This is a genomic window from Clostridium phoceensis, from assembly GCF_001244495.1.
GTDB lineage: Bacteria > Bacillota > Clostridia > Oscillospirales > Oscillospiraceae > Lawsonibacter > Lawsonibacter asaccharolyticus.
The window spans coordinates 1,683,962-1,740,281 of sequence record NZ_LN866274.1 but is presented as its reverse complement, the minus strand read 5'-3'; the positions used below and the strand labels follow the sequence as shown (position 1 = coordinate 1,740,281).

At 54.2% G+C, this 56,320-nt stretch carries 63 protein-coding genes (1 of these 63 only partly in view); 45 read left to right on the top strand and 18 right to left on the bottom strand.

The window, feature by feature from the left end:
- Positions 1–320: 320 nt before the first annotated feature.
- From BN1969_RS18595 to BN1969_RS09155, 11 genes are all read right to left on the bottom strand, one after another.
- Positions 321–938 (bottom strand): tetratricopeptide repeat protein, encoded by a 618-nt coding sequence (locus BN1969_RS18595; RefSeq protein ID WP_242850396.1) that lies wholly within the window; start codon positions 936–938, stop codon positions 321–323.
- 177 nt (positions 939–1,115) lie between these two features.
- Positions 1,116–2,195 (bottom strand): MobP3 family relaxase, encoded by a 1,080-nt coding sequence (gene mobP3, locus BN1969_RS18590; protein WP_242850315.1) that lies wholly within the window; start codon positions 2,193–2,195, stop codon positions 1,116–1,118.
- The gene (locus BN1969_RS09195; protein ID WP_050624035.1) at positions 2,183–2,470 is read right to left on the bottom strand and encodes a hypothetical protein; all 288 of its coding nucleotides are present in this window, start codon (positions 2,468–2,470) and stop codon (positions 2,183–2,185) included. The genes mobP3 and BN1969_RS09195 overlap by 13 nt, the downstream gene beginning before the upstream one ends.
- Positions 2,471–2,644: 174 nt before the next feature.
- Entirely contained in the window at positions 2,645–3,190 is a 546-nt protein-coding gene (locus tag BN1969_RS09190; protein ID WP_050624034.1) for a helix-turn-helix domain-containing protein, read from the bottom strand.
- Positions 3,187–3,366, bottom strand: coding sequence for a hypothetical protein (locus tag BN1969_RS09185; RefSeq protein ID WP_050624033.1), 180 nt, complete (start codon positions 3,364–3,366; stop codon positions 3,187–3,189). Before BN1969_RS09185 ends, BN1969_RS09190 begins: the two co-directional genes overlap by 4 nt.
- A 461-nt stretch (positions 3,367–3,827) precedes the next feature.
- A complete protein-coding gene (locus tag BN1969_RS18585; RefSeq protein WP_242850314.1) occupies positions 3,828–4,013 on the bottom strand; it encodes a hypothetical protein in 186 nt (61 codons plus the stop codon).
- A 205-nt stretch (positions 4,014–4,218) separates the two neighbouring features.
- On the bottom strand, positions 4,219–7,503 hold the full coding sequence (locus tag BN1969_RS09175) for a DEAD/DEAH box helicase family protein (RefSeq protein WP_050624032.1): 3,285 nt from the start codon (positions 7,501–7,503) through the stop codon (positions 4,219–4,221).
- 20 nt (positions 7,504–7,523) lie between these two features.
- Positions 7,524–8,534: a TIR domain-containing protein gene (locus tag BN1969_RS17535; RefSeq protein WP_050624031.1), complete on the bottom strand. Its 1,011-nt coding sequence runs from the start codon at positions 8,532–8,534 to the stop codon at positions 7,524–7,526.
- 7 nt (positions 8,535–8,541) lie between these two features.
- A complete protein-coding gene (locus BN1969_RS09165; RefSeq protein WP_077138739.1) occupies positions 8,542–9,645 on the bottom strand; it encodes a restriction endonuclease subunit S in 1,104 nt (367 codons plus the stop codon).
- Positions 9,645–11,141 (bottom strand): class I SAM-dependent DNA methyltransferase, encoded by a 1,497-nt coding sequence (locus tag BN1969_RS09160; protein ID WP_050624029.1) that lies wholly within the window; start codon positions 11,139–11,141, stop codon positions 9,645–9,647. Before BN1969_RS09160 ends, BN1969_RS09165 begins: the two co-directional genes overlap by 1 nt.
- Positions 11,142–11,147: 6 nt before the next feature.
- Positions 11,148–12,206, bottom strand: a complete 1,059-nt coding sequence (locus tag BN1969_RS09155) for a Fic family protein (RefSeq protein ID WP_050624028.1) — start codon at positions 12,204–12,206, stop codon at positions 11,148–11,150.
- Positions 12,207–12,629: 423 nt separating this feature from the next.
- Here BN1969_RS09155 and BN1969_RS18580 point away from each other — a divergent pair, with 423 nt between their 5' ends.
- From BN1969_RS18580 to BN1969_RS09145, 3 genes are read left to right on the top strand one after another with little or no spacing between them, the layout of a single operon-like run.
- Positions 12,630–12,836, top strand: coding sequence for an RNA polymerase sigma factor (locus tag BN1969_RS18580; protein ID WP_242850313.1), 207 nt, complete (start codon positions 12,630–12,632; stop codon positions 12,834–12,836).
- Entirely contained in the window at positions 12,833–13,102 is a 270-nt protein-coding gene (locus BN1969_RS18575; protein WP_242850312.1) for an RNA polymerase sigma factor, read from the top strand. Before BN1969_RS18580 ends, BN1969_RS18575 begins: the two co-directional genes overlap by 4 nt.
- Positions 13,102–13,761, top strand: coding sequence for an anti-sigma factor family protein (locus tag BN1969_RS09145; RefSeq protein ID WP_242850311.1), 660 nt, complete (start codon positions 13,102–13,104; stop codon positions 13,759–13,761). Before BN1969_RS18575 ends, BN1969_RS09145 begins: the two co-directional genes overlap by 1 nt.
- 56 nt (positions 13,762–13,817) lie before the next feature.
- Here the strand turns inward: BN1969_RS09145 and BN1969_RS09140 are convergent, their stop codons facing one another.
- The 3 genes from BN1969_RS09140 to BN1969_RS09130 are packed head-to-tail and all read right to left on the bottom strand — an operon-like array spanning position 13,818 to position 15,862.
- On the bottom strand, positions 13,818–14,132 hold the full coding sequence (locus tag BN1969_RS09140; protein WP_336454705.1) for a DUF6809 family protein: 315 nt from the start codon (positions 14,130–14,132) through the stop codon (positions 13,818–13,820).
- Between the two features lie 54 nt (positions 14,133–14,186).
- Complete coding sequence (locus BN1969_RS09135) at positions 14,187–15,155, bottom strand: tyrosine-type recombinase/integrase (RefSeq protein WP_050624026.1); 969 nt, start codon at positions 15,153–15,155, stop codon at positions 14,187–14,189.
- Positions 15,152–15,862: a tyrosine-type recombinase/integrase gene (locus tag BN1969_RS09130; protein WP_050624025.1), complete on the bottom strand. Its 711-nt coding sequence runs from the start codon at positions 15,860–15,862 to the stop codon at positions 15,152–15,154. The genes BN1969_RS09135 and BN1969_RS09130 overlap by 4 nt, the downstream gene beginning before the upstream one ends.
- Before the next feature lie 660 nt (positions 15,863–16,522).
- Between BN1969_RS09130 and BN1969_RS09125 the strand changes: the two genes are divergently transcribed.
- On the top strand, positions 16,523–17,389 hold the full coding sequence (locus BN1969_RS09125; RefSeq protein ID WP_050624024.1) for a CPBP family intramembrane glutamic endopeptidase: 867 nt from the start codon (positions 16,523–16,525) through the stop codon (positions 17,387–17,389).
- Positions 17,390–17,424: 35 nt separating this feature from the next.
- Here BN1969_RS09125 and BN1969_RS09120 read toward each other — a convergent pair whose 3' ends face one another.
- The 4 genes from BN1969_RS09120 to BN1969_RS09105 are packed head-to-tail and all read right to left on the bottom strand — an operon-like array spanning position 17,425 to position 24,384.
- Positions 17,425–17,685 (bottom strand): hypothetical protein, encoded by a 261-nt coding sequence (locus tag BN1969_RS09120; protein WP_147577051.1) that lies wholly within the window; start codon positions 17,683–17,685, stop codon positions 17,425–17,427.
- Positions 17,686–17,694: 9 nt separating this feature from the next.
- Complete coding sequence (locus BN1969_RS09115; protein ID WP_050624023.1) at positions 17,695–21,579, bottom strand: GLUG motif-containing protein; 3,885 nt, start codon at positions 21,577–21,579, stop codon at positions 17,695–17,697.
- Entirely contained in the window at positions 21,560–24,067 is a 2,508-nt protein-coding gene (locus BN1969_RS09110) for an efflux RND transporter permease subunit (RefSeq protein ID WP_050624022.1), read from the bottom strand. The genes BN1969_RS09115 and BN1969_RS09110 overlap by 20 nt, the downstream gene beginning before the upstream one ends.
- Complete coding sequence (locus BN1969_RS09105; RefSeq protein WP_050624021.1) at positions 24,064–24,384, bottom strand: hypothetical protein; 321 nt, start codon at positions 24,382–24,384, stop codon at positions 24,064–24,066. Before BN1969_RS09105 ends, BN1969_RS09110 begins: the two co-directional genes overlap by 4 nt.
- 183 nt (positions 24,385–24,567) lie before the next feature.
- On the opposite strand from BN1969_RS09105, the gene BN1969_RS09100 reads away from it, so the two are divergent.
- The 41 genes from BN1969_RS09100 to BN1969_RS08890 form a co-directional block, all read left to right on the top strand.
- A complete protein-coding gene (locus tag BN1969_RS09100; protein WP_108980965.1) occupies positions 24,568–25,188 on the top strand; it encodes a TetR/AcrR family transcriptional regulator in 621 nt (206 codons plus the stop codon).
- Between the two features lies 1 nt (position 25,189).
- On the top strand, positions 25,190–25,795 hold the full coding sequence (locus tag BN1969_RS09095) for a cytidylate kinase-like family protein (protein ID WP_077138738.1): 606 nt from the start codon (positions 25,190–25,192) through the stop codon (positions 25,793–25,795).
- 702 nt (positions 25,796–26,497) lie between these two features.
- Positions 26,498–27,613: a hypothetical protein gene (locus tag BN1969_RS09090; protein ID WP_050624019.1), complete on the top strand. Its 1,116-nt coding sequence runs from the start codon at positions 26,498–26,500 to the stop codon at positions 27,611–27,613.
- Between the two features lie 14 nt (positions 27,614–27,627).
- Positions 27,628–29,097 (top strand): DUF6138 family protein, encoded by a 1,470-nt coding sequence (locus BN1969_RS09085; RefSeq protein WP_242850310.1) that lies wholly within the window; start codon positions 27,628–27,630, stop codon positions 29,095–29,097.
- The gene (locus tag BN1969_RS09080; protein WP_050624017.1) at positions 29,094–30,476 is read left to right on the top strand and encodes a DUF6138 family protein; all 1,383 of its coding nucleotides are present in this window, start codon (positions 29,094–29,096) and stop codon (positions 30,474–30,476) included. The genes BN1969_RS09085 and BN1969_RS09080 overlap by 4 nt, the downstream gene beginning before the upstream one ends.
- A gap of 10 nt (positions 30,477–30,486) precedes the next feature.
- Positions 30,487–31,329 carry a DUF2262 domain-containing protein gene (locus BN1969_RS09075; RefSeq protein WP_050624016.1) on the top strand — a complete coding sequence of 281 codons (843 nt, stop codon included), beginning with the start codon at positions 30,487–30,489 and terminating at the stop codon, positions 31,327–31,329.
- A 31-nt stretch (positions 31,330–31,360) separates the two neighbouring features.
- Complete coding sequence (locus BN1969_RS09070) at positions 31,361–31,639, top strand: hypothetical protein (RefSeq protein WP_050624015.1); 279 nt, start codon at positions 31,361–31,363, stop codon at positions 31,637–31,639.
- A gap of 21 nt (positions 31,640–31,660) precedes the next feature.
- Positions 31,661–32,170 (top strand): hypothetical protein, encoded by a 510-nt coding sequence (locus tag BN1969_RS09065; protein WP_050624014.1) that lies wholly within the window; start codon positions 31,661–31,663, stop codon positions 32,168–32,170.
- A 103-nt stretch (positions 32,171–32,273) separates the two neighbouring features.
- On the top strand, positions 32,274–32,525 hold the full coding sequence (locus tag BN1969_RS09055) for an immunity 17 family protein (protein WP_050625449.1): 252 nt from the start codon (positions 32,274–32,276) through the stop codon (positions 32,523–32,525).
- A 13-nt stretch (positions 32,526–32,538) separates the two neighbouring features.
- Positions 32,539–33,081 (top strand): hypothetical protein, encoded by a 543-nt coding sequence (locus BN1969_RS09050; RefSeq protein ID WP_050624012.1) that lies wholly within the window; start codon positions 32,539–32,541, stop codon positions 33,079–33,081.
- A gap of 41 nt (positions 33,082–33,122) precedes the next feature.
- Positions 33,123–33,332, top strand: coding sequence for a hypothetical protein (locus BN1969_RS09045; RefSeq protein ID WP_050624011.1), 210 nt, complete (start codon positions 33,123–33,125; stop codon positions 33,330–33,332).
- A complete protein-coding gene (locus BN1969_RS09040) occupies positions 33,332–33,919 on the top strand; it encodes a hypothetical protein (protein WP_050624010.1) in 588 nt (195 codons plus the stop codon). Before BN1969_RS09045 ends, BN1969_RS09040 begins: the two co-directional genes overlap by 1 nt.
- A gap of 10 nt (positions 33,920–33,929) precedes the next feature.
- The gene (locus BN1969_RS09035; RefSeq protein ID WP_050624009.1) at positions 33,930–35,072 is read left to right on the top strand and encodes a hypothetical protein; all 1,143 of its coding nucleotides are present in this window, start codon (positions 33,930–33,932) and stop codon (positions 35,070–35,072) included.
- Between the two features lie 26 nt (positions 35,073–35,098).
- Positions 35,099–36,178 carry an ankyrin repeat domain-containing protein gene (locus BN1969_RS09030; protein WP_050624008.1) on the top strand — a complete coding sequence of 360 codons (1,080 nt, stop codon included), beginning with the start codon at positions 35,099–35,101 and terminating at the stop codon, positions 36,176–36,178.
- 4 nt (positions 36,179–36,182) lie between these two features.
- Complete coding sequence (locus BN1969_RS09025; protein ID WP_050624007.1) at positions 36,183–36,791, top strand: hypothetical protein; 609 nt, start codon at positions 36,183–36,185, stop codon at positions 36,789–36,791.
- 25 nt (positions 36,792–36,816) lie between these two features.
- Complete coding sequence (locus BN1969_RS09020; protein ID WP_050624006.1) at positions 36,817–37,407, top strand: hypothetical protein; 591 nt, start codon at positions 36,817–36,819, stop codon at positions 37,405–37,407.
- Between the two features lie 13 nt (positions 37,408–37,420).
- Positions 37,421–38,260, top strand: a complete 840-nt coding sequence (locus BN1969_RS09015) for a DUF2262 domain-containing protein (RefSeq protein WP_050624005.1) — start codon at positions 37,421–37,423, stop codon at positions 38,258–38,260.
- 21 nt (positions 38,261–38,281) lie between these two features.
- Positions 38,282–38,521, top strand: coding sequence for a DUF7336 domain-containing protein (locus tag BN1969_RS09010; RefSeq protein ID WP_050624004.1), 240 nt, complete (start codon positions 38,282–38,284; stop codon positions 38,519–38,521).
- 15 nt (positions 38,522–38,536) lie between these two features.
- Positions 38,537–39,040: a DUF2004 domain-containing protein gene (locus BN1969_RS09005; RefSeq protein WP_050624003.1), complete on the top strand. Its 504-nt coding sequence runs from the start codon at positions 38,537–38,539 to the stop codon at positions 39,038–39,040.
- Positions 39,030–39,629 carry a hypothetical protein gene (locus BN1969_RS09000; RefSeq protein ID WP_050624002.1) on the top strand — a complete coding sequence of 200 codons (600 nt, stop codon included), beginning with the start codon at positions 39,030–39,032 and terminating at the stop codon, positions 39,627–39,629. Before BN1969_RS09005 ends, BN1969_RS09000 begins: the two co-directional genes overlap by 11 nt.
- Before the next feature lie 22 nt (positions 39,630–39,651).
- A complete protein-coding gene (locus BN1969_RS08995) occupies positions 39,652–40,287 on the top strand; it encodes a hypothetical protein (protein ID WP_050624001.1) in 636 nt (211 codons plus the stop codon).
- A 26-nt stretch (positions 40,288–40,313) separates the two neighbouring features.
- Positions 40,314–40,868, top strand: a complete 555-nt coding sequence (locus tag BN1969_RS08990; protein WP_050624000.1) for an SUKH-3 domain-containing protein — start codon at positions 40,314–40,316, stop codon at positions 40,866–40,868.
- 23 nt (positions 40,869–40,891) lie between these two features.
- Positions 40,892–41,740: a YwqG family protein gene (locus tag BN1969_RS08985; protein ID WP_050623999.1), complete on the top strand. Its 849-nt coding sequence runs from the start codon at positions 40,892–40,894 to the stop codon at positions 41,738–41,740.
- Positions 41,741–41,744: 4 nt separating this feature from the next.
- Entirely contained in the window at positions 41,745–42,749 is a 1,005-nt protein-coding gene (locus BN1969_RS08980; RefSeq protein WP_050623998.1) for a DKNYY domain-containing protein, read from the top strand.
- Positions 42,750–42,765: 16 nt separating this feature from the next.
- On the top strand, positions 42,766–43,311 hold the full coding sequence (locus BN1969_RS08975) for a hypothetical protein (protein WP_050623997.1): 546 nt from the start codon (positions 42,766–42,768) through the stop codon (positions 43,309–43,311).
- A gap of 16 nt (positions 43,312–43,327) precedes the next feature.
- Positions 43,328–43,654 (top strand): DUF5713 family protein, encoded by a 327-nt coding sequence (locus BN1969_RS08970; RefSeq protein WP_050623996.1) that lies wholly within the window; start codon positions 43,328–43,330, stop codon positions 43,652–43,654.
- 329 nt (positions 43,655–43,983) lie between these two features.
- Positions 43,984–47,208, top strand: a complete 3,225-nt coding sequence (locus tag BN1969_RS19185) for a DUF4241 domain-containing protein (protein WP_473206038.1) — start codon at positions 43,984–43,986, stop codon at positions 47,206–47,208.
- Between the two features lie 11 nt (positions 47,209–47,219).
- A complete protein-coding gene (locus tag BN1969_RS08950) occupies positions 47,220–48,179 on the top strand; it encodes an NTF2 fold immunity protein (protein WP_050623994.1) in 960 nt (319 codons plus the stop codon).
- Between the two features lie 33 nt (positions 48,180–48,212).
- Positions 48,213–48,668: a DUF4259 domain-containing protein gene (locus tag BN1969_RS08945; RefSeq protein WP_050623993.1), complete on the top strand. Its 456-nt coding sequence runs from the start codon at positions 48,213–48,215 to the stop codon at positions 48,666–48,668.
- 44 nt (positions 48,669–48,712) lie between these two features.
- Positions 48,713–48,949, top strand: a complete 237-nt coding sequence (locus BN1969_RS08940) for a hypothetical protein (RefSeq protein ID WP_050623992.1) — start codon at positions 48,713–48,715, stop codon at positions 48,947–48,949.
- A gap of 15 nt (positions 48,950–48,964) precedes the next feature.
- Entirely contained in the window at positions 48,965–50,446 is a 1,482-nt protein-coding gene (locus tag BN1969_RS08935; RefSeq protein ID WP_050623991.1) for a hypothetical protein, read from the top strand.
- 12 nt (positions 50,447–50,458) lie between these two features.
- Positions 50,459–51,058, top strand: coding sequence for an SIR2 family protein (locus BN1969_RS08930; protein ID WP_050623990.1), 600 nt, complete (start codon positions 50,459–50,461; stop codon positions 51,056–51,058).
- Between the two features lie 11 nt (positions 51,059–51,069).
- Positions 51,070–51,939: a riboflavin biosynthesis intermediates N-glycosidase gene (locus tag BN1969_RS08925; RefSeq protein ID WP_050623989.1), complete on the top strand. Its 870-nt coding sequence runs from the start codon at positions 51,070–51,072 to the stop codon at positions 51,937–51,939.
- Complete coding sequence (locus tag BN1969_RS08920; RefSeq protein WP_242850309.1) at positions 51,927–52,385, top strand: C-GCAxxG-C-C family protein; 459 nt, start codon at positions 51,927–51,929, stop codon at positions 52,383–52,385. The genes BN1969_RS08925 and BN1969_RS08920 overlap by 13 nt, the downstream gene beginning before the upstream one ends.
- Before the next feature lie 22 nt (positions 52,386–52,407).
- Positions 52,408–52,722 (top strand): hypothetical protein, encoded by a 315-nt coding sequence (locus BN1969_RS08915; RefSeq protein ID WP_050623987.1) that lies wholly within the window; start codon positions 52,408–52,410, stop codon positions 52,720–52,722.
- Complete coding sequence (locus BN1969_RS08910) at positions 52,719–53,159, top strand: Imm51 family immunity protein (RefSeq protein ID WP_050623986.1); 441 nt, start codon at positions 52,719–52,721, stop codon at positions 53,157–53,159. The genes BN1969_RS08915 and BN1969_RS08910 overlap by 4 nt, the downstream gene beginning before the upstream one ends.
- Positions 53,156–53,419, top strand: a complete 264-nt coding sequence (locus BN1969_RS08905; RefSeq protein WP_050623985.1) for a hypothetical protein — start codon at positions 53,156–53,158, stop codon at positions 53,417–53,419. The genes BN1969_RS08910 and BN1969_RS08905 overlap by 4 nt, the downstream gene beginning before the upstream one ends.
- A gap of 10 nt (positions 53,420–53,429) precedes the next feature.
- A complete protein-coding gene (locus tag BN1969_RS08900; RefSeq protein ID WP_050623984.1) occupies positions 53,430–53,753 on the top strand; it encodes a DUF6881 domain-containing protein in 324 nt (107 codons plus the stop codon).
- On the top strand, positions 53,750–54,079 hold the full coding sequence (locus BN1969_RS08895; RefSeq protein WP_050623983.1) for a hypothetical protein: 330 nt from the start codon (positions 53,750–53,752) through the stop codon (positions 54,077–54,079). The genes BN1969_RS08900 and BN1969_RS08895 overlap by 4 nt, the downstream gene beginning before the upstream one ends.
- 6 nt (positions 54,080–54,085) lie before the next feature.
- Entirely contained in the window at positions 54,086–54,136 is a 51-nt protein-coding gene (locus BN1969_RS19090; RefSeq protein WP_419185508.1) for a DUF6547 family protein, read from the top strand.
- Between the two features lie 15 nt (positions 54,137–54,151).
- Positions 54,152–56,320, top strand: partial view of an immunity protein Imm33 domain-containing protein gene (locus BN1969_RS08890; protein ID WP_050623982.1) — the start only. It continues 3,432 nt past the right edge of the window; 2,169 of the gene's 5,601 nt are visible here — the first part of the coding sequence; the start codon lies at positions 54,152–54,154; its stop codon lies beyond the right edge, outside the window.

The following is a 56,320-nucleotide window of genomic DNA, read 5'->3' as shown; positions in this document are numbered from 1 at the left end:
CGATCCACTCCATGAACTTATCACGGGGGAAATGATCCGGCTGCCCAGAGTAATGGTGCGGAAATCCTGCCGGTGGGCCACCTCATAGGCGTGGGCCAGCCCGATTCCCAGTACATCGGCTACATCCTGTACAGTCAGCATCAGGGGGAGTTCATTGAAAGAATTATACTTGGATCGTTTCATCGGATTCCTTTCTACCCTTCCGTCGAAAGGGATTTTATTCTTTGCTTTGCGGCTCATTTTCTGCGCCGCTTACATGGTCATTTCAGGCCACTGCTCCTCATGGTCATCCGGCTTGTGGCCCATAGCAATGCGCTTCTCTATGAGCTTCGCCGGCTCTTCCGGTCGATGTGCAGTCCAGTCCCAGACTGGGGCAGGGCATGATCTTCAAAGATTCGGCTCATGTGATAGAGCAGCTGGGTGACCGCCAGCATCACAGAGGGCTGGTGGAGATTGTTTCTCTGCTCCAGGAAAAACTGAGCATACTGATTTCCTTGGGCGGCGGAATGGTTGAACCACACCATCGCCTGTGCCTGATTCCGTGGAAGCCCCTGTCCCATTAGGTACAGCTTTCCCAGCATGTACTGAGCGTACTGGTTTCCCGCCTCCGCCGATTTGGTGAACCAATCCGCCGCTCTGGCGGTGTCCTTGTTGACAGCGTTCCCCTCCAGATACTCTTTGCCCAGACGGTAAGCAACAAAGTGGCTTCCGTTTTCCGCCGCTTGTCTCAGCCAGCGGATGCCCTCGTCCGGGTCCCGCACCTCCCAATCGTCAGAGAGGAGCAGCTTGCCAAGGGAGTACTGTGCTTCCGATAACCCCTGTTTTGCCACCTGGGTGAGCCAGTGCTTTGCCTTGCGGTTGTCCGGGATCAGCAGAGGGCCGTCCCGGTAGAGTTGTCCCATTCGGTATTGCGCATAGGCGTCGCCACACTCCGCCACCTGTTCCAACTTATCTGCCGCCCGGTCACGGTAGTCCAGAGAAATGTCCTCGTTCCGAATGATTCGCCACAGCTCCCGGCAGGCATGGGATTCATCTCGCGCCTGTTCCAGTTCATCAGTTTGAGATATGCCATCGTCCTTGAAAGAGATTTCGCCCAGCCGGATGCGCTCCGCCTCCTAGATGACAGCGTTTTTGATCTGCCGGAACTCTTTCTCCTGGGACAGCTTTTTCTGTTCTCTGGGTTTGTCGTGGTAGTAACTCTCCACCTCGCCCTGGAGCCTGCACCACCGGTCGCAGCACTCACGCACTACCGGCAGCTCCTCCAACTTGTCCACTACCTCGTCCACGGTTTTCTTCACGGACTTGGGGAGGTAGCCATAGGATTTTTTGCCCTTGACCGTTTCCAGTTGTCCGGCCAGTTGCTCCATCTTCTGCGCAATCTCAGGAGCCGTACAGATGCTTTGCACCATCTCCTGGGTGAGCTGTCGGATTGCGAGACGAGCCTCCCGCACCAGCTCGTCTCGCGACTGTGACTTCTGCTCATAGGTGTGGAGCATCTCCTGTTTGAATATCTGATTGGTGAGCGCAGATTTGATGTTGCGGATACCATCCCGCGTAAGATATGCCTCGCCTGTCACCGTCGACCACGCCATCATGTGGATATGGGGATGCTTGCCCTCATCGTGGAAGGCAGCGTACCAGCGGAAGTGATTTGGTTGGATGTTCATAGCGGCAGCGACTTCATTGCGATTTGCTCGGAGCAGGTTCCGCCACGCTTTGGCGTTGTCATAGCCAAGACGCGCAGCGTCCTCACGCTTCAGGGAGAGGATATGCGTCCACACATTCCCGTTGTACTGGTCCAGTTCCTGCATGGCCTGTTCCAAATTCACAGTCTCCTCATCACCAAAGAGCCCGTGGTCACTAAGCCGCTCCGCTCGAGGCCGGGTGGCAATGTACTTCATGTAGCCATCTGATTGCTGAACTTGAGACCAGTTCCCCTCCAGTGCTCGGGTGATAAAGACCGAGGCATTAGCCTTGGTGGGCTTGTCTTTGTAATCGGAATACTCACCCAGTTCCTTGGCCTCCGGGAAATCCTTGGTCAGTTTTGTGATAAGCTGCTCCTGTTTCCAGGTGGGCGGGCGGTCATCCGGGAGGATCTCCACCCGTTCCCGTGTGCCGATGTACCTCAGATAGCCGCTAACCTCACTGCCGCCACCGCACTTGAGATAGGGGCTTTTCACGATCAATCCTGCCACTCATCGTCCTCCCCCCAGGCTCCACGCACCCGCTGCTCCAGCGAGATGCGGCCATTGGTTTTCCGCACATTTTGAACGCTCTCCGCCCGCCGCCGGCGCAGATCCTCGCTGCCGAACTGGTATTCGTCGACGAGGATACCGGCCACCATGTCCTGCTCCACCGCCCGCTCAATGAAGGCGGTGATGCTCCGGCTCCCGTCCTCCTGATACCGGCGCTCCAGGATGGCCTTTTTCTCCGGAGAGAGGTAGAGTGGGAATTTCTCTTTTTTGCTCATATTGACTCCTTTCCGGGGGTTGACCTCTGTTTTTTCCTTGTGGCAGTAGGCTTTCGGGGATTGTGACCGCAGAGATGATATCACTGCCCGGATTTTGACCCCATTTCCAATCCCCGCAACTGCCCGCACTGCGGGCAGAGGTGCTTCTGACGGGGGCGCTTGCGACCCCGTCGTTTATCCTGCTTTTTCTTTCGTCCTTGAGATTTCCTCCGAAAGCGGGCCAACTTGGGCCTCCAACCCCGGATTGGTACTGGGACTCCCTTCCTCTCCGAAAGGCGTACACAGGGCGTTCTGGGGGCTTTCAAGGGCCAATTCTGTGAGGCGTTCCGCCACCCTTTGACGGGCGGCATCCTCCTCCAGTTGCTGGAACTGCCGCTCGTAGAATAATTCGACTGCCGCCTGGATCGGACGGATAGTGTAGATCAGGTTTCCGTTGAGGGGTCTGTCGTCTTTGCTCCGCACCATCGTCGGCTCAGTGCGGATGAGACGTTTCGCCTCCAGGCTGCGCACATACTTACTCACGGTGTTCTCACTCATACCCAGCGCCTTGCCGATGGTCTTGTCGCTGGGGTAGCACTGGTAGGTTTCTCTGTCCTCAATGCTCAGCAGATAGCAGTAGATGGAGATCTCCGGGTAACTGAGACCGATGTGAAATACTTCGTTGGGGACCTTGAAATAGTTTTTGTCGGGATCTCGTTTAGGCCACTGTTGGAACTTCATATAGCACCTCCCGTAAGCTCCTCCATCCACTGAATGCACTTTTCTTTCGGCACTACCATGCGGCTACCCACGCGCAGCACTGGGGAATCCAGTTGGTGCATCAGTTCATACCCACTGGACGGTGATGTGCCCGGCACCTTTGCCTCGTTGTGGTTTTTGCAGACAGATACTTTCATGTTGATCATCTCCTTTTCAAAACTCCCTCTACTTCTTTAGCCGCGAACATTTGCGTGTGACATAGATTTGACATAATGTTTGGATGGTGTCCGAGTTGCCTCTCTACTTGTATTGGGGAAATCACATCCTATTGACATACATTTGACAGAAAAACGGAGCGTCTGCTTTGTAGCAGGCGCTCCGTTTTAGGTTGGATTATTTACTTATGTGCTGGTTTCCGCAGTCGGCATGTACCCTCCGCCTCATCTCGTTCTTTCAGCAGACGAGCCAGGGCAAAGAAGAATTTCTTTTGCTGATAGTCCACGCTGCCACGGTTCAGTTGATGGGCTTCTGCCTACTTGCGAATGGACAGGCCATCCACGAACCGGTCCCCGGAAGCCTTCTTCCTCCAGCCGCTCTATGGCTTCCCCTGAGATCTTCATATTGAGCAATCGCTTATACTTAGCTTTCCGCTCGCCGTTCACCTCGATAAAAGCGCAGAAGGACTTTTGCTGGAGGTGTAGTACTTGGGAGCATCTGCGAAGGGATAGGTGGTCCAGATGACACTTTCCTCGCCGGTGTCGACGTCGGTGGCCAGCGAGGCCACATAGACCACCTTGCCATCGTACCGCCGGTAGTACCCGGCACGGATTTTTCTTTCTGTCATCTGGTCACCCCCTATTTGTCTTCCTGCCCTCAGTACAGCGGAGCACGGAACCGTTGTAAATGGAAGAGGCTTTTCTTTGTTTTATTCCCCCGTAGAATTTGAGGGTCACATTCTATTACGCCTGCGGTTCTAACTAAGGAACAGGTCAAGAATCTCTGAGCTAATGAAGACCGACTCTCCCTCTTTTTTATTCCTGCGGCTTAATCTATGCCGCGGCGTTGGCATTGATCCGGTCGATGACACTTTTGATCCCAGCCCACAGGGACAGATCTGTGAAAATCTCCACGATACTTCCACGATCTGTAAAGGGCGGTTCCTGAAGCACAGACAGATCCTTCATGACTCCATTATGGACAATATACTCCACAATCTGGTTGACGAAGTAGATCTGCCGGCTGTCCAGGTTGACATCGTTTAAGTATTGGGCAAAGGCCTCCTTGGCGGCGTTCATATCCATACCTACGATCTCCCGGACGAACTCCCCCAGAGGTTTCTGCCCCACCTCGGCCTCATAGTCTTGTCTGGTGCCCATCTCACTCCAGAGGATGGACTCCAACTCCTTTACATCCTCCGCCGTCAACGGCACATTGGAGCGCAGCTTGGCGATGGCGGGCTTGTCCTGATGCTGGCGCACATAGAACTCCGCCTTGGCCTTGTAGTTTTTCAGGTCGTCGTTCTCCAGCTCCGACTCCTTCCACTCCACGGAGAGGATATCGTCCGTAAAATTGGTGTTGTAAATCGCGCCGTCGTGGGGCAGATACTTCATCAGATTCCGCAGGCACTCCCGGATATGCTCAAACTCGTTGATCCCGGCGTTGTCCAGATAGTCGGTATGCAGGATCTTCTCGATGAGTTCCGATTGGGCCCGGATCTCCGGGATGTTGGCCACGCTGGCCACGCCGCTGACCTTCTTCACCAGGTCCTTTCGGGCTTTCTTATAGGTCTTGCCCACCAGATAAGCCAGCTCGATCCCGTACATCAGCGCGTCGAACCGCACGGCGCTGGCCTCGTCCATATCCGGCTGGAGCAGGGGGGCCACTTCCTCTTTCAGATGAAGCGTATCCTCATAGCTGAGGGCCTGGTAGCTCGCCGGGTCGGCGAACTTCTCCACATACCGCAGGTGCTGCCGCACGGCGAAGTTCTCCCGGTCCAGCTGCTGCACCTTGGCCAGCATCTCCTCCACCAGCTTCTCCCGGAATGGAATCAGGTCTTCAGTCTGATAGGCCAGGTCCTGGAGCTTGTAGACGATCTGGGCTTTCAGATAGAAGATGGCACTTTGCAGGGCCATCTGGTTGGCAGTGGCCTTGCCCTTGTTCATTCGGAAGAACTCAAAGTTGCCGCACAGGTCGAAGATGTAGAACTTGGTTTTGTCCTCCCCGTCTATCAACCCCGGACACAAACGGGTACCCCGGCCGATCATCTGCCAGAACTTCGCCTTGCTCATAACCTTCTTGAAGAACACCAGGTTCAGCACCTCGGGTACATCAATGCCGGTATCCAGCATGTCCACGGAGATGGCAATCTGGGGCAGCTTTTTCGGGTCAGAGAATTCGTCGATGGCGCTCTGGGCGTAGGTCATGTAGTTGTCGATGACCTTGGCATAGCCGGGCAGGTGTGGATACTCTTTGCCGAAGACCTCCAGAATTTTTTCGGCGTGGCGGTGGTTCTTGGCGAAGATGATGGTCTTGCCCAGCTTCTCCCCGTAGTCGATCTTCAGGCCATTGGTCATCAGCAGGTTCAGGGCCAGACGGATGGTGTCCTCGTTGAACAGCCACTCGTTGAGGGCGGAGGACTCAATCCGCTCGGGCAGCTCCCCGTTCTCGTCAGTAAAAGTGGCCTCATACTCCGCCTTTTCCTCCTCGGATAGGTCGGCGTAGGAAATGCCCTCCTCCAGGAATTTCAGCTTGCTCTCCACGGTGAGGAAGTCCACCAGGAAACCGTCCTTTACCGCCTGGGCCAACTCGTAGCCGTAGGTGGACACGCCGCTCTCCAGTTCAAAGACCTCATAGGTGTTCTTATCGATCTCGTCTTTAGGGGTGGCGGTGAGGCCCACCAGAGGGGCATCGAAGTAGTTAAAAATGTCCCGGTACTTGTTGTAGATGGAACGGTGGGCCTCGTCGCAGATCACCAGGTCAAAGTGGCCTACGGTAAACAGCTTGCCCTCTCCGTCCTCCACCGAGTCGATGCAGTTCATCATGGTTTGATAGGTGGAAAAGACGCAGTGGGCGGTGTAGTTGTCTTTCTCCTCGCACAGGTTGGTCACGGAGAGGTCGGGCAGCAGGTTCACAAAGCTGCGCTTGGCCTGGGTGACCAAGGAGTTGCGGTCAGCCAGGAAGAGGACATTCTTTACCCAGCCGTGCTGAAGGAGCACCTTCACCAGGGCGATGACCGTGCGGGTCTTACCGGAGCCGGTGGCCATGACCAGCAGGGCCTTCCGGCGGTTCTGGGCCAAAGCCTGACAGGTGGCTTTGATTGCCCCCTCCTGATAGTAGCGTCCCGCGATGGCGTGGTCCACCTGGATGTACTTGAGGCTTGTCCGCATGTCCCGAAGGTTGAAGAGCTTCTCCAGATCCCGCTTGGAGTAGAAGGCGGCCACCTTCCGCTCCGGGTAGGCCCCGTCGTCCAGGCGGGTGTCAAAGCCGTTGGTGAGGAAGATCACCGGGCGGCGGCCATACTTCTTTTCCAGAATTTTGGCGTACTCCTGTGCCTGCTGGCGGCCCTTGGACGGGTCCACACAGGTGCGCTTGGCCTCGATGACGGCCAGGGGGCGGTGGGCATCATCGTAGAGCACATAGTCGGCATAGCCCACCTCGCTCTTGTTGGGCATACCGGGCAGCTCCACCTCATTGAGCCAGTCCTTCCCTTCCGTCCAGCCCGCGTCGGTGAGCATGGCGTCAATGTACAACTTGCGGGTCTCGTACTCGGACAGGTCCAGGGGCTTGGGCACATAGCTCTCCCGCTGTTCCTCCCGGCGGGCGGTGAGTTCTGCTTTCAGCGCCCGGTTTTCCTCCATCAGGGCGGACAGGTCCACCTCCGGCACGGGAGCGGGAGCCGGGGTGGCGGTCTGCTGCTCCAGCAGGGCCGGGTCAAATTCTCCGGGCGTATAAGTCGTGCCGTAGCAGCAGGCGATAAAGTCCATGAAGTACCATAGATTTTCCAGGCACAGCCGGGCCTGCTCCGGGGCGATCTTCCTGCTGGTATGGGCGGCGGCGTTGCCTGTCTGGCGGATGTATTTCAGGCGCTGCCACAGGTTCCGGTCCACGATGGATCGGAAGTCCTCGGTGTCCATGAGGCTGGCCAGCCGGTCGTCGTAGGGCATGACCAACCCGCCGTCCACGGAGTACATCCATTTGACAGCAAATTCCATACACCGGCGGCAGTTCAGCACACAGGCCGCCGGGTCGATGGCATAGATTTTTTCCGCTGCGACAGCGACCTCCCCGAAAGTCGCAAGTTGAGGGTCGGAGAGGAGAAAATCAAAGTTGGTCATGGTGGCACCTCCGCATATTGCTATTGGATAATACCGACAGATTCAAGTTCCCTTTCAATTTCAATGATTTTTTCACTAACATTATTTTGAAATTGCATCCTCATTACTCCCTGCAAATCAGAAAAAATTTGGCTTTGTTCACTTGCTTGGTCGAGAATACACACTCTTGAACGACCCAAATTTGCATAGAACCATCCGAGTTCAAAAATAACATTAGGTCTGGCTTGAAAATACTGCTTGCCTCCATTTGATACTATATCATCAGGTGTAAACAGCGCAAAAGCATATGCGCATTCAGTTGCATATTTTTCGAACTTCTCAATAATTGTCAGACCTTGGTCTGGTTGCTCCAATAAGACCACAGGCTCCAGCTGAAAACGGTCTCTTAACAATGACTCAAGTTCACGCCGTTTAGCTTCACTATGTCCATGAATAATAAATACTTTCTTTGAATTTTTCACTCTTTTCTCCATCTCCGATTTCCTAATCTCGCGAGTAATTAAAATTTCATAATAGGCCAATTTTGATGTAATGAAACCCTGCAAAATTGCGTATTGTTTTTCTATAATTTGTCGATTTTGCAGAATTGATAACTTTTGCTTTGTTGCTGCTTCACTTCTAAAATATAAATCTACAGGATGCAGTTCTTTAGGAACATCTGTTGCCGATAGCATATTATCCACCCGAGCAAAAGACTCCTCCATCTCTCGCGCAGATAATGTGAAAACTTTATCACCTTCGATATATCTCATTTTCAAATATTTTTCGAATGATTCCTTAGATAATTTGTGAATGTCCTCGACGCTTACCCCAGAAGCTAATAACATCTTATTAGCTTCGTTGTACTGAGAAATATTACCATCTTTGTTTTCTGATAAAGGTTTCTCCCAACAAAAAAGTATACAAAACCCTTCATAATCCTTACATTCCAGTGCAATAGAATAAATCTGTGGTAAAAGTATTGATAATTGATTAGGAGAATCCTGCATTTGCCGATAAATATGATTAATCTTTTCAAGAGTATTGTTCATATCAACCTCACCCAAAATATTGCTGCATCAGGGACTTTTTCAGTAGTTCCAGTTTATCAAGGCTCTGCTGAATCGTCAATTTTGACTGTCCTGCTTTTGCCACAAAATCATTGAAATAAACTTGAATTTCTATTGGTGGAACCAAAGTAGGTAATCCTTTTAATTGCCGCATATTGATACTTGCGATTCCCGTTGTCTGTTTGGCACATTTCAAAAAATATTGCTTTGCTTTCTGGTGCTGTAGGAATTCAGCAAAGTAGGACGGAAGCAGGATATTTTCGTCTAATCGGACACGGAAAATATGGTTTTGATGGATACAGTTCTCCAATGGTTGCTGAATAATCGCACCCCGTCCCAGTTTATCCGGGTCGCCGCCCTCTGTCATAAGTACATCATCAGGCAATAACCGATACTGCTCTATTTCAGCCTTTGTCGCTAAAATTGTTTTTACAGTTGTCCAATCAATATAGCCGTCTTTAACATTTGATACTGCCATGTAAGGAACTTCAATTAGCTCTGTTTCCTTCGCCTTTCTGCCCTTTGTTATTCCAGAAACAATATCTGCCATGTTTTCAAGGGGCTGTTCAGGCCACTTCATTGGGTTCAAAACCGGGTCCCCAAACATCTCCACGAACCGGGCTTTGACAAGCAAATCCAGCTTGTCCATCTGCGCCCGGCGCTTGGCGATCAGGTCGCTAACTTTGTCCAGCGTAGCAGCAATGCGGAGTTGTTCCTCTAATATTGGATAATCTATAATCACCTTCCCCAGCGACTGCCGAACAATTTGAGGTTGGGCAGATCCTGTAATAGCGTCAGACAAGCCTCTTGCTAATAAATAGTAGTACAAATACTTCAAATCCACTTCTGGTGAAAGACTATCTAATGCCATAGCATTTCCATTGACATAAGAAAAAGGTTTGCAGATATTGAGTGCTCCACAAGTGGCTCCTCTGCATGTAATTAAAAGAGTTGCTTTTTCATGGTTATATTCTGAATAATACCCTATGACTCCATTTGCCCCATATACTGGATAGCCCTGAGGTTCAAGCATATCAGAAGAAATTGTCTTCCATTGTTTGGGATGACAAATTTCGCATAGCCCTTTCTTCATCACACCATCTCCTCCAGCTCCGCTAGGCCCTTGGTGATCTCCATCTCCAGCTCGTTGAGGTCGGCCAGGATCTCCTGGGTGGAGGGGTACTCCACGGGGACATACTCCACCTTCTTGTACTTGTTGATGGACAGGTCATAGCCGTTCTGTGTGATCTCCTCTTTGGTCACCAGGAAGGACTGCTCCGTGCGCTCCCGGTCCTTCTCCCCCTCCCGGTCATGGAACCGCTTGACGATGTCGGAGATGTCGCTTTCCTTGATCTCCACACGCTTGTCGTCCAGAGAGAAGCCGTCGGCCTTCATGTCGTAAAACCACACATCATCCGTGCCGCCGTGGCCCGTCTTGGTGAACACCAGCACCGCCGTGGATACTCCAGCGTAGGGCTTGAACACTCCACTGGGCATGGAAATCACCGCCTCCAGCCGGTTGCCCTCCACGATCTCCTTGCGGATATCCTTGTGGGCCTTGGAGGAGCCGAACAGCACCCCGTCGGGCACGATGACGGCGCATCGCCCGCCCACCTTGAGCATCCGCAGGAAGAGGGCCAGGAACAGAAGCTCGGTTTTCTTGGTCTTGCACACCTTCAGCAGGTCGGCGGACACGATGTCCGCGTCCAGGCTCCCCTTGAAGGGGGGATTGGCCAGGATGAGGGTATACTTCTCCCGGTCGGTGTTCTGGTCGCTGAGGCTGTCCCGGTACTCGATATAGGGGTTGTCGATGCCGTGGGTCATCATGTTCATGGCCCCGATGCGCAGCATGGTGCGGTCCATGTCGTAGCCATGGAACATGTGGTTCATGTAGTGGTCCTTCTTCACCCGGTCGTAGAAGATTTCCTCTTTACGGTTCTCTTTCAAATACTCCCCCGCCGCCACCAGGAAGCCGGAGGTTCCGCAAGCCGGGTCGCAGATCACATCGTCCGCCCGGGGGGCCATCATATCCACCATCATGCGGATGATGTGCCGGGGGGTGCGAAACTGGCCGTTGACCCCGGCGGTGGCGATCTTGGACAGGAGGTATTCGTAGATGTCGCCCCGAACGTCGGCGTCGTGGAGCTGTTCCGCCTGGGCGTAAATCTCGTCCATGGCGGTGACGATCTTATCCAGCATCAGAGGCGTGGGGATTTTAAAAATGGCGTCCCCCATGTACTTGGCGTAGGCGCTGTCCTTGTCGGCGTGGAGGTTCTTGATGAAGGGGAACACCCACTCCTGCATGACGGAATACATCTGTCCGGCGGGAAAATCGTGGAACACTGACCATTTGAGCTGATTGCCCGGAATGGTCCTCTCCCCTACCTGCACCTCATCGGCAAAGATGCTCTTGTGGGGCAGGCCCAGCATAGCGCTCTCCTTGGCCCGCTGGTTGTCGGCGGCGTCCAGGTCGTGGATGAACATGAGATAGGTCATCTGCTCCACCACATCCAGGGGGTTGGTAATGCCGCCAGTCCAGAAGGTCTCCCAGAGGCGGTCGATCTTGTTTTTCAGTTCACCAGTGATCATGTTCTCTTACTCCTTTTCCCGGTTCCAAATATAGGCGGTATAGCGCCCGCCGCTGAGTTTCAGAATTTCCCCGCTTTTCTGCAGGTCGGCCAGAGTGCGCTGTATCGTGATTTTACTAATATCGGGACACTGCTGGATGATCTCTGCCTTGGTAACCTTCCCACGGGTACCCTTGATGATCTCCCGGATACGGTCCGGCTTGCTCATGCCGCTGACGGCCAGGACCTGCACACGGGTGGAAAAGTCCCGGTAGGCCGCCGCCACTACGCCCAGGGTATAGCGCACAAAGGGGGCGTAGTCGCTGGTTCCCTCGTGCCATCCCTGGGAGCTCTGCTGGAGGGCCTCATAATAGGTTTCCTTGCTCTCCTCAATGAGTTTTTCAATACTGATATATTTGCCCACGATATAGCCTGCCCGGTAGAGCAACAGCAGGGTCAGCAGGCGGCTCATACGGCCGTTACCATCGTTAAAGGGATAAATACAGAGGAAGTCCAGAATGAGCATAGGAATCAGCAGCAGCGGATCCATGTCACCCTTCCCCACAGCCTCCTCGTAGGCCCGGCAGAGGCTGTCCACCGCCTCCGGCGTCTCCCAGGCCGGAAGGGGTTGAAAACGAATGCTTTTATTTCCCTGAGTATCCGTCTCGGCGATTACATTGTCCGCTGTTTTATAGTGCCCGCCGTAGGACGCGCCGCTGAATTTATAGAGATCGCGGTGGAGCTGCAGGATCATGGAGGCTTTGGGCGGGATATAGTCAAAGCTCTCATGGATGGTGGCCAGTACATCCCGGTAGCCAGCGATCTCCTGCTCGTTCCGGGTGCGGGGGGTAGTTTTGTCCTGCACCAGCTTCTTCAGGCGCTCGTCCGAGGTATAGATTCCCTCGATTTTATTGGATGCCTCGGTACTCTGGATCTTGGCAATCTCCACCAGTTTGGTCAGAGTATCGGCCTTGGCCTCGATAAACAGGGCCTGTTCTCCTTTGTATTCATGAATCTGAGTCAGCAGGGCCACGATATCTGGGACAAGCAGCTTTTCATAGTTTTTGGCAAAATCGTAGGTGCGCATTCTGTACCCCACTTTAGGTCAATTTTATCATTTTTCTCATAATGATATAATTAAACTATATCAAGTAATCTTGTTCGTGTCAAGGTTCAACTATATCATTTTCATGAAAATGATATAGTTGAACCTTTGAAAAGTAGTTGTTGCGGCTGTTGGGCCTGTACGGGTATCTACCGCCGCAGCCTCGAGCCCATACAGTGGCCACACAGGGCGAAGCTGGCGGCAAGTGCCGTGATTACAGGGCGGATGTTCGGCAACCGCCTGTCTGTGCTCATTGCACAGCTTGCTTGATAGCTTGCCTTTGATCGCTCACTCTTTCAAAAACGAGTGACAAAGTTGTGCTCTCCAGAAAATAAAATGATAAAACAAATTTTGTAATAACCCGCATTGATGTGCGTCATATAGGCAGAAAGCGAGGTGGTGTGGATGGATTTTGACCAGCTGTACAAGGAGCAGTTCCCTGTGGTGTACCGCTATTTGACAGGACTCTGCGGAAACCAGGCGCTGGCAGAGGAATTGACCCAGGAGACCTTCTGCCGTGCCATTGAACACAGCGTTTCCTTTCAAGGAAAATGCCGGCTGTCTGTATGGCTGTGCCAAAAATTGGAAAGAACTGTTGGCTCTCCTACTTGAGAAAGGCAAAACGGCAGGCCGGAGACGAGGCCCTGGAGCAGATGACCTCCCCTCAGAATGTAGAAGAGGATTTGCTCATCCAGGAAAATGCCCGCCAGATCCATCAGCGGCTCCATGCTCTGCCAGAGCCATACCGGGAGGTGTTTACCCTGCGGGTCTTTGCGGAACTACCTTATACACAGATCGGCGAATTGTTCGGCAAATCTGAAAACTGGGCCAGAGTGACTTATTATCGTGCGAAACAGAAAATCAAGGAGGGGTTATGATGAAATGTGATATCATCCGCGACCTGCTGCCCCTGTACTGCGACGGGCTGTGCAGCGAGGCCAGCAAGCAGGAGATCGAAGCCCATGTGGCACAATGCCAGGAATGCCGCGCCTGTTTGGCGGAAATGAAGGAGGAGGCTCCTGTCCCCTCGCTCTCTCAGGAGTCGGAAACGGAAGCCCGTGTTCTTCAGGGAGTGAAGAAGAAGTTTTCCCGTGGGCGCCGGCGGGCGGTCCTGATCGCCGTGGCGGTCATGCTGATTTTTTCCATTGTTTTGGCGGGTGCGGCCGATGTTCCGCAGCCGGTATCCTATACGGACGGTCTGGTGACGGCAGAGCTTGCGGTGGATGAGGTAATTGACCTCTACTATCACGGCGGGAGCTACGATTCTTTCCACGGCTTCAGCCGGGAGATGGACGGACGGAATACTGTTTTCCTCTATTTTGACCGTACCCTTCGCTCGGATGTGATGCCGGATCGTGAGGGACATTTGTGCATCGGCAACGGCCTGCTGACCGACTTTGAGACAGCCACCTATCAAGTAGATCGGCAGGTGGATGCGGTCTACTATTTGGTGGGAGATTATCTGAAACTCCCCGGTCTGGCGCAGGCCGAATTTGAGCAGGCCGTGGTGGATGCGGTCCTTCTGTGGGAACGCTGAACCAAGCCTACAAGCAGAATGCCTGGGCAGCTTTTTGAGGGCTGCCCAGGCTCATTTTATATTTCGTCTTCCCATACACAATGAGCGCCCGTTCTCCTGGCCCGACAGGAGAATGAGCGCTCGTTTTCTTCATTTTGCAGTTCTATTGAGAGCCTCCACGCCAGTTCAAAGCCGGCAGTAAAACTGTCGAGGGAGGTCTGTTCTATAATCAAGTTCTGGGCATCAATGATTCGTAACACCAGCTTGCGTTCCGGCTTTGCCAGCGCCTCGATCAATGCTTTGTGGCACTCCTCCACTTCGTTCTCCTGTTCATCAAGCTCCGGGCGGACATAAAAGTAATCATACAGCTCTTTGAGCAGTTTGTTTTCCATCGTCATCATCTCCTTGTGCCCCAAACATATACCACATCTTCCGCAGAATATCCATCAGAATTTCAGAAGATTATCGAGAATATTTGCTGCTTCCCTGAGATCTTCCGTGGATGCTTCATTGGGCTTGTTTTCGCCTTTGGCGGCAATATGGGCCAGATAGGGGGCATAGTTCTGCCGTGTCATTGCGGTCCTGAAGTGGCCCAGCATCTGAGAAACCTCTTTCGTATCCATTCCATTTTGCAGCGATAGGACGGCGCAGGTGTGCCGGAGATCTGCGAACCGGATATGATCCAGCCCGGCCTCTTTGATGATCTCATTATGCAGCCGGCGCACCATCTGGGGTGAGTAGGGCCTCTGGGTGGCCGGGTGCATGAACATGAGCGGACTTCCTGGGTGTTTAGCGTGTTCCAGGCGCAGGAGTTCAACCGCTTCCTGGGTCAGACTGACGATCCTGGTGCCGTCTTCATACTCCACCAGCTCCCGTCGCTCCACCGAGCGATTCTCAGTGATGGTCAGCGTCCGCTCCTTCGTGTCCAGGTCGCTCCATTTTAGGGCAATCAGTTCGCCTTGCCGAAGCCCCGCCGTCAGCGCCAGCAAGCACATGGAGAGGTGGCCCAGCCGCTCCGCCGCGTCCAGATAGTCCTCCACCTCTGTCGGTGTCAGCACATTGGCGCTGACCTTCTTGGGCTTTGGGTAGTGAAACCTACGGGCGGGGTTGTCCGCTATCAGCCCATCTCGGATCGCCTGATCCAGACATTGCTGGAGCAGGCGGTGGATGTGCCGCATGGTATGCTCCCCCAGCCCTGGGTATTCGGGGCTTTCTGGCCGGTGACCGCCAAAGCGCCGTCGCTCCTCCAGAAAATCTCCCACCTGCTCCACCGTCAATTCAGAGAGCGGGATCTCCCCCAGTTCGGGGAGAATGTGGTTCTTGAAGAGATAACCGTGGGCCGCATAGGTAGTCGGCCTGCTCTGGTTCTTGTCGCAGACCTCCTGCCAGCGGAGGATGTACTCTTTCAGCGTCATATCCCCACCTCCCTGCACTGGCGCTGCAGATTTCGGAAGGGCACCCGCGGAAGCCCCGCTTGTTTCAGAATCCGCTTGTGGAGGTAGTAGAACTCGTGGAGCTGATACGGTGCTCCGGTCTTGGGATTGAGGAACACATAGCAGCCGGTTTCCGGTATCCGTTCCAGCAGATGCTCCGCCCTGCTGTTGAGGGTCAGCAGGCGCTGTCCCTTGAGGATGTACCGGCAGTGGATATGAAAATCGGCCCACGACAAGGTGATGAGTTCACATTGCCGCAGGCCGCTGGAGAGTCCTGTGTAGATGAGAGGGAGTGCGCCAAGCTGTTCCGCCGCGTTCAGGTACCGCTGGAGCTGCCCCAGGCGCAAGGGAGTCGTTTGATACGCTTCTGCTTGTGGCTCCCGACAGAGCCGCACCGGGTTGTAGGGGATGCGCTGGTCACGGGCCGCTTCATCCACACAGCGCCGCAGGAGCAGATGAATGCACCAGACGCTTCTGGCGCTGAGTCTCTGGCTCCGCAGGCTGTCATAGAAGCTGGTGACGGTGCATTCTGACAGTTCCACCAGCGGGATACCCCCGATTCCGGGGAGAATGTGGCGGTAGATCAGGTTGCGGTATCCGCCCACGGTGCTGCCGCTCCATCTGCCCCGGTTCTCGCAGAACCAGCGGTTGCACCACCGGCCTACCGTGAAGTCCGTTTCTTTCTGCATATTGTCGCCTCCTTTCGGCAACCGAACAATACCACAGAAAGAGGGAAATAGCCACTACTTTATTGCCCCGTATATGCTTTTATTGTCTTTTGTACGGCGGCATGGTAGAATGAAATAACTTTGGGGAGACAGCCGTTGATTTGCGTGGAGACGAGCTGCGCTCAGACTGCCGGTGGGACGGGCCTTATTCTTTGTTTACGCGGCGCAGTTTCTGCGCCTCTGTTCTGAGGTGATTGGCCTGTCATCGCCCCCATTAAACCGGGCGGAACATCTTTTAATACACAGAATCCAATCCCACACAAATCCCAAAAGACGAAAGGGGTTTCTTGAAACAAGCAGGGCAAAAGAGTTCTAAAGAGGAACTGCCCAAGCAGAGGAAAGGGCCAAAGAGGGCGGTAGAGTACCGGTTGAAGGTTACGACACACATTTGGGAGCAAGATGCCGGGAGTTCGAGTCTCCCCACTCGGGCCAAACAATGATAATCTGAACTACATTGTCCAAGTGGGTAATGTGATCGGATTTATCATTTCTATCGAAATGTTATGATGAAACATACAAGGGCAGGGAGGGCCCTGTCCTTGTATGTTTTATTCCCCATGCTATAATAACATTTAACATCTCTCTACAAGACCATTTTATTGGGAGGATTGTGAAACCAGAATGAATTATAAGTTTTCAACACCAAAGACAATTTCCGTAATTATTGTATATTTTTTGCTGTTTTTGGCCGGTGATTTATTGGGAAGTCTAATTTTTGATTTCCTATTTTCTATCATAGATCTTCCAGTCCGTGAGTTGTATCCTATTATCAGAATGCCGGGCTATCTGTTACTGACACTAATCTTCTTTTGGCTCTATACAACAAAAGTTCTCCATCTAAAAATGGAAGACTTCGGGATTTCATTTTCCGTTAAATGGTGGGGAGTTAGTTTATCTGTTTTGTTACCTGCTTTTGTAGTTACTATCTTTCTAATCATTGGACGGGCACAAGTAAATGTTTTTTCCACTGGTGACATCTTCTTAATTATTATTTCATCTATTCTTATTGCTTTGAAAGCGGGGATATTGGAAGAAATACTATTCCGTGGTTTCATTATGAGACTGCTCGAAAGTAAATGGAATAAGTACATCGCTGTGCTTGTCCCATCCGTTTTGTTCAGTTTTGCACATCTCCCATCAATGGAAACTTTTACAATCGGAGGTGTCTTTCTTTTAATCATCAGCGGTACTTTGGTAGGCACTATGTTTTCGCTTGCCTCCTATGCAGGAAATTCCATTGGTAACAATATTCTTATGCATACAGTATGGAACTTTGCGATAGTAACGGACATTCTGCACATTACAACATCGGAGGGTGCTTATGGCGAACCTATTTTTCAACTCATTATACCATCAGACAACATCTTGTTAACTGGAGCAGGATTTGGTATAGAGGCATCTTTAATTGCCATCATTGGATATACTCTCGCTTGTTTAACACTGGCTTTTATTTACAGAAGAAATCACGTTGGTATTTTAGAGGGATAAAGGAGGCGGGAGTGTATAAAACACTCCCGCCTCCTTTATCCCTTAGACTTTCCCTGTTGTGCTTTCCACTCAGCAAATTCCCTTTGCCCCTCCTCGCTCTCGAAAAAGGCTTGTATCTCCGGGAACAGGACACGGGCCAGGGCAGTGAGGAACTTCCTTTGCAGGCAGTCTGCGCTGCTTCGGTTGATCTGGTAAGCCTCGGCATACTTGCTCATGGACAGTCCGCAGTCCGTTGCCCAAGCAGCTTCATAGAGTTCTTCTTTTGTAACTACTTCACCTGTGAGCTTGCCGACCATACATGGGGTTCAATGTCTCTTTTTTTGAATGTGACGCAGCACACAGAATACGACAGCCAGAAGCAACAGGCAACCTGTTCCGGCCGCGAGCCAGACAAGAAGGCTGCTGGACCGCTCTGTAATACAGAAAGTGATCTCCTCCGTCTGACTGGTGAGCAGCAGATACTGTCCGTCGATCTCAAAATCCGCTTCTGACCAGCCGCTTTCCTCCTGTACCCATAGCGCATAGTGTTTTCCAGAGTCCGGCAGGCGGTAGTGAACCGTATAGGACACCTGCTCTAAATCCGGGTCGTCCACTGTGACGGTATAGGCAGTGCCGGTGTGCGTCTTTCCCTGGCGATCACTCCAGGTCACATTCTCAATCGTGTGTGAGACTTCTGCCCGGCTGCTGAAACTACCGTCCACAAGGATCTCCGGCAGTTCCCCACCGTCCGAAAGGGCGGAGGTATAGGGAGTATATTCCGCTTCCAAGGTTTGACTGGCATTCAGATGGGTATAGTCCAGATCCGGCCAGGCGGCGGAGTACCCCTTTTTCGCCGGAATCTCCGGCAGGGATTCGATCCCTTCCCCATACTGGAAGGGGACCACGGCTACGGTGATGCCATCGGCCACGAAGGTCAGCTCCAGCTGAGAAAACAGCTCCGGCACGCCCTCTGTGCTGCACAGGGAATCGAAATCCACCGGCTCCGCCTTCCCGGCATAGCTGATACCGTCCAGAGCGCCCAGGTTCTCGCTGGTAAAGGTGTTGCCGGATACGGTGCCGTCGCTGTCCACATCTCCCGCTACCGCCCCCAGATAAGCAGAGCCCTCATCGATGGTCACCAGGGTATGACAATTTATCAGGGTAGCCCCTAATCCAGCCGCACCGCCCACATAGTCCCTGCCAGACAGGCGGCACTTGCTCCAGCTGTCCCGGACGCTGCCCCAGGAGGCGCCGGCAATACCTCCCACATAGTCGCCGTTGCTGCTGGATACAGCGCCGTAATTCTCGCAGTTTCTAACCCGTCCCAGGTCCATCAGACCGACAATACCGCCGGCGTAGTCCTGCTTTCCGGTGATTGCTCCTGTATTGATACAGGATGCGACAACTGCCTTGGTCTGATATCGGAAGTCCAGGGAGCGGTCGCCTTCCTGGATCAAATCGTCCTCCGGGTCAAAGTCGTATTCAATAGCCATAGAACCCACGATCCCGGCCACATTAACATCGCCCTCCACCGTTCCGTCATTCCTGGCGTCAGAGAGATAGCCCGTATCTGTAGTTTCAGGCGCTTCGTCCGACACATCCTCAAACCGATCCTCAAATTTCTCATCAGAACCATCCAGAATATCCCGCATCAGGTCGGTAATGACACCGAACTGCCGGTTGATGGCGTCCAGATCGTCCAGCAAAATGTCCGTATTGCTGGACATGGACTCCCGAAGAGCATCTCCGCTGTCGATCAGGTCAGTAAAAATACTGTCCAGAGCATCCCCCTGTTCCTTGATCTCGCTGCTGATGGGACGGATGGTGATGGTGGGCATCTCAGATAGTTCTTGCAGCACATGGGAAAGGTCTTCCATGATGTCTGAAGTCAGAGAAGACAGTTCCTCCATGGTATCTCCGGCATCCCTCAGTTCATCTATGGCATCCCCGGCCTTCTCCAGCAATTCCCGCAGTTTGCGGACGGCACTCCCGCCGCTGTCCACGCTGCGGGCCAATGCGCGCAGTGCGGAGGATAAACTATCCCTGGCGGCCTGTATCTCCTGTCTGGCGGCCTCCAATTCCTCGATATTGATGGAAGGCACCACCAATTTTTCCGCGGCTGCGGCGATCTCCTGTGCAGATAGCTTTGCGCGCTCCAGGCTGGTACGGATGGCCGCCAGTTCGACCTGGAGTGTCTCAACGACAGTCTGGGCAGATTCGATCCCGGCCAATGCTGCGAGGGCATCCTCCGCCTCTGCGGCGGCCAGCTCTGCGGCGGCGATGGCAGCATTCAGTTCGTCCAATTTCACCTGCAGATCCCGCTCGGCTTCAGACGCGCCTAAATCCTTCAGAATGTTTTCTACTTCCTCCTGTGTGTCTGTAAGCTGTTGGGACGCATCCTGTAATTTTTGGTAAGCGGCTGTCAAATCCGGCCCCTGTCCAGGGGCGACATTCATCAGCGCCTTGGCCAGTTCCGCACCCGCCTGCCCAAACGCCTGTCCGGCGGCCAGTAGATCCTCTGCAGCACTTTTCAACTGCGCCAATGCTTCCGGGGCAGCGGTCTCCGACCCGATCACCTGAGCAAGCGCATCGTTGACCTGGTCCAAGCAGTTTGGCAGAGCGGCACAGGCAGACTGAAACGCCCCCAGCTTTTCCAGAAGAGCTGCCCATTCTGGCCTCCCCTGAAGCACACCATCTGCACCCTGTAAAATTTCCCATATTTGTACAAAACAGCTGTCAATATCCGAGAGATCCTTGGACAGTTCAGAAACTGCCGTCTGTATTTCCGCCAGAGTTGTGTCCGTATCCGGATTCCCCAGTACATTCCGCAGGTGCGCCATAGCCGCTTTTAGGTGGTCTGCCGAGTCCCGGCCATGCCGGGCAGCGACCCTCAGATCGTCCATAACCTCCTCAAACCGGTCCGCTGCATCGGGGGCCAGATCGCCGGCCTCCTGCGCCTCGTCCATCACATCATTCATCTGACCAGCCAACTTCTCCATCAGATCCAGCGCGTCTGTGGCATCCTCCATAATGGGAGACAGTTTATCCGTGAGCCAGGAGATCCGGGCAGACATGCTGTTGACCGCATCAATGTTTTCATTGGCCCAGTCTGTGGTGAGATCTGCCAAGTCACTGATAGCCCCCTGGACCTCCCCCGCCCGGTCGGAAATAGCCTGCATCCGCTCAGAGATCTCGTTGGAAGCGCTGCGGGCATCATCATTGGTCCAGCCGATCAGGTCTCGCAGCACGTCCAGTTCATCCAACAGGTCGCCAACCTGGCTCTCAGTGTAGAGCAGACGCACCTCCGGCACCAACTGTCCGGTAATGCCGCCCACATCCTTCCGGCCCAAAATCATCCCGGAATTGGTGCAGCCGTTCAGATATCCGGACTGCTGCCCTACGATGCCGCCAATGTTATACCCCTCATGGGCATACCCCACCGCCCCGGTGTTGACGCAGCTTTGCAGGATGCCTGAGGAAAACCCGGCGATGCCGCCAATGTCAGTACACACAGGTACATTCTCCGCAGCATTGAGCTGCTCACGATTCAAAGCGTCCAGATCCAGTTCCGTGTCCACCTCTGTGGTGTTGATGCTGCCGCTGTTTTCACACTGGATAATAGAACCGTAGTTCTGTCCGGCAATGCCGCCCACATAGTGCTCCCCGGTAACAGAGCCGGAGAAAGCACAGTTGATGATCTCCCCCTGAGCTTCGTTGATGCCTGCGATCCCGCCAATACTGTCCAATCCGCTTACCGTCCCGGAAAACGAACACATCGTGATGGTCCCCTGGTTCTTCCCTGCCAGGCCGCCCAGAACGTTTTTGCGGTCAGCGGGAGAGATGCTGCCCGAGACGTGGAGATCCCGCACAGAGCCGGTGGGCTGTATGTACCGAAACAGTCCCCGCACATTGCCGCTGCCGGTGATGGACAGGCCGGAGATGGTGTGTCCCTGTCCCTCAAAGGTGCCGCCGAAGGTAGGGATGGGGGCAAAGTCCACGCCGGTCAGATCAATGTCTGCCTCCAGATAGACGGTTTTCCCCTGAGACCAGCTGTCCAGGGTGCAGTTCCGGGAGAACCCCGCCAGATCCTCTGCCGTGCGGAGATAGATGGTATCGGCGGTCCCAGCGGCCAGAGCAGCGGGAGCGATAAGGGAGAGGAGCAAGACCGCCGCCAGCAGGAGACTCAAGAATTTACTGCTTTTCCGTTTCATCTGCTTTTGGAACCTCCTTGGTCTGGTAACTTCCAGTCTCCAGCATCCCGGAGACGTCTCCGTAGATCACGCCTTGGATGTGGGCGTCCACCACACCGGACACCCGGCCCCGGACCCGGCCATTTACATAGACGGTGCCGCTGGCGCTGTGGCTGACCTCCGGAACTTTGATGTTGAAGCGGGTCTTTTCCACGATCTTGTCTCCCACGTACAGGATCTGGGGCAGGATAAACATGACTAAAAACATGGAAATCAGCGTTCCCCGGCACAGGCACTCGCCGATGCCCACAATGGCTGGCTCCGTAGTGATCTGGGAGATCAGGAACCCGGCGGCAGATAGGATGCTCCCCGAGGTCAACACCGTTGGAAAGGACAGATCCAGCGCCTGGACGATAGCCTCTGACCGCGGCATCTTCTCCTTCAGTTCGTTGTACCAGGAGGAGATCACAATGGCGTAATCGATGTTGGCCCCCATCTGGATGGAGGTCACCACCAGATAGCTCATAAAGAAGATGGGCTGCTGGGTCACGCCAGGGAAGGAGAAGCTGATCCAAATACTGCCCTGGATCACCAGGATCAGCAGGAGGGGCAGGCCCACCGACTGGAATGTGAACAGCAGGACGATAATGACAAAGGCCACCGACAGCACGCTGATCATCACATTGTCTCTGGCAAAGGACACAGACAGGTCATAGTCACTGGTGGAGTCCCCAACCAGATAGACGTTTTCGGCGTCATAGTATCTCTCCGCTTCGTCATGGATGGTCTGGAGGAAAGCAAAAGTCTCCTCCCCCTCCTCTGGCAGATCCAGACTGACCAGCATCCGGGTGTAGTCCTCTCCCAGCAGCTGCTCTCGGGCGTCAGAAAGCTGTTCATAGAGAGCATCCAGATCCGCCTGTTCCTCCTCGTCCAGATCTACATAGCCCTCCTCCACCTTGTCATAGGCAAAGAAAAACATATCCATCAGCGGAACTGTATAGTCATCCAGGCCGCCCACGATCCTTCCGTACTCTTCGCCCTCCGCTGCATAGGCGGCATAAACAAGACATACCAGCTCGTAGTCCAGATCCGTCATCTCGGCAAACTGCCGGGGCGTCAGGGCGTCCGTGAGCATGTAGCCGTCCATGACCTCCACATTGGAAAGGCCCATGGCGTAGTCCACCTGGTCATAGGTCTCCAGCCGCTCCAGCAGGGCCTTTTCACTGATATAGTCGCCCTTTGGCACGATCAGCGCCATTACGTTCTGGGTACCGAAGGTCTCGTTGACTTTCTTCTCGGCGATCTGGGTCTCATTTTGTCGGGCGGTCTGGATCTGACTGTAGCCGTAGACATAGGGGCACTGATTGGACATCAGAAAGCCCGCCACAATGGCCGCTGCGAACAAGGGCACGCCTACATAGCGCAGTTTCAGGGTAAACTTGCCCCAGCGGTCGATCTTTGGGACAAAACTGCGGTGCTGGGTTTTTGCCATGGCCTTGGAAAAAAGCATCAGCAGGCCCGGCATCAGGGTAAAGACCGAGAGCATGCTGAACAGAATGGCCTTGATGAGGATAATGCCCATGTCAAAGCCTATCCGGAACTGCATGAACATCATAGCGGCCAGACCCGAAATGGTGGTAAGGCTGCTGGCAGAGATGGAGGGAATGGCGGCGCTCACCGCTGCGATGCAGGCCTCCCGGTCCTCGGCGTACTCCCGCTCCTCCAGAAAGCGGTGGAGCATGATGATGGCATAGTCGATGGCCAGCGCCAGCTGCAAAACCACGGTCACAGAGTTGGAGACGAAGGAGATCTCCCCGAAAATAAAATTGGTGCCCAGATTCAGCAGGGCCGCTACGATAAAGGTGATGAGCAGTACCGGGATCTCCGCATAGGAGCGGGAGGTGAGCAGCAGCACCAGCACGATGATCACCGCCGCCACCGCCAGAATGGTCCCCATCTCGCTGGCCAGAGAATCCGCCTGTGAGTTGCCTACAGCACTGTCAATGTAATAGTCGTAGGGCTCCAGCAGTTCCCGGATGGCAGCCAGGGCGGCGAGGCTGATCTCGTCCTCCTCCTCGCCGTCAAAGGTCACGGAGATCAGGGCGTCAGCCCCCTTGAAATACTCCGTGATGTCCTCCGGTGTCTCCGGCTCACCGTCACTTTCTGTGTCCGCGCCGACGGTGCTGCTCCCGAAGGTGGCCGAGGTGACGCCCTCGATCTGCTCCATCTGCTCCGCCAGTTCCTCCGCGATCTCATAGGTCACATGGGAGACCATGACCCGGGCGGTGCCGAAGGTGGTAAACTCCTCCTCCATGAGGGTCAGTCCCTGGCGGGTCTCCGTGGTCTCCGGCAGATACTCTGTAATGTCGTTGCACACGCTGACCCAGTTTCGGGAAAACAGGCAGAAGATCAGGGCACAGGCATAGAGAAAAAAGATCAGGTTTCTTTTGTCGACGATGACTGTGGCCAGTTTCTCAAAAAAGGATGACTTTTCCGTTCCCTTGCTCACAGTTCCGACGCCTCCCGGGGTCCTTGATGGAGAAGTGCGCCTTCCCACCGCATCTGGGCGGATTTTGAGGTAGATGTTCCGCACAGGCTCCCTGCCTGCAGTTTTAAAACGGTCTCACAGGGAATGGTGCTCACCACCGTTTGGATGGGATGAAAGAGATGGAGCGTCCCATCCGCTGCCCGCACGCCCTGCACCTTGTTGACATAGCCCACCAGATCCAGTGATCCGGTAATGTAGCTCTCCTGATAACTGAGGGTCAGAACTCCCTCCCGCGGACCCAGTTGACCCTGTATGGTGACTTGATACTGCTCTGTCATCGCGCCGCGCTCCTTCCGGTTTGGTTTCTTTCAGCATAAAAAATCTCTTGGTGGAAAACAAGATGCAGAACAGGGGCAAATGTCAGATTTCTGACACTTGCTCCTAATCTGCATCTATGATAAGTCCTGGGATCTGTGCTAAAATAAAATCAAGAATTCGAGGAAAGGTCTGTGGTCGTTGGGATGAGACAGCGAACATACGAAGCCAGCGAGGCGGCCAAGCGTGAGATCTGCGCCGCACTGAAAACTTTGATGGCACAAAAGCCTCTGAATAAAATTACCATCGCGGAGATCATGCAGTCCTGCGGCATGGCTCGGCAGCATTTTTACTACCACTTTGAGGATATCTACGACGCAGTGCGCTGGATGTTCGACCAGGAGGCTGTGGCACTGCTGCGGGAGCATGAGGGTGTGATGCTGTGGCAGGACGGCCTGCTCCAACTCTTTCAGTATCTTCAGGAAAACCGGACGGTCTGCCTGTGCGCCCTGCACTCCTTGAGCCGGGAACATCTGAAACGCTTTTTTCAGACAGATATTCACGCTATCATACAGAGTACGATCCAGCGGATCGTCATAGCACTGAACTACCACGCATCCGATGACGAAGTTGATTTGCTGACGAAATTTTATGTGGGGGCGCTGGCAAGCATGATCGAGGAGTGGCTGCTGGGCGAGATCCAGGGAACCCCTGAAGAGCTGATCCGGTTTACCGACCAGCTTTTGAAAGATCATGTTCGCGGCGCTACCCTGCGGATGACGGAACCGCGCCCGGCCGCGGAGCAGATTTGTAAGGAGGATTCGTAACATGAAGATGCCGATCATTGCTTTGGGCCGTCAGTTCGGCAGCGGCGGCCGGGAGATTGGAAAACGGCTGGCAGAGAAACTGAACATCAGGTGCTATGACCGGGAACTGATCACTCTGGCCGCACAGAAAGCGGAACTGCGGGAGGAACTGTTTGCGGGCAGAGAGGAAAAAGCACCCAATCCCTGGCTCTTTACCGGCGTCTATGAGGGCGGACCTCAGGTGCGGAAGGGCCAGCCGGCGGAGGACATCCTGTTTGAGATGCAGAGCCAGGTGATCTTGGAACTTGCCCAGAAAGATCCCTGCATTATTGTGGGGCGGTGTGCCGATGCCATCCTCAAATCTGCCGGCATCCCGGTGATCAGCCTGTTCATCTGCGCTCCCTTCGGGGATCGTATCAGACGCCGGATGGAGATCGAGGGCCTCGGGCCAAAAGAAGCGGAGGACACCATCAGAAAAATTGATAAACAGCGAAAAAAATACTATGACACCTATACCGGCAGAAATTGGGGGGTTCCGGAGAATTATGATTTCTGCATCAACAGTTCTGTGATGGGAATTGAGGAGACGGCAGAGCATATCATCACTTGGACCAGAGGCAATTGGTGACACATTCGGTTTCATCTTTCGATTTTGTATAAGAAATTTGTCTTCCGAGCCTTTTATGGCATCCCCGGGAGTCTTCTCCCCCTGTTTATAGACCTGCAAATCCTGCGTTGCAGACAACAGGAATCATTTACACATTTTTTCTGACTGACCTACAACGCAGGAACAGCCGCATAGAGATACAAAAAACGCTCCCTGTCCGGGCCGCTGCATGACCTTCAGCCACGGGCAGGAAGCGTTTTTGACCACATTTCCAACTGAAAAACCATTCAAAAAGCGTCCCCGTTATTTCTGTGCGAATACAATATCACATTTTCACTGCTTGTACGTGGGAAAATGCAGCTTTCAAAATCCGCGATCTCGGCCTCTTTCTCATATGGAAAGGCAATGATAAGTTTTAGTTGATAATTTCCATGCAATTATGTATGATGGAAAAGAGCGATTTGACCCCATCATTTATGATAACGGCTTGCACTTTACGCATTCAATGATGCGCAATGCAGGCGGAAGTTTTTGGGAGATGCACACGAATCAGTCAAAAATAACTCTGTTTCTATATAAAAATGGATTTTATTTATGGAGAAAATCACATCTGTGGGTGGATGTGGCTTCTTCTTTGCGCCCTTTTCATGCCCTGCGTCAGCCTGTCCAAGTGACAGGGTCTCGCAGGGCGTTTTTTCTATTTTCTGAAAGGAGTCTGAGAATATGAATCTGAAATACGCCTGCCCCAGCTGTGGGACGCCCCTTGGGTATCAGGGACTATGTTGGAAATGCAAGTGCGAACAAGAGCGACAAGCTGCCCTGGCCTGGACGCTGGAACAGATTGCCGAAAAGCAGAGAAACTTGATTCAGAACATCCAGCGGCTGGCTGATATGGAGGACCCGGAATTCACCGACTTTTGGCAGTTGCTTGGCTGCCGGGACGCCATCCCCCCGGAGATCCAGCGGGCGGCGCTGGCCGCAGAGGTTTTCTGGCCTTCTGAACTTTACTATCGCGCCCCAGAGGATGTGCGGGACGGCTTGATCCATGCGCTGTTGTCCACGGAAAATTCCAGCGAAGCGTCTAACCTGATGTGCTGCCTTGCCTTCCAGGGGGATGAAAAGGCAATGGAGACATTGTTGGAGTTGGAGCGGAATCCCCGGCCCTGGCGCAAGGGCCTCTATGTGGACCCGTCCAGCTATGCGCAGATTGGCGGCTGGACCTTCGACAAGGAGGGCCAGAGAATCCAACTTAACTTTGACACCTGCTATCCCATGGTCAAGGGAACCAGCGGTGAGAAGTCTCCCGTCCGCATTGGCCGGGCACGGAAGGACACATGCCCCCACTGTGACGGACGCATAGTGGATATGCTGGTGCTGGACGGACGGGATGAGCGGCTCCGGTTCCTGGGGCTGGACGGTATCCTGACCGCCACCTGCTGCCCCAGCTGTGTGGGATTTTTGAAAGGCCCCGCCTTCAATCACTTCACTTTGGACGGCGGCGTGGAGATTTTTCCCTCCGAGCTCTTTGACGGGGCGGAGAAGATGGACTGCTATGTCCATCCGGAGGACTACAAGGCCCTTACCGAAAATCCCTTCGTGCTGGGTAAGGCGCCTGTGCCCCTGTTTTACGGCGCAGCCTGCGAGGATGTGAACACGGTGGGCGGTTTTGCCAACTGGGTGCAGGATGCGGAATATACCACCTGTCCCCACTGTGGGAAGCCCATGAAGTATCTGGCCCAGATCCAGTGGGATACAGTGTTTGACTGTGCGGAGGGCACGCTCTATGTGGAGTTCTGCCCGGACTGCCAGATCGTATCCATGCAGCACCAGCAGACCTGAGAGGAGTGCATCAAATGAATTTACCAAAACGAAATAGTGCGGACGGGCGCTGTTACTGGATGAAGCCCGAGGTACAGGAGGAACTGCAACCGCTCTTTGACCAGTGCATCCAGGATGCCATTGACGGGAGAATCACGCGGCTTGATTCTCTCTGGCCGCCGGTAGTAGTCAGCAGTCAAGGTGCGCCCTTTGAGGTGTGGCAACTGCTTAGGGCGTGGACCGAAATACAGCGGGCCGAGACCCTGGATGCGGAAAAGGCCATCGCCTTCAGCGAAAACCTGCGCCGCCAGAGCCGGTGGGGTGAAATTGACCACCATCTACTTGATATGCTCAAACGGGAGCTGCAGGAGAAGTATTTTGTTGCAACAGACAATGAAGATGATCGCTTCTGGAATCGGGAGTATTCCCTGAAACCAGGTATCCGTGCAGAGGAGGTCCCGGAGCCGCTGCTGCGTTTCGCCTGCTATGTGGCGGTGAGCTACAAGGTATATGGTATGGACTTTCAGTATCTGGACACCAATTACCTCTTTGGATTAGTGGAGAAAGCCCGTCCGGATATGGTGAAAAAGCTGAAGGAAAATGGAACCGGCAGGCTGCCGCTCAACCTGCAAAAGAGGAAAACAGAGCACTTCACTGCATCGGCCAACGATGCCTTTGCCGTGATCCGTATTACTACCAGGGACAACACAGAGGAATGCTGCCATGAAGTGCTGAACTACCTGTGTGAGCTTCTGGAACAGGAGGATTTTCCCCGCAGCTATGCGGTGGAGTTCAAAGGGCCGGAAAAGAGTTATCTTCCCATCACAGGACTGCCCAAAAAGGGAGTAAACCAGCTCTTTGCCTGTGCCGTGCAGTACCCCGGCCTCCACCCCCTGATGGAGCGGTACGCCCGGCTTGCCATGCGGCAATATGAGCAGTACACCAATCTCAGCGATGAGCAGTGCGCTCTCCCCGGAAGTTTTGCCGTGTTCGCCCTGGGAATGCTGGGGCAAGAGTGGCAGCAGCTGGTATGGGATTATCTCGATCTCTGTGATGATGAGCACTCCCACTTACAGGAAAAATTCCTCCGGGCGTATGTGAAACAGTCCGGATTTACCGCCAGTACCGTCCCCATTTTTGTCCGGGGTGTGCTGTCCATGCAGAACATGAAGTATTCCAAGGACTATGCCGCGTGGATGGCAAACGCAGAAAGCCTGGACGCTCTGCTGGAGGCAAAAATCCACCTGTCCGAGATCGTTCCAAGCGGTTTTTCCTCCGACGAGGATGACGATGATGACGAGGAACCCACCCTGGAAACAGAATCCAGCCCGGAGGAAGTGCTGCAATACGCGTGGGAAACGGTCTGCTATGTGATCTGGGGCAAAGCCAGCGCCAAGGGTGGTCAGAAAGTGGTGGAATCAGCTCCGGAGGAACTGAAGGAACTTTACCCACAGATTTTTGTTCCGATAACGGAGAACCCGGAAGAAAGAGGCAGCCTGCTATGAGTTTACCGAAACGCGACGGCGTAAATGGCCGTTATTACCTGATCCATAAACCGGATACGGACCCCGAAGTGCTGAAACACGCAGATCAGTGCATCCAGGATGTGTTGGATGGAACCGCAAAAGAAAACCATTCCGGCTCCCCGCTGGTCGTTCGGAACCAAAGCGGAACGCCCTTTCTGCCCAGCCAGCTGCTGGATCGGTATCTGTCCAAACTGCCTTTGAAGGGATTCCCCTATGAGGAAGCTGTTATTTTCTGCGATGCCCTGCGGCGGTTGGCGGGCTGGAATGAGATCCGCTATCAGTTGGAGAAGTACATAGAAAAGCAGGTGCAGGAGCGGTACTTCCTTGTGGGAGAGCGGGAAGATGGGTTTACAGTGTTTCCGCCCTGCACGGTGTGGCCGGAATTGCGAGCGGAGGATGTGGACGAAGGGCTGCTGCACTTTGCCTGCTATGTGGCGGTCTGCCATACAGTGTATGGACAGAGTTTTGAATCCCTCAAAACCGAACACATTCTTGGCCTGGTTTCCCAGCTTCGCCCGGACATGGTGAAGCAGCTGAAAACCAATGGCAGCGGCAAATTGCCAAAGGGTATCCAGCGGCGTAAGACGGAGCATTTCACCGCAACGGCCAATGATGCCTTTGCCACCATCCGCATCACCGCCAGGGACTCCACTGAGGAGTGCTATGCTGAAATCCTGGACTACCTGTGTGCAGTGTTGGAGCAGGAGGAATTCCCCCGCAGTTACTCGGTGGAGTTCCGTGGAAAGGACAAACTCTATCTGCCCATTCCCGGCCTGCCCAAGAAGGGAATCAATCAGCTCTTTGCCTGTGCTGTCCAGCACCCCAAATTACACACCGATATTGAGCGGTATGCACGGCTGGCTATGCGGGAGTATGAATGGTACCAAAACCTCGCGGATGAAGCCTGTGCGATGCCTGGCTCTTTCGCTGTGTTCGCTCTGGGGCTGGAGGGAGAACAGTGGGCGACACTGGTGGCGGAGTACCTGGATCTCTGCGACGACGAGCACTCCTCCCTGCAAGAGAAATTCCTTCATGCCTTGATCCGGAAGTTTGGTTTCCAACCATGGACGCTGGGGGTATTGGTGCGGGGCGCATTGTCTATGCAGTGGCTGGAGCCTGCCAGGGAATTCCGCAGTCTGATTGCCAATGCGGAAAGCCTGGATGCGCTGCTGGCAGTTAAGCGCCGCTTTTCTGCTTATCTCCTGCCGGAAGAAAATGAAGACCCGAAATTCCGGGCCATCGCTTGGCAGAGCCTGCTCTGGGCTATCTGGGGCCCGGTCTCTGAAAATGGCGGCAGCAAGGTCATCAAGTCGGCGCCGAAGGAACTGAAAGAGAAATACCAGCAGGTATTTGCGTAAGGAGAACGCCATGAAAAAGAGAAAAGTCAAGGACTTTATTGCCCTGTACGCCCTAGAAGACGAGGAAAAGCTGGTACTGATTCAGGACGGTATCAGCGCGGACAAGACCTTTCTGGATACCTTCTGGACAGCGCATACCCACGCCCTTGCCATGGCGGATGTAAAGACCAGACAGGTGATCTCCGTCCGCTGTTACCTGAGCTGGCCGCTGACGGACAAGGAACGGGAAGCCGGAGATTATTCCAAACGGTTTGCCAAGGGCCAGATCTACCGGATCAAAGCCCGTGGTTGGAAAGGTGATGCCCTCAACGAACCTCAGTGGTATGTCACGGAGGTACTGGAGGAAGGCGTACCCTGTCCGGCACTGGAGGAGATTTGGGCGGAATACACAAAGCCCATTCTTCTGGAGGACGAAGTGCTGGGAACCCTCACGCTGGATCGTGAGATGAGCACATTTGATGGGACCTGCAAGTGGATGGGAAAAGAAGTCCGGATCTCGTTGGATGTGGAGATCGAAAGGAAAGCGTCCTGGACCCGCGTCACCAATGTGATGAAGAAGCTGCTGGCAGAGCAGGAAGCGTGGGACAAGTCCCTACGGGCGATGGCGGCCCAAAAGCTCACCGCTCAGGCCAACGAGTGGCTGGCGGACAATGACCAGACCGACAGGGACCCGGAGAAAGACCCCATCACCAAGGATGAGTTTGCCCGGCGCATCCTGCTCACCGAGTTTACAGTATCTCCCGGCGGCCGTTTTACCGCCTGGTATGAGGACGACGATATGTTTTGGGGCCATGTGATCACTGTGGATGGAACGCTGAAAAAAGGCCCCGTTGACGCTGAGATACAGGGCTGACAACAACCGTTTACAGGAGGAGGTATCCATTATGTGCGAGCACTGCCGAACCATTCAAACATGGAGAAAATTTGATGCCCCCAAGGACTATCTGGCCTGTATTGCCTATATCCAGCAGTTGGTGGGACAAGGCCAATTTGAACTGATGGCAGAGGAATCCACCTGTTCGCTGGAGAAGGTAAAGACTGAGGATGGATGGGCAGACGAAATTATGGCTCACACGGTCCGATGCAAACACTGCGGTCAGATCTTTACCTGTGTGGTCAACACCTGGCGAGGCAGCGGACACTTCAAAAAAGGCAAAGGATGACACAGAAAAGGCGGTGAAACGATGAATCGGACAGAAGAAACAAAATTTCGGGAGCAAATTGACCAGTGGAATGATGCGGACGAGTTCTCGCGATGTATTGAGGCTATCGAAGCCATCCCGGAACAGGAGCGGGGTTATCTGCTGACCGTCAAGCTGAGTCGGGCTTACAGCAATCTGGCGGTGCTGGGGGATCACAGCGCCCACGGCAGGGATGGTGAGGTGGATGGAGAACTCCTCGGACACGCCATTGATCTGCTGGAGTCCGTTCGCCTTCAGGGAGAGAACGACCCTTACTGGAACTCCCGGATGGGCTATTCCTGCCTGATGGCATACCGCTCCGCTGCCACCGCCTATGAATACGCAAAGCGCTGGCTGTCCCTGGCCCCGGATGACCCGGATGCCCAAAAGCTGGTGAGGGACTGTGAGGAGTATCTGGAGGAGGAAAAAGCCTTGGAAATAGATTTGAAAGAACGGGAGGAATTTATTCGGCGGGAAACTCCCGATGATGAAAAGGGGGTTATCTGTAAATGAACAGCGAACAGATCACAGCATTTTTGCAAGAGCATTGGTACATTGCCTCGGTGCTCATCGGGGCCGTGATTTTAATTGGGGCAATCCGCAACTGGAACTGGCTCTGCGACCCCACTGGTACGCGGGATGCCCACCGCCACAGNCATTTTGGCAAGAGCATTGGTCCATTGCTTCGGTGCTCATCGGGGCCGTGATTTTAATTGGGGCAATCCGCAACTGGAACTGGCTCTGCGACCCCGCTGGTACGCGGGATGCCCACCGCCACAGCAGAGGATACCGGCGGGTGGTTTTCTTTCTGCTGGGTGTCCTCTTGATTGTGGTGAGCATCTGGGGATTTGTACTGAAATTGAAATAGGAGGAGAAAGACTATGATGACTGAGAAATATCCCACCTGGCTCACCGGCCATGTGAAAGAGTGGACGGAGAAGCGTCTGCCCACCGTGACACTCTGTTCCACCACCGGCAGTGAACTGCTGGAGGTCTGGTATTACGGAGATCTGCTCACGGTGAAGGGAGAGCCCCAATCCTATATTGTAGACAGCGATGAGGCCCCCGGACTGGTGGCAGCCCTCGCCCCAGAGAGCGGCGAGGAATTCGTCATCTTTGACGGTGGACGGCATGGCTACGACAATCTATTCTGCGATGAACACGATCCAGCCCAGTTGGAGCACCGTCCCCTCACGCGATACGAGATCCCAGCCTCCAAGCTGGTGCTGGAGCTGGGTTACAGCATTGACTATGAGGACGAAAAAGCAACATTTGAACCGGATGAGGCAGATACCGTGGAACTGATCAACGGTGAGCGTATGCCCTGGGAGCAGGTCAAGCGGGACGGCATTGACTATATCGCCCTTTACTATGTGAACGCGGAAGAGAAACAAGTCCAGATTTTGGACGCAGAGCTGGCATAGGTACAGCCATTCCATCCTTTGATGATTCGAGGAGGTGCCCCATGACCCAAGAAGAACAGATCCGCCTCTACCAGCTGATGGAAAAGCTCAACTGGTTTTTCCACCAGGAGATGCACTATCTGGATGGAGATATTGCGGAGCAGACCGCACAGGAATGTTACCCGGAGATTCGGGAGTTTACATATGATATTTTGTGGAATGATCTGCCCAAAGAGATGCAGGAGCAGCTCATGGACGAGGAGAAGCTGTAATGTCCATAACCGCTTATAAAATAGACGCCGTCGGCCATGACCGAACCGGCGAAGACTATGGCTATGTGAATATCATGTACCGCTATGGCAACAAGCAATCCTGCCCCCGACCGGATCAGTGCGAAAAGATGGAAGTCATGTGGGCGGATGAGAGCGTCTACGGACCTCCTGCCCCTGGCAGCAAGGTGGGCGACTTTATAAAGACATGGCTGATGGGCTCCTGGGACTGCGGGGTATTTACCCACCGGGAGATCGCCCAGCGGCTGATGGATACCTTCACCGGACTGAAATTCAAGGAACTGGCGTGGTTTGAGAACCCCAGGGAGAAAACGCTGAAAAACGGCAAGCCCCGTGCGCGCCGGGCCAAGTGGCTGCCGGACCGGGAGGTGGATCTGGTGTATCTCTACTCCGACCACTATCTTGACGCCAGAGATCCGACTCCTGCCGAAACCGACTTTTTCACCGTCACAAGGATGGACGCCTGGGGCGTGAGCACCTGGTTTATGTGTACCCCACAGGCCGCCGAAAAACTGATCGCCATGGATTATGACAATCTGGTCGTCAAGGAGACCACCATTGTGGGATAGGAGAAAAAGAATGATGACTTTGGAACAACTGCCCCCCAAGGGCGTAAAGCGAGAACAGGCCATTTTGGAGTTGGGCAAGGATGAAGCAAACGGCGAACTGCTGTTCCAGCTTGTGAATACGGAAAAGGGCAAGTGCAAAACGGCTGCTCAAAAGGCTTTGGCGCAGCTGGAGTATGCCCCTGCTGCCCCACTGTGGGCCAAGCTGGTCAAAGGTAAATGGATGGGCAGCAATATCATGTCGGATACCTGTTCCGACTGTGTATCGGAGCAGATCGCCCCAGTTATTCTGAAGACTCTCTCCCAGTTGCTGGACGAGGGGGACACAAAGCCACTGGATATAGAGCAACTGAACTTCTGTTTCCATTTGATGTTGGGGAAAGCCTCGCCTAAAATGCTGGAGGTCTACCGCTTCCTGGCGGAAAACACCCAGCGGATCGCCCAGCTGAAACGCACGCCTGTTTATTCTCGTGATGATTGTACCTCCTGGTGGATTACGGACGGGCTTCGCATTTGGGATGCCACACCCAAGGAAAAAGAGAAAATTCCCGCTGTGGTGCTGACCGCCTCCCTGATCAGTAACCCGGATGAGCGACTGCAAGCATTGGCTGATGAGCTGAATGAACGCTACGGCGGCAGCTGGCTGATGCCGGTCTTTATGAATGCGATCATCACCCAGCCCAAGGAGCAGGTGTATGAGACCTATTCGCCCCTTCTGGATACGCCGCAAAAAGGCTATTTGTTCCATGCGCTGGGAATGCTCCATTACCGCTGTTATCCGGAAGGCTGGACCTATGAACGCCTGGGCCCGGATGGAATGATTGCTCTGATTTTCTGGGGGGATTATAGCTATGGAACCTATGACACAAGGTTTATGATTGAACGCTATGTGGATCTGGATGAGCGGTGGCTCTTTGATCTGACTAAAGACCCAGAAGGACGCAAACCTACGGTGACATGGCAGACTTACAATCGGGGCGGTGTTCTGTACGGAAGCTACGACGAAATGTTCATCAGTCTGCTGCCCCGCAAGGTGGAAAACCCGGAACTGAAGCGCGTTCTGCGGGAATACTTCCGTATTCGCAGCGAAAAAGTGAAAGTGGAAGAAAGTATTACTGTTTACAAAGATGCTGCTGAGCGGTTCGGGGATGAATGAGTACAAGACGAGAAAGTAGGTGCCTTATGTACCAAATTGCATATATTGGCCGCTGGGAGACAATCCCGGAAACGGCTGCCGCCATCTGTGACCATGACACTCCCAAGCTGGAGGCGCTTCTTCAAGGCGGTCTGGATTTAGATGTTCCCATCCAGCTCAGCGAATACATCAAGCTGATGCCATTGGAAATCGCGGTTTTTCGGAACGATGTGCCTATGATCCACTTCCTGCTGGAGCATGGAGCTGATCCCGGTCTGGCAGAGGAACAGCCCCTGCTGCTCACCGCCGCCCGCTGTTGTGGGCCGGAGGTGGTGGCGCTCTTTGCTGGACAGGCCGCAAAACTCAGCTCGAAGCAGAAAGAGCGGGCCTTCCAGGAAGTGCGCTGGGGCAAGCGCCCGGAGAATATCCAGGTGCTGGAGCAGGCCGGGATCACAGTGGACAAGTTTGGCGGCGAGGCATTCCGGGCCGCTGTGTCCGAAGGCAATACCAAACTTGCCCGGCTGCTTCTGGAAAAAGGGGCGGACATCAACTACCACAAGCCGGACATGGTGTTTCCGAACGCCTCCACCGCTGTCACCGAAGCGGCTCGGCATAAGAATCTCCCCATGGTGCGCTGGCTTGTGGAACAGGGGGCCGACATCACCATTGCTGACAAATACGGCGACCGGCCTTACACCGTGGCGGTGCAGAACAAAAATCAGGAGCTGGCCGACTACTTAAAAGCCCTGGAACCGGAGGAATGGCACAACGAGCAGGAGAAGCTCCGGCAGCTCATGCCCTATAAGCTGCCCGCCAAGCTGGTGGAATACTTGAAGGCCGGGCCCCTGCGGCTGGAGTTCTCGGAGCAAAAATGGGTGAAGTGGGCGGAGCTCTACTCCTTTATGGATGTGCAGGAGATGACCTGGAAGCGGAAGAAGCTGCTATCTCTGATGGTGCAGATGGATAACTACAGCGACTATCTGCTGCTGTGGAGCCCCAGGGACAAAAAGCTGTGGTATCTGGACATCGAGCATGAGGAATTCCACCCTCTGGCCAAATGGGATGACTTCATCGCAGATCCCGGCCGGTATCTGAACGGGATGATCGAGGGTGAGTTTGAGGAGTAAAGCCATGACATCAATAGACTTTCTGAACAAGGTACATAAAAGCCTGGACTCCCAGGAATACAACCTCTCTTATTCTCCGGCCAAGTCCAAGAACTATATGCTGTACTGCAATGGTAACTTCATCGGCGGCCTGTTCGATGAGGAACTGTGCTTCGTCTATGCCGACAGTGTGAGCGAACTGCTGGGACACCCGGAACCCGTCTACCGCGGCTACTCCAGTACCGCCCAGCACAGGATGCTGGTAATCCCGGAGGAACACTGGGAGAAGGCGCTGAAACTTCTTTATGCCGAGAAATTTGATTGGAGCCGTTTGGTGTACGACATTACATACACCAGCATTGGTGCGGCTGTGGTGGAGGACTTCTACGACGAGAATGTGGTGTTTCTGCGCTTCTGTTTTGAAAAGGAGCTGTTGAAAAAGAACCCTCTGGACCGGCAGGGCCGTATTCTGCGGATGGTCTATCTCAATCAGGACCTGACAAAAGCGGGCAAATATCTATTCCCCAGACTGATGCAGAAGTTCCTTGTTTTTACAGACCGCAACGGAAAAACCAGTCTGGAGACCATGCTGAAACGGTGGTACACCCAGCTTGAAAAGGAATACCGCAGTTAGACAGCGGGATAAGGAGGAAAGCGACATGACAGAAGAAAACAGAACCTACATTACCCATCTCAAGGCCGCTGATATCCCGTGGCACCGGCTCACCACCGCCTATGGCCGGGGGACGGACTTCCCGGAGCATTTTGCGGTGCTGGAACAGATGCGTGATCTGGCGTCCGTCAAAAAGTCCCTCTACGAGCTCACCGCCAACATGGAGCACCAGAGTACCCTGTGGCACGCCACCCCCTTCGGCATGGTGTTTCTGAGCCGGATTTTGGAGAAGGCCCTCGCAGAGAGCAAGCAAAACCCCACGGCCCATTTCCTGGCTGGGGAACTGCTGGAATTCTTCGCCTGCATCCTCCAGTGCTTCCACGATGGAGACGAGATGGAACACGCCTCTCCCCTCCCCTGCTTCTCCGATTTGCTGAAGGAAGAATACCTGTGGTCGGAGGAATACGACGAGGAAGAAGATGAGATGCGCTACGCGGAGGACGAGGTCTTTCCAGATGACCTGTTTTACAGCTTCTATTACTACTCCTGGCAGGCGGCGCTGGCCTGCCGGGATATATTGGAGCAGGCCCCGGCGGAGTTTGCCGAGCCTGCCGCCGCAGTGCTGAAACTGCTGTAAAGGAGAATGATCTATGTTTGAAGAATTCTATGAGATGTACGAGCCTGAGGAGCAGGAAGTGGTCGCTCTGATCAATCGCTGCATTGGAGGCGGATATAACTGGAAAGGAAACTTTTGGGAAATGACCGTTGTGACGCTGGGCGTGGTGTTTTGTGACACCGCCAAGGTCAGCACCAAAGAGGAGCGGCTGGAGTGGCCGGTCACCGATGAGGAGCGTAACAGCGAAAAGGGCTGGGAACGCTTTCAAAACGAGCAGATCTGCCGCCTGAAGATCCGCCGGATGAAAGAGGAATGGGCAAAAGATCTGGTGGCATGGCCCTGGTGTATCTCCCAGGTGGTCAAGGCCCATGAGGACTGCCCGGAGCTTCAGGCGGTTCTGGACGAGTACCACAAGCCGGTGGTGATCCAGGACCAGGTGCTGGGTGAGCTGAAGCTGGACAAGGACTACGGTTCCTTTGAGGGTGAGATCCAGTGGCGCGGAAAGGCTGTGCTTCTTTCCCTGGAGGTCAATGCTGAGAGCAAGCCCTCCTGGACCCGCGCCCGCAGCGCCGCCAAGAAGCTGCTGGCCGACTGTGAAACCTGGGACAAGGCCATGCGGGAGCTTGCGGCCAAGAACCTGACCGGGCTGGCTAATGAATGGCTTTCACAGGATGATGAAAATGCCCGCAACCCGGAAACCGATCCCATCACAGAGGAAGAACTTGTCCGGCGGATCAGCATGACCAGCCTGTCCGTCACCTCCGGCGGCAGCTTCACCGCCTGGTTTGACTGCGATGAGATGTTCACCGACCATGCGGTGACCGTCTATGGCTCTCTGAAAAAGGGCGTCAAGGATGCCTGCATTGAGGGGTAAAACAGTAGGAGAAAAAAGAAAATGCAGAAGGTTTATGTGCTATGGCACAGCCATGAATTAAAAGATGACCTCGGTTCCCACGATGAAATAAAAATGATTGGCATATTCTCCACGGAACATCGGGCCAAAGCTGCGATTGAACAGCTAAAGGATCAGGAAGGATTCCGTGACTATCCTCTTTCCTGCTTTGAAATATGTGAACAAGGGCTGGATCGAATCGGTTGGAAAGACGGTTTTTATGTAGCCAGATGGACCGAGTGATAAGAGGATATGACTATGAAAATAAACAGTAAACGCATTGATTTTGCATATACGCCCGGCGAGGAGATCTTTGCCTTTCCCGAAGACACGGGACTGCCCTTTCTCTTCGATGTAGAGGAAGAACTGACCGGCGATCCTGCCGCCATGGATGCGGTGGGAGAAATGCTGGATGAGGCGGAGAAATTGGCGGAAAAGGCCAAATCCGCCATCAAAGCGGCGCTGGCGGACGAGGACAGCCGCTACCATAGCGTTGTGACATTTTTTATGGAGTTCCACCGGGACGATGTAGGCCCGGATATTGCGGGGGAACTTTTTCCGGGAACCGACCCGGCCAAGCTGTCCTTTGCCGAGATGGCGGACTTTTTGAAGCTCAAGCGGTTCGGCAGCCTGGTGGATAGCGAGATGAACCAGCAAGTTTTCATTCTGGACCTGTCCTTCAACCCAGAGATCACCGACGAGCTGATGGTGGTCTACTTTGATTTGAACAAGGAGATCTTCTGTATCACCCATGAGAGCTGAGGAACAAAAAAGAGAAAAATATCTGCCCACACTTCTGGTTCAGCAGATCCGCCTGCAATGGTATAAAGACTGCCGGGGTGGAAACGCCGCCGCACAACGGAACCAGTATCCCAGAGCGATGCGGCTGCCTAAAGACTTCTTCTCTTATTATTCCTTTGGCCTACCTACACACTTTGTATCGATTTTACAGAGGACTGATGGATTTCAGATCGATAGGGACTGCTGCAGGCTGATGGAATGGAAGCCGAATGGCACAATGCGACTTCGCCCTTTTGAACTGATTCAGCAGGAGTCCGGAATCCAGGTGCGTTACCGCTATGATTGGCACATCGGGGCGATGCCGGAGCGATATACCTACGATAAGACCGGACAAAAACTCCCCCTCAATGAGCTGGCACTGGGTTTGATTCCTGGTGATTATGGTCGGGCTGTCTGCAATGGGCGGTTTCGGGACTGGGATACAGGAATCTGGTATTATGTGCTGGACATTTTGAATGTGATGCCGCTTGCAGAACCCACCGACTCATTGACCAGTTTTATGGACAGAGAACCCAGTAAGATATATACCAAGATCGACCGGCTGTGGTGACGAAAGACAGGAGGATACCCACATGATTTCCACAAAAGATTTATCTGGCCTTCCCAATGCGGAGCGCCTGAAAAACTTCTGTAAAGGGCTGGCGGCTCTGGACATCATCATGGTGGAGGAGGAATGGAGTTTCATCCGCCACTATACATACAACCCCGCATGGAGAAAAGGCAAAGAGGCATTCTTTGCCACTGATGGCAGTGACCAGAGCATGATCGTCATGTTTGCGCCGGAAGGCTGTGTAATCAACGGTGTGGATTCCGAACTCTACGACTGGGAGGAAAAACTTCCCCGTATCGAAGACCTGACAGATGGAATGCCCTCTGCTTTACAAAAGATCATGGGCAGCCGTGAAGTCAAAAAGATGAAAAGCACCTTCTGCGTCTGGACGGAAGATGGCACCACATGGCACTGCAATCCCATGGACGGCGAGGACGCATCCAAGGATCTGCTCTCCACGATTGATGGCAATCCGTTGAGCTATGTGGAGTACGGGAAGTGGTTTTATCCGGCCGATCTGCCTTTGGAAGCTGTGCGCCAGCTTGCTGACGGGGTTCCGGTGACAAAAGAACTGGTCACTGCGTTGAACCCGAAACGCAGCGAATGGGAAGAAATCAAGGCGGGCCTGGATAAGATTAGGTATCCACATGAACTTTGATTCACAGCAGACAGGAGATGAATTGAATGATCAAAGAACGCATCCCCATCTCCGGCAATCTCAAAAGCAAGGTCAGGCAGCTGATGGAGTACGCCGGATGGCAGGAAGGGCGAAAAGTGGACATCTCCATTGCGGAGAAGTATTACGCCGATCATGGTGTCCCGATGATGAAGACCACCCAGCGGTTTTACCGCAAGTATTTCGGCCTGTGCTGTGAGTGGTATCTGGAACAGAAAAAACTGAACTGGGCAGCTGACTTTCAATTCGCTTTGTTCCCTTACCTGGTCAACGGAATCAAAAACCATTTGGAGGACGCCTATTTCCGGGATATGTCCGGCTGTGAGCTGGCGGAAATTGAGCAGGCAGCTGGTCAGAAGTGCCAGCCCATCGGCCACGTCGGCTATTACTACCCGGCAGAGGTCTGGATCTCTGAGTATGGGAAACTGTATGCGAAATATGAGTATCAGGATGAGATCGAGTGCTTTCCAGATGTGTTTGCCCTGATCGAACGGGACCTGCGGCAGTGTAAATTTGATTCCGCTGCCATGAAAACGGTTGAGGCACTGGATGGAAAGCTGTAAGAACTCTTCAAGGAGGAACTGACATGAGCATCAAAGAGAAACTGGAGTCGTTGGGCAGAAACAGCATTCAGCTGAAAATTGCCAGAAAAGAAACATACAAACTGGGCGCCACCCGCTTCGGCGGGAAGCCGGATGTGCCGCCGGACTTCGTTTGGCCCACCTATGAGGGCGAGAGCTATGACCATGTGGTGAAGGATCGTCCTCTCACTTTCCTGGCTCAGTTCAACTGTGCGGAGCTGGCCCAGTTTGACAAAGAGCATCTTCTGCCCGATCACGGCCTGCTCTCCTTCTTCTATGAAACGGACACCCAGTGCTGGGGCTATGACCCCAAGGATCAGGGCTGTGCCCGCGTCTACTGGTTCGAGGACATGTCCGCGCTGTCCGCCGCTGACTTCCCGGCGGATATGGAGGAAGACTTCAAATTTCCTATGGTCAAAATCAAGATGGACTCAAAATACTCCTATCCTTCCTGGCAGGACTTCAGCGAGGTGTTCCCGGATGAGGAGGATGACGACGCTTTCGACGATGCATGGGAGGAACTGACCGGCGAGGACTCAGAGGACCCGGATGACCGTTCCCAGCTGCTGGGCTGGCCCGATGTGATCCAGAACAGCATGTTTGACGAGTGCGACCTGGTATCCCAGGGCTACTATCTGGGCGACGGCTGGCTCAATATCCCCAAGGAGGTTCGTCAGCGGGCGGAAGAAACGGCCCGTGACCGCTGGATGCTGCTGTTCCAGCTGGATACCGTGGAGCAGGGTGACTTCGAGTTGATGTTCGGAGACTGCGGGCATATCTATTTCTACATCACCAAAGAGGATCTGGCAGCCCGCCGCTTTGACCGGATCTGGCTGATCCTCCAGTGCTGTTAAAAATATGAAACAGGATTTTACTATTTGGCGCAATCAAATATTGCAGAATTCCCAGAACATTTCACCGCTGAAATTTGGTATGTCACAGGATGAGGTGATAGAAATTTTCGGGAATCCCGATGCCGTTTCCACGATGAGAAGCGACGGGAAGCCTTTAATCCTCAAATATTGTGACATTGAACTGCATTTCGATGGAAAAGCCCATCATGGGCTCCATTTGATCTATAGCGACGATGAGATCGAGTTGAGCATCACAGCCGAGCACGGAGAAATGCTCCAACCGATCACCAACACAGAGCCGGTGGAGAACGAGTTTTTCCTCAAGGATGGAGCGGTTTACTTCTCCGGCCTATATGAAAACGGCTTGTTGAAGGGTGTTGCGCCCAAAGACTTCTGCTGCTGGCATTACTGGGGCAAATCCTCTACGGCCTGCTTTCTCGGCGGGATTCGCCTGCGTGGAGCAGACCCGGCATCGTTTCGGGTGTTAAACTATGCCTACGCGATGGACAAAACAGCCGTCTACACCACCAGCGGGAGAATCTCGGATGCAGAGCTGGCAGCCTTCCAGGTGTTGGACAATGGCCAGAACGATTCGGGCGCGCCACAGGGATATGCAAAGGACAGCCGGCAGGTCTACTTCCACAACGGAGACGGCAAGGTGAAGATCATCAAAGGCGCGGAAGTTTCCTCTTTCCTCTCGTTGGGCGACACCTATTTTGCCAGGGATGAGAAACGGATCTATGCCTACGGCAAACAGCTTTCCAAAGCAGAGCTGACTTCCTGGGAACTACTTGGGCACTGGTATTCCCGCGATGCCAAGCGGGTGTACTACCTCAACCGGGAGATCAAAGGGGCGGATCGGGACAGTTTTACGGTATGCACCCCGCTGGATGCACCTCCGCTCGCTGACCATTTGGCCCGCGATAAAGACCACTTTTACCAGAACGATGAGATAATGGAAGAAACACAGTGGCTGGAACAGCTGCGCAAAATGGCCCAAGAACCGTAAACGGAGGAAAACGACAATGGACTATTTGAAGATATTGCGTGAAACCCCTGATTTGGCAGAGGAATTTGATTCGCTGTTTGACTTCTTCCTGCTGGATGAGTTATCCCCGCGGGATGACGCGGAAGGCCGATGCACCTTTTCCCTGCCCGGTATGGCCTTTGCCAGGGATGGCTCCGGCGGAGAATACCACCTGTTGGAAGATGGCTCCATTGGATATTACAGCAGCGAAGGTGAGGCAGGCCGTCTGGCCGAGAACATGGATGACCTCTTTTCCCTGATCGTGAGCTGTATCTGCTGGCACGACTGCTGTGACGCAAAGCACTATGTAGATTCCAAAACACTGGAGGAATACGGGCAGAGACAGCGCAACTGTAACTTGGAAGATATGGATATGGACAGCTGGCGGCGGGTGTCTGATGCTCTCGGCATCCCTGCCGATGAGCCGCTGGCTCCGGTTCTGGAGCGGTTCCGCAAAGCAACACAGCGTCAGCCTCTGTATCAGTGTATTTTCCATGAGGATGATGGCAGCCTCACCGAATCATACGGTTTGATGTTTGAATGAGAAAGGAGCAATTCCTATGAAATCATTTGACCCCAATTACAAACTGCTGGACGAGATGTATCAGGACGATTACTATCCTGCTTTTCTGGTGGACAAGGTAAAGGACGAGCTTCAGAAGGTCATCGATCTGCTGGAGAGCGGCGAAACCGCCACCGGAGTGGTGCAGGAGACACTGGACGAGGCGGTCTGCGGCATCAATGATCTCCAGGAGGAGTTTGACGAGAACGACAGCGAGATCGAAACGGTGGCACGGGAATGCATTGCGGCAGCCGTGGCCTATATTCTGGAGTGGTTCAATATCCCCATTGACACTGAGGAGGCCATCCGGGAAAGGGACTGGTGATACCCATGGCAGAAAAAGAACTGGTCATTTGCGATGAGTGCGGCAGCCTGTTTTTCAAAGGCTCCTCACAGATGATGGGGCTGTGTCCGGAATGTGCCCATATTCTCTATGGCTACCCGAATTGTCCCCATCATTTTCAGAATGGCCGGTGCGTGAACTGCTACTGGGACGGCTCAGAAAGTGAGTACATTAAACACCTAAAAAAAGATTGAAAGAGGAAACTATCTGCGAAAGGAGCTGGTGACGACCATGGCGTGGGGAGAATGTCCGCGATTTGACCATATGGCTGTCACTGTACCCAGCAGACCAGAAAAAGAGGAGACTTGCTTATGGCTGACTTCAAGCAACAGATCGACGATGCGCTGGACATTCTGAAATTTGACGGAGCTGTGCAGGACACTCTGGCCGAACTTCGAGAAAAATGGAGCGCACAGGTCCCGGTGCTGCTGGAGGAACGCTTTGATTCCGTCGGCGTCCAGTATATGAAACTGCCCCACGAAAAGGGTGTGGACGCTCTGGGTCAGGAGCTGTCCGCCTTCGGCTGGGCACTATATAACCTGGATGCAGAGGACGAGTATCTGTTTATCCTGATCCCAGAGGAAGAACGCAGCGAACTGGAACACTTTTGTAAAAAGCATGGGCAATACTGCCGCCTGATGAAACAGCCCGGACGAAAATGGGGCGCCCATGCCAAAGAGCAGGACCCCGGGGCTCTGATGCCCTGCGAGGAATACATCCTTGAGACCGAGCACGACTATTTCTTCAATTCTCTGGCAGGGGACTTTGCGGCCGGGGAATGGAAAAGCATCCATTCCGAGGAATGGAAATATGGTTGTGTGGCAGATCTGCGCTGCCGTCCGCCGAAAGTGACCCGCTCCATGAGTCTATGCCATTTCGGGTGCATTTCCTATTCGAATCAAACCGGGCTGTATGCCGCTTCAAGGGCCTCCGCAAGTGGAGTGATTGGAAAGGCATTGCTATGCAAAAACCCCAATACTCTAAACTTTTTTGAGCCTTCCCCCATCGGATATGAGGGCGCACCGAAATCTTTTTTCTGGGCCGACTATTCCCTCTGGGTGGGCGATCCCACCAACGCTACACGGATTGAACTGACCGGCCGGGGCACCTGCCAGGATGTAAAAAACTGGCCGCTGCCCAAGGATGGCTGGAGCGGCACCTATCACTGCGGCATCACTGCGGACGGGCTTGGCCGGGTCTATTTTTCCAACGAGTGGTACAAGGGGCACATTTACCGCTGGGAAAATGGCAAGGTCACGGAGCACCCCTTCCCTTTGTACGGATACGACCACCTCTCCGAAGCAGTCCCCGTTCCCGGCACAGGCCGCATCTACATGATCCACGCCGTCAGCGGCAAGTGGCGGGTGAAGGAATGCCTACTGGAGCTGGACATGGACACCGGACGGTGCCGAATCGCCGACCTGCCCGGAATGGGTGAGGGGCTGAAACTTCGCTGGTTTACCGAAGACTGGCTGCTGGTGCAGGGAAATGGAGAGATCCTCTCTGATGACTTTGCCCAGCTTATCAACATGAGCACAAGGGAGGTGCTGCGCATCCGTCCGGGGATGTTCGGAGGCGAAAAGATGCAGCACATTGGAGTGCTCACCGATGGAACGGTGGTCATCGTCACCCGACGGAATGGCGTGGGGCCGGTGTTCCGTTACCCCACCGACTTCTGGGGTTTCCTGCGGACGGCGAACAAGCCCCGAAGGCTGGAGCCCTGGCGGGAGTATCCAGAAACTTATCCGAATCTGCCCTTCTTCCTCCCAGGGAAGGAATCCAAATTGCCGCAGAAGTGTGCAGACAACCGGCTGGACATGGGAAAAATGCTGCTTCGTCCCCAGTTTGACCAGCTCTCCCCTGAGAAAAAACAAGCTCTCATGGAGCAGCTTTCAGAGCAGTACCACCTGGATTTTGTGCGGATAGAGCACTTTGACCGCTGGGGCCAGAGCTGCACCACTGGAATCTTCAGGAAAGATGGCCGGGAGTTTGTCTTTGTTCCCGGTGATACCGTTACCCTTGGCTGGGACAGGTTTGCCGTGGGACTGAATCAGGAGAGCCGGGCGGAATTAGAGTACCTGTTTCAAGAATGGGAACTGGAGCAGGACCCGGCAGAATTCATTGGAGAAAGCATGGCTCCCGTCCGGCAGGCGGCCATCGGCCCCATGCTGGTGGGCCGGGAGTTGGAGGAACTTTGCTGGGAGCCGGTTCAGATGGAAAATCCCAGATTGACTGCCCACCCTGACTGGCTGAGGCAGTTCCGTGATTTTGCCTGGAGCGGCCTTGACAGCCTTACCTTACATCAATCAGCCCGTATAGATCGAACAGAAACGGGCTTTCAGCTCTGGATCTATAACCGCACAGACTACCATGCGCTTCTTGAACAGTTGGAAAAGCAAGGTCTTTCACTGCCTACGGCGGATGAGTGGGCCTACCTGTGCGGCGGCGGGTGCCGCACCCTGTTCCCCTGGGGGGATGGGCTGGACTACTCCATGCGCCTGCGCTGGTTTGAGGACATGGATGAGGAGCAGGACAGACCCTATGACATGGAGCAGCCCAACTTCTTCGGTCTGTCCATCGCCTACGACCCCTACATGCGGGAAGTGGTGCAGGCTGACAAACTCACCACCTGCGGCGGAGACGGCGGGCGCAGTATCTGCGGCGGACTGGGGCCGTTCCTGGGGTTTCTGCCCTGTTCTCCTCATTGCAAGCCGGAAGTGCAGGAGGACAATGACCTGAACGGCGACTATGACTTTTACCGGCCCATCATCCGGGTGGACCCGGGAGCGAAAGGAGATACCGATATGCCTACCACAGAATGGCTGAACAAATACGAATCTATCAAGGACAAGCTGGCCTGCAAAACGGACCTGGAAGCCCATTTTACAGAAAAAGTGATTGGGAGCATGGGGGTGGATGTGCTGGACATCGGCGCCGTCCATTTCCCCACAGGGCAGATATTCGCCTGCGATCCGCTGGTGGAGCTGGAGGATACACCGCCCTTTATACAGACCATTCCTGCCGGGACTTATCCCGTGAAGATCTGCGTGGTGCCCAGTGAGAAATACGGCGACCGCTACGCCTGCGTCAAGGTGGAGGTCAGCCAGGAAAAGCCTGTCCGCTATGAGCTGGGTATGACAGGCAGCGAGGAGCTGGACGCGGCGATTGGAGATGATGACTACTTCGGCTTTGGCGTAGACGCCGGGATGGGCTGTGTGGCGGACATCCAGACCCAGGCGGCCTTTAAGGCATACTGGACCAAGCGGCTGGAGGAAGCCCCGGACATCGACCCCTACAACGACCTGTTCTGTGACTTGCTGGAGGAAAACGCCAAAGCCCACCCCAAATATCAGGGAGACTGCGGCGACTGGCTCAACTGGACAGTGCCGGACACCGACTGCAACCTGCCCATCTTCGCCTCTGGCTGGGGCGACGGTTACTATCCCGTCTACTTCGGCTACGACACCAAGGGCGAAGTCTGCGCCGTGTATGTGCGGTTCATCGATATTGAAGCCAGCTACAAAGAGCAGGAATAAGGAGGTAAGCAATGGAATTACCAAAACGGGCCAGAACAGCAGACTGGGAAAACGGTATCCTGACCTTAGACGGAGAGAAGCAGTTTGAAGTCCCGGAGCTGACCCCGGAGATCATGGAGCGGCTGGCTGGTTACACCCTGGTGGGCTTCCATGTGAAAGACTATCCAGTGACGGATGAACTGCTTGTGCCCTTTGCCGGACATAAAAATATGGTCAATATCGGTGTGGAGAAGGGCGCGCTCACAGACGACTGTTTTCCGGTCTTTGCCGCCATGCCCAAGCTGCGCTATCTGCTTCTGGACGGCAACGCCGGAATCAACGGCAGCGGCCTGGCCGCCCTGCAAGGCGGCAAGCTGGACCTTCTGACCCTCAACCGCACCGGACTGGACGATGCTGGGCTGCTTCAGGCGGCCTCCATCCCCAAGCTCTCCCACATCCAGATGGACCATACCGCAATTACCTACGAGGGCCTGCTGGCCATCGCAGGCAACAATTACATCAAGCCGGTGGCCCATGTGCAGTTCACCCAGGAGCAGATGGAACACTTCTCCCAGCTCCAGCGGGAAAAGGCCAAAAAGCCCGTCCAGCTGGATGAGCAGGCGGCGGCGGAATGCCGCAGGGTGCTGTCCGCTTTCTTTGCCGAGATGACAGAATGGGAGCAGTACATGGAGCAGGCCGGGTTTGAAGACGCTGAGGCTGTGCCCCGCCTGCTGGCGATCTGGGAGAAGTATGTGAGTGAAAAGCCCCGTCCGGGCTACCGGCCCCTGGGCCTCTCGTACAGCGCTCAGGGCACTTACAAGGGGGAGCAGTTCCTGGACGCGGAGCAGATCACCCGGCACAAGCTTTACATCTACACCAGGGAGGAAAATATAGGCTTTGACCGCCGCTTTCTCATGAAGCGTGTGGGCGAGGGCTGGAGGATCGACGGACTGCAGGAGCGGCTGAACGGCTGGCAGCGAACAGGATTGTGAAGTTCATGAGAATCAGATTGGAGGTACAGGAAGATGGGTTCATGGGGTGTAAAAGCATTGGAAAGTGATAATGGCTTAGACCTAATTTTCCTTTTGAAATCAGATTATTTACCCAAACATAAGAAACTGACTTTAGGTGGATTGATAGGCTTTCTGAAAGAGGAAGGTTTTCTTGGAGAAACAGTGAACGAAATTGACTTTCTCTATGATAATACCGCCATCGCGCTCGCAGAACTTTATTCAGAATGGCAGGAAACAGGAAAGCTAAACTACGATGATGAGGATTCTAATGTTTGGTCAGCAATAACGAATTTCTCAGCTTCAGCTACTGCTCGAAAAGACCTTCTTAGGCGATTGAGGAGTATTAAAAATCAAGTTCCTGATGAAGATGGCGAAAGAGAAATCGTAGAACTTTGGAAAGAAAGTAATCACTGGGAATCGTGGGATAAGCATTTGGATTCTTTGATAGAACTCTTACAGCAGGAATAAAATTGTTGCTTTGTAGGTAAGTGCGTTGAATTGTGAGGCATCACATGGCATGGGAATATGAAACCTTTGGCCCAGACGGTCAATGCAAATTGTTCGGTGTGAACATCTTTGACTACGACTGGCAAACCACCGGCAAGCGAGTAAAAGTCAAAGACCCGATCTATCACCAAGACCATACCTTCGAGGTCTGGCAGGTGGAGATTGACGGGCAGATCCACCGCTTCGCCGCTGGAGAGTTCTCCAATGGCGTATGGGGATTCTATCTGGAAAAGAACGGATGAGAGGAGCGTGGCGCCATGAAAGCCAGCACCGGAGAGGTCTATACGGTCTACAACCAATATCTGAAACGCTACACCGCCTGCCAGGTGGCCTATATTGCGCCGCCGGACACGGTGAGTGAGCAGCCCTGGGCGGTGGTCCTCTCTCTGGACTGGGTGGGCGACGCCCCTCTGACGGCGGAGGAACTTCCTCATCTCCGCCCGCTCTACAAGGACTTTATGTACTGGTCCCGTGACCTTCATTTGCTGCGGGTGCCGCTGGAGGTCCCGCCCCAGTACGCGCTGGTGGGTACACTTCCGCCCTTCACCGACCAGCCCTGCCGCTCCTACGGCGGCTGGAATGACGGCTATGATGTGTACCTCCAGGTCCGGTGGCAGGCCATCCCGGAAAAGCGGCGGCGGGCCTTCAAGGAGGCCATGGAGAGCGACGAGCAAACGGAGATCGGCGGCATCCCGCTGAAAGTCAGCAGCCATCGGGTGATGGATCAGTACGCACCATTCGATTCGGCGCTGGAACTAAAGGCACTGCCCTGCCTCTCCGACCTTATCTGTGAGCGGTGGCACCCGGATCTGCTGGAGTTTTTGCGGGGAAATCCCTTCCTTGATGAACTGACTTTGCTGAACCACGGTCAGAGGACACTTGATCTGCGGGGCACCAGCATCAGAAAGCTGATGCTGGACATGACCGGGCTGGAGGAGCTGTGGCTGGGTGAGGAAACGGAGCAGCTCCTGTTCCAGAACAAGGGGCCGGACGCCTGTACCATCCATGCCCCCGAAGATGGCAGCGGTTTGACCCTCCAATTTATCGGGGAATACCGCCCGCACACGGAACTGCCGAACCTACGGGGGCTGCATGGCATCGAGCTGAAGGACTTTGATCTGACCGGACTGGCTGCTGTTCATCCCCACCTGAAGGAACTGAGGCTCTGGGGTGCGCCGGGAAACCTGGGGAACTTCTCCGCTGTGCGAGGGTTCCGGGAACTGACGAACCTCTCCACCTTCGACCTGTTCGGTTTCGGGGCGGACGACATCCCCACCCCGGAACAGATGCCGGAACTTCGCTGGTTCTGGATGACCAGCCTGCCGGAGACGGCGGCAAAAGCGGCAAAGCGGCTCTGGAAGGACAAGCCGGGAGTGGACCTGCGGATCACCAAGCCCCGGAAACCGGAGTGGCTGGCGCAAAACCTGGATAATCCATTCCGAGGCTGGGACGGTGCGGAGCATATCCCCGCCTCCGCTGCGAAAAAGGTAGCCAGCCAATACCGCAAGACCCGTTCCCAGCTGATGAAATTGGACGCTGAGCCGGGTGAGGACGCCCAGGCCCAGGCGCTGGATGCGGTGGCAGCCTATACCCAGACCTTCAACAAGATGGGCTTTATCGAAACCGAGGAGCGGGATGAGATCTACATGGCCCTGCGGGGTATCCTGGATGCCCTGCCGGGTGATACGCTCCAGAAAGATGCCCTGATTGAGAAGTTCGATGAGCTTCGTGATTTTTGAGGATGTGAGTTTATGATCCGAATCATCGATGAACCCTATTTCACCCACAGTGCCTACAGCGCCTTCACCACCGGTATCCAGGTAAAATGCCCCAAGTGCCATGGCGCGGGTGTGGTGACAGCGGATGAGGATGACGCCTATTTCCGCTGCTTGAGCTGCGGCCACCGGATGACGCAGGATCGGACGGTCTACCGCTATGATGTCCATAACCAATGCAGGAACTGCGGCAGGTACTATCGGGTGGATATTGAAGATGAGGCAAAGCAGCGCTTTCCCGTCCTCCATGTGGCCTGTCCTTACTGTGGGACAACCATGCCGGGTGAGGTACACAAGACGGTAGAGGCTTTCTCCTATGGTGCGGAGATTCAGGGCGGCAAGGACCCCTGGTTCGGCCTGGAACTTTGGTTTTTGACCTTCTTCCAGGGCAAGCTGGTCTGGGCCCTCAACCGGGAGCATCTGGCCTATCTGATCGACTATCTCAGCGCCGATCTGCGGGAAAAGCCGATGGGAAGAGCGAAAAAGACTCAGTCCGACCATCTCCCCACCTTTATGAAAACCGCAAAGAACCGGGAGCGAATCGTGAAACTGCTGAAGAAATTACAAGAGAAATGAGGACAAACCTTATGGCACTACAAGATAAGAAAATCATGCCTCCCCCCTGGCTGGCCCACCGGGAGATCGAGCGATACTCCATTGGCTGGCGCATGGGCTATGGGGAGGACTACATAGACCGGTTCGGCCATTGGCTGGATACCCTTTCACCAGAGGAGCAGACGGAATACCGCACCCTCTTTCCCGAGCCGGTGACCTGGAAGGGCTGGTGGGATGACGAGGACACGGGTGAGGTGCTGGCGCACGGCGACTTCCTGGTGGATGCGTGGCAGCCGGAGGGCCAGCCAAAGTACACCCGCCAGTGGCTCCAGCAGGAGTTTACTGCGGGGAAACCACGAGAGCTGTGCCTGTTCTGGGGCCATCAGCCTGCCGAGGACGGCCAGCTGACAAAAAGCTGCCTCAGCCAGTGGTGGATGGAGGACTTCTATACGACGGCTGACTCCTACCTCTGCATGGAGCAGTATATGATGGCTGCCAAGGCCGAGCTGTTCGGCGACAAAGAGATCCGGGACCAGATTTTGAAATGCAGCGACCAAAAGCAGATCAAGGCCCTGGGCCGCAAGGTGCGGGGCTTTGACCAGAAGGTATGGGACAAGTTCAAGTACGCCATTGTGCTGGGCGGCAACTGGCACAAATTCAGCCAGAACCGCGATCTGCGGGAGTTTCTTCTCTCCACCGGGGACAGCGTGCTGGTGGAGGCCAGCCCCTACGATGCCATCTGGGGCATCCGCCTCGCGGCCAGCTCCCCGGAGGCCCAGGACCCCATGAAGTGGCGGGGACAAAACCTGTTGGGCTTTGCGCTGATGGAGGTACGGGACGAGCTGCGCCGGGTGACAGAGAACGAAATGCTTTGCGATTGGAGTACAGTATGGCAGAAATGAAACTTTATGAACTGGTCAACCACTACCACATCGGCACGGACCTGACCTGCGCCGAGGCGATGTTCATGGCCTGCAATGAATATTACCATCTGAATTTGTCTGAGGAGACCCGGAAAATGTTCTCCGTCATGGGCCTTGGGATGCAGACCGAGCAGTCCTGCTGCGGCGCTTTCACTGTGGCGGTGGGGATCATCGGTCTGATGACCGCCAAAGAGGGCCAGACCGATGCGGACAACATGGAAGGCTACCAGATGATTGCTGAATTGACGGATTTCATGCTGGGCTTCTATGGAACGCTCCACTGTGTCGAGCTGCAAAAGCTGGAGATCGTGGGGTATGAAAACCCATGCCACGCCATTGTGGAGGCGCTGGCCAAAAAGCTGGAGGAGCTGCTGGCGGGCCGCAGGATCTTCCGCCCGGCAAATATGGAACAAATCGGTTCATGATATGCCGGAAAGAGGTAAGTCCATGTCTAAACTATCACAGGAAGAAGTACAATCACTTCGCAGCAGGATCTGCCACGGAGAGCAGGGACTGATTTCCACTCTGACACCGGAGCAATTCCTTGCCCTGCTGTCTTACGACTATGATACCGGCTTCGCGGCCGGCAAAGCCTCCGCGCAGAAGGAGATTCTCTGTATGCTGGCGGCGGACGGGATGCCCCCGGAGAAAATTGCCCTACTGCTGCGGATGGAGGCGGAGACGGTACGGGAGATCATGGCCGCCAAGCAGGCCCACATTGAGAAATGCAGAAAGAGACTGGAACAGGGGGCGAAGCCATGAAAGACCTCTCCCAATACGGAAACCGGCGGGAGGACGAATGGGAGATCCTTCCATGGATACCCGATCCGCGCCCGCCATTCAAAATCTGGGTGGAGCCGGAGCAGATCGCGCCATTTTTTCTCATTCCCCACCACCCCTATGCGATCTCCCTTCTGCTGAAGATCAGCGACGGATTCCGGACAGAGGAATTCCGACGGCTGGGACTGACCGGCAGCAGCGGAGACTGGGAACGGCTGGTCCAGGGCGTGATCCGAGAGTTTGAGGAAAACAACAGCGGTGAGGATCTGTTTCACTTTGACTCCGACGAAGATGTGTTCTGCGTGTACTCCCAATATATCGATGATTTGATGCTGCTATCCAAGATGATCCGGGCGGCCTGTGACAATGAAAAAACGATGGGGATGTATCTGAACATGAGTGAGGCTGCGAAAGCATGAAAGAGTTGACCACTCATAAAGGGATAACAGTAAAATGCAGTAAAACGGCCATTGAATTTTTCCAAAATGCTCAATCAGTGGATTTCTTTTCTGTGTTGGAGATTCCAGAGGAATTCCAAGGTATAGCGGTTGAGTTTTATGATTTGATTCTGGAAAACGATCATCCCACAGCTTTGCTGGGCTGTCAGGGCGATTATGACATTGCGGTACAGATGAATGAGTTGACCGGCACTATGTCGGGGTGGCATTGGTTCAAATGAGGGAAATGGAATGATCGAGTACATCAAACTCTTTTGGGAGGACGCACCGGAGGGAGAACCGCCGGTCATCTTCTATGAAGTGGATACCGAAAATGAGCGGCTGGCCCATCGCTCCATTGACATCTTTGCAGACGGCCACACCCGCAACATCCCCGACCTTTACGCCGGTGCTATCGAGATCACGCCGATCCCCACCGTAGATGAACTGAACGCCCATGTCTGGGGCGAGGAATTCCACGCCTGCACCATAGAGAAAGCGGAATTTGAGGCCATTTGGGACAGCCACACCTATAATGGAGAAATAAAAGGCCCGTGTCGCAGAGGCGGAATATGAGAAATAAGGAACATGAGCTCGCATGGCAAAAAGTAATAGAAGCCTGCATGGAGGATGTGAAACACCACTTTTCTGACATCCAGCAGGCCATTGAGTTTGGCTGGTACATCCAGCCGGACAACTACTTTGTGTCCTACATCTTTGCTACCGACGCGCAATTAGAGGCGGCGCGGCGGAGCTGCCTGACGGAAACCATCAATTCCTATCACAGAGAGCAGCTGACAAAGCGCCATTACCCCATTGAGGGAATCAAGGACTGTACCTTTGCCTCCCAGGAGGAATGTGACCGGGAATTTGGCGGGAATTGGTACTACTACTACAAATAATGGAGTTTGCATTATGACTTCATCGGCCGTTGTGACGGAGATGAGTGGCCGGAATAAAAGGAGGCGTGACAGATGTATATCAAAAAATACTGGGGCAACTTTATTGGAGGCTCGGATGACAGTCTGAACCTTGTGGCATTTTTGGAAGACCAGAAGAAAGAGGAAATCACGCTCAGTGAGATTTTTGCCAAGATCGGTCTGGACAAGCAGAACTGGGACTTCCGCCAGACCGTGGAGTATCTGGAGTTCACCCACTCAGGTGGCGTGGAGATGGACTTCCACTTCGCCATTGATGTGGTCACCGACCTGGCCGCCATCCTTTTAGAGTGCAGCGTCAGCGGCAGTGTGAACCTTCAGGATCTGGACGAGTACAACACCCCCGTCCGCCGCATCCGCATCACCGCCACGCCAGAGGAACACGAGGCCATGAATAAGGTCCTGGCGGACTTTGTCCAAGATCCCCTGTCCTATGACATCAGTGATATGATGGGCGAGGATGAGATCACGGATATGGCTTATCAGGTGGAGATGCTGCGGAAGGAGTTGTACGAAGCCTCTGGCCGCAACCGGAACTACCATGTAAAGGCGGAAGATGTAAAAGATCTGCTCCCCGACTGGGAGGGTGCCGATGGCTGTATCGCCACCAACCGTATCACGGTGGAGGGCTGCAAGGTAGGCTACTGCTACCGGGAGAAACCGGACGGCGGCTGGGACAGCGGCTGGCGCTTCACCGCTGGTGACGAGAGCGAGGCGTACATGGACGACCCCAACAATGCCGGGATTTACAAGCTGAACACAATCTGCAACGACGATCCCGACATCATTCCGCTGCTGCGCACACCCGCTCCCTGCGCCTTTGAGCGGGATGAGAACGGCGTGTTTCAGCAGATCAAAGACTGGAAACCGGATGAGGATGAGGAGGACACAGATATGGATATTTTGAATCAGTGCCAGAAGTGGCATGAAAAGGGGCAATACCAGAAGATCATTGACGCGCTGGAGGCTATCCCTGCCGAGGAGCATACCCCTGAGATGGACAGTGAACTGGCCCGCGCCTACAACAACCTGGCTGTTCCAGAGGATCGGGAACTGTATCAGAAGGCGCTTTCCTTGCTGAAACCCCATGCAGACTACTTTGCAGAAGACTACCGTTGGAACTTCCGTATGGGATATTCCTATTACTATCTGGATCAGGAGGGCCGGGCATTGCCCTATTTTCGCAAGGCGTTGGAGAAACTTCCTGGTGATGAAGATACCCAAAAGCTCATTGATGCCTGTAAGAGTCTTATTACCTTGCCGCAGTTCTCGGCGTGCTTCCGGGAACGGACAGAGGACTGGTGGGAAACCTTTGCCGAGATGGAAGCAGAATTGCGCCAGATGATGGACGAGGACAAAGACCACACCCGCGGCGCAGAACTCGTGGCCCAAATGCAGGAAACCCTGAATCTGGTTTTTGATGAAATCTCTTTCGAGATGGGCTTCAATGGCAAAAAGCATGATTTGATTCTCACTCCGGAGGGCGACAAGGTCAAGCTATTTGAGCTGGTCTACTTCCAGAAGCACGCCCCCAAGGAGGTTCTGGAGCACTGGAAAATCCTGGTGGGCCGTCAGCCCCTCCAGAACATCGGTCTGCGTACCGAGGATGGCTGGGAGATTTCCGGGGAGGATGTGCAGATCTGGCTGGAGGAGCAGGGTGAAAACAGCTTCGCCATCTCTGCCTACTGTGAAAAGCTGCTGCCTATGCTTCGGGAGGCGGAAGGCCGGGCCTGGTGGATGCTCACCACCCTCACCGACCAAGTGCTGGGTGAGATCCCCCACATGAGATACATAGACAGCTTTGATGTGCTGGAGGAGCCCAAGGCGGAGCCGTCCTTCCTCCTGTCCCAGCTGCCCGATATGCTGAAAGAAAAGGGAGCGACCCTCTCCACTGATCCAAATGCCTATCTGGAGAGCTATCTTGGCTACGAAATGAAAGCCAATGAAGACCCGGAAGCCGACTGGCGGCTGGATGTGATGGCCGGTTCCACCAACTGTGTGCCGCTCATCAACGGCTATTTGAATGTCGACAATGATTTTATGGACAATCTCCACGCTGACGGCGCGGTGGCAGGCTTCTTCTGCTATCCCCTGGATACCCTGCGGGAGGAGGAAGGAACGGAGAAGATCTTCGACTTCCGGGACAAACTGGAGGAAGTGTTCACCACCGGGGACGGCCCGGAAGTGCTCACCCTCACCGGCGGA

Coding starts and splice junctions, on each gene's coding strand:
- BN1969_RS09195 (WP_050624035.1), bottom strand. CDS start 2,470: ATGAGCAAAAAAGAGAAATTCCCACTCTACCTCTCTCCGGAGAAAAAG.
- BN1969_RS09190 (WP_050624034.1), bottom strand. CDS start 3,190: ATGAAGTTCCAACAGTGGCCTAAACGAGATCCCGACAAAAACTATTTC.
- BN1969_RS09185 (WP_050624033.1), bottom strand. CDS start 3,366: ATGAAAGTATCTGTCTGCAAAAACCACAACGAGGCAAAGGTGCCGGGC.
- BN1969_RS18585 (WP_242850314.1), bottom strand. CDS start 4,013: ATGACAGAAAGAAAAATCCGTGCCGGGTACTACCGGCGGTACGATGGC.
- BN1969_RS09175 (WP_050624032.1), bottom strand. CDS start 7,503: ATGACCAACTTTGATTTTCTCCTCTCCGACCCTCAACTTGCGACTTTC.
- BN1969_RS17535 (WP_050624031.1), bottom strand. CDS start 8,534: ATGAACAATACTCTTGAAAAGATTAATCATATTTATCGGCAAATGCAG.
- BN1969_RS09165 (WP_077138739.1), bottom strand. CDS start 9,645: ATGAAGAAAGGGCTATGCGAAATTTGTCATCCCAAACAATGGAAGACA.
- BN1969_RS09160 (WP_050624029.1), bottom strand. CDS start 11,141: ATGATCACTGGTGAACTGAAAAACAAGATCGACCGCCTCTGGGAGACC.
- BN1969_RS09155 (WP_050624028.1), bottom strand. CDS start 12,206: ATGCGCACCTACGATTTTGCCAAAAACTATGAAAAGCTGCTTGTCCCA.
- BN1969_RS18580 (WP_242850313.1), top strand. CDS start 12,630: ATGGATTTTGACCAGCTGTACAAGGAGCAGTTCCCTGTGGTGTACCGC.
- BN1969_RS09145 (WP_242850311.1), top strand. CDS start 13,102: ATGAAATGTGATATCATCCGCGACCTGCTGCCCCTGTACTGCGACGGG.
- BN1969_RS09140 (WP_336454705.1), bottom strand. CDS start 14,132: ATGGAAAACAAACTGCTCAAAGAGCTGTATGATTACTTTTATGTCCGC.
- BN1969_RS09135 (WP_050624026.1), bottom strand. CDS start 15,155: ATGACGCTGAAAGAGTACATCCTCCGCTGGCAGGAGGTCTGCGACAAG.
- BN1969_RS09130 (WP_050624025.1), bottom strand. CDS start 15,862: ATGCAGAAAGAAACGGACTTCACGGTAGGCCGGTGGTGCAACCGCTGG.
- BN1969_RS09125 (WP_050624024.1), top strand. CDS start 16,523: ATGAATTATAAGTTTTCAACACCAAAGACAATTTCCGTAATTATTGTA.
- BN1969_RS09120 (WP_147577051.1), bottom strand. CDS start 17,685: ATGGTCGGCAAGCTCACAGGTGAAGTAGTTACAAAAGAAGAACTCTAT.
- BN1969_RS09115 (WP_050624023.1), bottom strand. CDS start 21,579: ATGAAACGGAAAAGCAGTAAATTCTTGAGTCTCCTGCTGGCGGCGGTC.
- BN1969_RS09105 (WP_050624021.1), bottom strand. CDS start 24,384: ATGACAGAGCAGTATCAAGTCACCATACAGGGTCAACTGGGTCCGCGG.
- BN1969_RS09100 (WP_108980965.1), top strand. CDS start 24,568: ATGAGACAGCGAACATACGAAGCCAGCGAGGCGGCCAAGCGTGAGATC.
- BN1969_RS09095 (WP_077138738.1), top strand. CDS start 25,190: ATGAAGATGCCGATCATTGCTTTGGGCCGTCAGTTCGGCAGCGGCGGC.
- BN1969_RS09090 (WP_050624019.1), top strand. CDS start 26,498: ATGAATCTGAAATACGCCTGCCCCAGCTGTGGGACGCCCCTTGGGTAT.
- BN1969_RS09085 (WP_242850310.1), top strand. CDS start 27,628: ATGAATTTACCAAAACGAAATAGTGCGGACGGGCGCTGTTACTGGATG.
- BN1969_RS09080 (WP_050624017.1), top strand. CDS start 29,094: ATGAGTTTACCGAAACGCGACGGCGTAAATGGCCGTTATTACCTGATC.
- BN1969_RS09075 (WP_050624016.1), top strand. CDS start 30,487: ATGAAAAAGAGAAAAGTCAAGGACTTTATTGCCCTGTACGCCCTAGAA.
- BN1969_RS09070 (WP_050624015.1), top strand. CDS start 31,361: ATGTGCGAGCACTGCCGAACCATTCAAACATGGAGAAAATTTGATGCC.
- BN1969_RS09065 (WP_050624014.1), top strand. CDS start 31,661: ATGAATCGGACAGAAGAAACAAAATTTCGGGAGCAAATTGACCAGTGG.
- BN1969_RS09050 (WP_050624012.1), top strand. CDS start 32,539: ATGATGACTGAGAAATATCCCACCTGGCTCACCGGCCATGTGAAAGAG.
- BN1969_RS09045 (WP_050624011.1), top strand. CDS start 33,123: ATGACCCAAGAAGAACAGATCCGCCTCTACCAGCTGATGGAAAAGCTC.
- BN1969_RS09040 (WP_050624010.1), top strand. CDS start 33,332: ATGTCCATAACCGCTTATAAAATAGACGCCGTCGGCCATGACCGAACC.
- BN1969_RS09035 (WP_050624009.1), top strand. CDS start 33,930: ATGATGACTTTGGAACAACTGCCCCCCAAGGGCGTAAAGCGAGAACAG.
- BN1969_RS09030 (WP_050624008.1), top strand. CDS start 35,099: ATGTACCAAATTGCATATATTGGCCGCTGGGAGACAATCCCGGAAACG.
- BN1969_RS09025 (WP_050624007.1), top strand. CDS start 36,183: ATGACATCAATAGACTTTCTGAACAAGGTACATAAAAGCCTGGACTCC.
- BN1969_RS09020 (WP_050624006.1), top strand. CDS start 36,817: ATGACAGAAGAAAACAGAACCTACATTACCCATCTCAAGGCCGCTGAT.
- BN1969_RS09015 (WP_050624005.1), top strand. CDS start 37,421: ATGTTTGAAGAATTCTATGAGATGTACGAGCCTGAGGAGCAGGAAGTG.
- BN1969_RS09010 (WP_050624004.1), top strand. CDS start 38,282: ATGCAGAAGGTTTATGTGCTATGGCACAGCCATGAATTAAAAGATGAC.
- BN1969_RS09005 (WP_050624003.1), top strand. CDS start 38,537: ATGAAAATAAACAGTAAACGCATTGATTTTGCATATACGCCCGGCGAG.
- BN1969_RS09000 (WP_050624002.1), top strand. CDS start 39,030: ATGAGAGCTGAGGAACAAAAAAGAGAAAAATATCTGCCCACACTTCTG.
- BN1969_RS08995 (WP_050624001.1), top strand. CDS start 39,652: ATGATTTCCACAAAAGATTTATCTGGCCTTCCCAATGCGGAGCGCCTG.
- BN1969_RS08990 (WP_050624000.1), top strand. CDS start 40,314: ATGATCAAAGAACGCATCCCCATCTCCGGCAATCTCAAAAGCAAGGTC.
- BN1969_RS08985 (WP_050623999.1), top strand. CDS start 40,892: ATGAGCATCAAAGAGAAACTGGAGTCGTTGGGCAGAAACAGCATTCAG.
- BN1969_RS08980 (WP_050623998.1), top strand. CDS start 41,745: ATGAAACAGGATTTTACTATTTGGCGCAATCAAATATTGCAGAATTCC.
- BN1969_RS08975 (WP_050623997.1), top strand. CDS start 42,766: ATGGACTATTTGAAGATATTGCGTGAAACCCCTGATTTGGCAGAGGAA.
- BN1969_RS08970 (WP_050623996.1), top strand. CDS start 43,328: ATGAAATCATTTGACCCCAATTACAAACTGCTGGACGAGATGTATCAG.
- BN1969_RS19185 (WP_473206038.1), top strand. CDS start 43,984: ATGGCTGACTTCAAGCAACAGATCGACGATGCGCTGGACATTCTGAAA.
- BN1969_RS08950 (WP_050623994.1), top strand. CDS start 47,220: ATGGAATTACCAAAACGGGCCAGAACAGCAGACTGGGAAAACGGTATC.
- BN1969_RS08945 (WP_050623993.1), top strand. CDS start 48,213: ATGGGTTCATGGGGTGTAAAAGCATTGGAAAGTGATAATGGCTTAGAC.
- BN1969_RS08940 (WP_050623992.1), top strand. CDS start 48,713: ATGGCATGGGAATATGAAACCTTTGGCCCAGACGGTCAATGCAAATTG.
- BN1969_RS08935 (WP_050623991.1), top strand. CDS start 48,965: ATGAAAGCCAGCACCGGAGAGGTCTATACGGTCTACAACCAATATCTG.
- BN1969_RS08930 (WP_050623990.1), top strand. CDS start 50,459: ATGATCCGAATCATCGATGAACCCTATTTCACCCACAGTGCCTACAGC.
- BN1969_RS08925 (WP_050623989.1), top strand. CDS start 51,070: ATGGCACTACAAGATAAGAAAATCATGCCTCCCCCCTGGCTGGCCCAC.
- BN1969_RS08920 (WP_242850309.1), top strand. CDS start 51,927: ATGGCAGAAATGAAACTTTATGAACTGGTCAACCACTACCACATCGGC.
- BN1969_RS08915 (WP_050623987.1), top strand. CDS start 52,408: ATGTCTAAACTATCACAGGAAGAAGTACAATCACTTCGCAGCAGGATC.
- BN1969_RS08910 (WP_050623986.1), top strand. CDS start 52,719: ATGAAAGACCTCTCCCAATACGGAAACCGGCGGGAGGACGAATGGGAG.
- BN1969_RS08905 (WP_050623985.1), top strand. CDS start 53,156: ATGAAAGAGTTGACCACTCATAAAGGGATAACAGTAAAATGCAGTAAA.
- BN1969_RS08900 (WP_050623984.1), top strand. CDS start 53,430: ATGATCGAGTACATCAAACTCTTTTGGGAGGACGCACCGGAGGGAGAA.
- BN1969_RS08895 (WP_050623983.1), top strand. CDS start 53,750: ATGAGAAATAAGGAACATGAGCTCGCATGGCAAAAAGTAATAGAAGCC.